This window comes from Mycobacterium sp. E3339 (assembly GCF_001666915.1).
Classification (GTDB): Bacteria; Actinomycetota; Actinomycetes; order Mycobacteriales; family Mycobacteriaceae; genus Mycobacterium.
Genome location: NZ_LZIZ01000126.1, coordinates 1 through 57,391 on the forward strand (window position 1 = coordinate 1; position 57,391 = coordinate 57,391).

Annotated in this window: 52 protein-coding genes, 1 tRNA gene, 1 other RNA gene and 2 pseudogenes; 29 read left to right on the plus strand and 27 right to left on the minus strand. The window is 69.4% G+C overall.

All coding sequences use genetic code 11. From position 1 onward, the window contains the following. Positions 1–163, minus strand: a pseudogene (locus A5702_RS26300) (branched chain amino acid aminotransferase); the annotation flags it as partial. Between the two features lie 53 nt (positions 164–216). Beyond that, positions 217–1,314, minus strand: coding sequence for a glycine cleavage system aminomethyltransferase GcvT (gene gcvT / locus A5702_RS11385; protein WP_068220743.1), 1,098 nt, complete (start codon positions 1,312–1,314; stop codon positions 217–219). A gap of 41 nt (positions 1,315–1,355) precedes the next feature. On the opposite strand from gcvT, the gene A5702_RS11390 reads away from it, so the two are divergent. Both A5702_RS11390 and A5702_RS11395 read left to right on the plus strand, forming a co-directional pair. After that, on the plus strand, positions 1,356–2,486 hold the full coding sequence (locus tag A5702_RS11390) for an adenylate/guanylate cyclase domain-containing protein (protein ID WP_055401050.1): 1,131 nt from the start codon (positions 1,356–1,358) through the stop codon (positions 2,484–2,486). A gap of 6 nt (positions 2,487–2,492) precedes the next feature. Next, a complete protein-coding gene (locus tag A5702_RS11395; protein WP_156669577.1) occupies positions 2,493–4,040 on the plus strand; it encodes a leucyl aminopeptidase in 1,548 nt (515 codons plus the stop codon). 5 nt (positions 4,041–4,045) lie between these two features. Here the strand turns inward: A5702_RS11395 and A5702_RS11400 are convergent, their stop codons facing one another. Both A5702_RS11400 and A5702_RS11405 read right to left on the minus strand, forming a co-directional pair. Further along, positions 4,046–5,647 carry an NAD(P)/FAD-dependent oxidoreductase gene (locus A5702_RS11400; RefSeq protein WP_068220751.1) on the minus strand — a complete coding sequence of 534 codons (1,602 nt, stop codon included), beginning with the start codon at positions 5,645–5,647 and terminating at the stop codon, positions 4,046–4,048. Then, the gene (locus A5702_RS11405; protein WP_156669578.1) at positions 5,644–6,096 is read right to left on the minus strand and encodes an SRPBCC domain-containing protein; all 453 of its coding nucleotides are present in this window, start codon (positions 6,094–6,096) and stop codon (positions 5,644–5,646) included. The genes A5702_RS11400 and A5702_RS11405 overlap by 4 nt, the downstream gene beginning before the upstream one ends. A 133-nt stretch (positions 6,097–6,229) precedes the next feature. Between A5702_RS11405 and A5702_RS11410 the strand changes: the two genes are divergently transcribed. Then, complete coding sequence (locus tag A5702_RS11410) at positions 6,230–6,574, plus strand: hypothetical protein (RefSeq protein ID WP_055404017.1); 345 nt, start codon at positions 6,230–6,232, stop codon at positions 6,572–6,574. Positions 6,575–6,577: 3 nt separating this feature from the next. On the opposite strand, the gene A5702_RS11415 is transcribed toward A5702_RS11410, so the two are convergent. Next, a complete protein-coding gene (locus A5702_RS11415; protein WP_068220754.1) occupies positions 6,578–8,338 on the minus strand; it encodes an SDR family oxidoreductase in 1,761 nt (586 codons plus the stop codon). Between the two features lie 192 nt (positions 8,339–8,530). On the opposite strand from A5702_RS11415, the gene sucB reads away from it, so the two are divergent. The 5 genes from sucB (at position 8,531) to A5702_RS11440 (ending at position 13,730) form a co-directional block, all read left to right on the plus strand. Continuing rightward, a complete protein-coding gene (sucB, locus tag A5702_RS11420; RefSeq protein ID WP_068220757.1) occupies positions 8,531–10,324 on the plus strand; it encodes a 2-oxoglutarate dehydrogenase, E2 component, dihydrolipoamide succinyltransferase in 1,794 nt (597 codons plus the stop codon). Between the two features lie 15 nt (positions 10,325–10,339). Then, positions 10,340–11,251, plus strand: a complete 912-nt coding sequence (locus A5702_RS11425) for a TIGR01777 family oxidoreductase (protein WP_067820008.1) — start codon at positions 10,340–10,342, stop codon at positions 11,249–11,251. A 68-nt stretch (positions 11,252–11,319) separates the two neighbouring features. After that, positions 11,320–12,018 carry a lipoyl(octanoyl) transferase LipB gene (gene lipB / locus A5702_RS11430; RefSeq protein WP_068220817.1) on the plus strand — a complete coding sequence of 233 codons (699 nt, stop codon included), beginning with the start codon at positions 11,320–11,322 and terminating at the stop codon, positions 12,016–12,018. Continuing rightward, positions 12,015–12,938, plus strand: a complete 924-nt coding sequence (gene lipA / locus A5702_RS11435) for a lipoyl synthase (RefSeq protein WP_067820003.1) — start codon at positions 12,015–12,017, stop codon at positions 12,936–12,938. Before lipB ends, lipA begins: the two co-directional genes overlap by 4 nt. A gap of 39 nt (positions 12,939–12,977) precedes the next feature. Continuing rightward, complete coding sequence (locus A5702_RS11440) at positions 12,978–13,730, plus strand: DUF4191 domain-containing protein (protein WP_055404011.1); 753 nt, start codon at positions 12,978–12,980, stop codon at positions 13,728–13,730. A 56-nt stretch (positions 13,731–13,786) separates the two neighbouring features. Here A5702_RS11440 and A5702_RS11445 read toward each other — a convergent pair whose 3' ends face one another. Then, positions 13,787–14,209: an RDD family protein gene (locus A5702_RS11445; RefSeq protein ID WP_055404010.1), complete on the minus strand. Its 423-nt coding sequence runs from the start codon at positions 14,207–14,209 to the stop codon at positions 13,787–13,789. Between the two features lie 209 nt (positions 14,210–14,418). On the opposite strand from A5702_RS11445, the gene glnA reads away from it, so the two are divergent. Both glnA and A5702_RS11455 read left to right on the plus strand, forming a co-directional pair. Beyond that, entirely contained in the window at positions 14,419–15,855 is a 1,437-nt protein-coding gene (gene glnA, locus A5702_RS11450) for a type I glutamate--ammonia ligase (protein WP_068220761.1), read from the plus strand. 468 nt (positions 15,856–16,323) lie between these two features. Further along, a complete protein-coding gene (locus tag A5702_RS11455; protein WP_068220763.1) occupies positions 16,324–17,304 on the plus strand; it encodes a hypothetical protein in 981 nt (326 codons plus the stop codon). A 261-nt stretch (positions 17,305–17,565) separates the two neighbouring features. Here A5702_RS11455 and A5702_RS11460 read toward each other — a convergent pair whose 3' ends face one another. The 7 genes from A5702_RS11460 to A5702_RS11490 all read right to left on the minus strand — a co-directional run bounded on the left by A5702_RS11460 (position 17,566) and on the right by A5702_RS11490 (position 27,364). Further along, positions 17,566–18,093 carry a GNAT family N-acetyltransferase gene (locus tag A5702_RS11460; RefSeq protein ID WP_068220766.1) on the minus strand — a complete coding sequence of 176 codons (528 nt, stop codon included), beginning with the start codon at positions 18,091–18,093 and terminating at the stop codon, positions 17,566–17,568. 89 nt (positions 18,094–18,182) lie between these two features. Further along, on the minus strand, positions 18,183–19,043 hold the full coding sequence (locus A5702_RS11465) for a TIGR03619 family F420-dependent LLM class oxidoreductase (RefSeq protein WP_068220768.1): 861 nt from the start codon (positions 19,041–19,043) through the stop codon (positions 18,183–18,185). Next, positions 19,040–19,684: a PaaI family thioesterase gene (locus A5702_RS11470; protein ID WP_068220771.1), complete on the minus strand. Its 645-nt coding sequence runs from the start codon at positions 19,682–19,684 to the stop codon at positions 19,040–19,042. Before A5702_RS11470 ends, A5702_RS11465 begins: the two co-directional genes overlap by 4 nt. Further along, entirely contained in the window at positions 19,681–22,665 is a 2,985-nt protein-coding gene (locus A5702_RS11475; protein ID WP_068220773.1) for a bifunctional [glutamine synthetase] adenylyltransferase/[glutamine synthetase]-adenylyl-L-tyrosine phosphorylase, read from the minus strand. The genes A5702_RS11470 and A5702_RS11475 overlap by 4 nt, the downstream gene beginning before the upstream one ends. Before the next feature lie 50 nt (positions 22,666–22,715). After that, entirely contained in the window at positions 22,716–24,053 is a 1,338-nt protein-coding gene (locus A5702_RS11480; protein ID WP_055404002.1) for a glutamine synthetase family protein, read from the minus strand. A gap of 91 nt (positions 24,054–24,144) precedes the next feature. Then, the gene (locus A5702_RS11485; RefSeq protein WP_156669579.1) at positions 24,145–25,695 is read right to left on the minus strand and encodes an alpha/beta hydrolase; all 1,551 of its coding nucleotides are present in this window, start codon (positions 25,693–25,695) and stop codon (positions 24,145–24,147) included. 106 nt (positions 25,696–25,801) lie between these two features. Next, on the minus strand, positions 25,802–27,364 hold the full coding sequence (locus tag A5702_RS11490) for an alpha/beta hydrolase (RefSeq protein WP_156669582.1): 1,563 nt from the start codon (positions 27,362–27,364) through the stop codon (positions 25,802–25,804). Between the two features lie 202 nt (positions 27,365–27,566). Here A5702_RS11490 and panB point away from each other — a divergent pair, with 202 nt between their 5' ends. From panB to A5702_RS11505, 3 genes are all read left to right on the plus strand, one after another. Beyond that, positions 27,567–28,406 (plus strand): 3-methyl-2-oxobutanoate hydroxymethyltransferase, encoded by an 840-nt coding sequence (panB, locus tag A5702_RS11495; RefSeq protein WP_055404019.1) that lies wholly within the window; start codon positions 27,567–27,569, stop codon positions 28,404–28,406. Positions 28,407–28,518: 112 nt separating this feature from the next. Then, positions 28,519–29,700 (plus strand): 1,4-beta-xylanase, encoded by a 1,182-nt coding sequence (locus tag A5702_RS11500; protein ID WP_068220778.1) that lies wholly within the window; start codon positions 28,519–28,521, stop codon positions 29,698–29,700. Between the two features lie 152 nt (positions 29,701–29,852). After that, positions 29,853–31,412, plus strand: a complete 1,560-nt coding sequence (locus A5702_RS11505) for a CYTH and CHAD domain-containing protein (protein ID WP_068220781.1) — start codon at positions 29,853–29,855, stop codon at positions 31,410–31,412. A gap of 6 nt (positions 31,413–31,418) precedes the next feature. Here A5702_RS11505 and rnpB read toward each other — a convergent pair. Continuing rightward, positions 31,419–31,822, minus strand: an RNA gene (rnpB, locus tag A5702_RS11510) — RNase P RNA component class A. A gap of 87 nt (positions 31,823–31,909) precedes the next feature. Between rnpB and A5702_RS11515 the strand changes: the two genes are divergently transcribed. Then, positions 31,910–32,620 carry a 2OG-Fe(II) oxygenase gene (locus A5702_RS11515; RefSeq protein WP_055404400.1) on the plus strand — a complete coding sequence of 237 codons (711 nt, stop codon included), beginning with the start codon at positions 31,910–31,912 and terminating at the stop codon, positions 32,618–32,620. Between the two features lie 45 nt (positions 32,621–32,665). Beyond that, entirely contained in the window at positions 32,666–33,835 is a 1,170-nt protein-coding gene (locus tag A5702_RS11520; protein ID WP_068220784.1) for a cytochrome P450, read from the plus strand. A gap of 10 nt (positions 33,836–33,845) precedes the next feature. On the opposite strand, the gene A5702_RS11525 is transcribed toward A5702_RS11520, so the two are convergent. Then, positions 33,846–34,760 carry a hypothetical protein gene (locus A5702_RS11525; RefSeq protein ID WP_156669580.1) on the minus strand — a complete coding sequence of 305 codons (915 nt, stop codon included), beginning with the start codon at positions 34,758–34,760 and terminating at the stop codon, positions 33,846–33,848. A gap of 108 nt (positions 34,761–34,868) precedes the next feature. Between A5702_RS11525 and tpx the strand changes: the two genes are divergently transcribed. The 3 genes from tpx (at position 34,869) to A5702_RS11540 (ending at position 37,162) form a co-directional block, all read left to right on the plus strand. Then, entirely contained in the window at positions 34,869–35,366 is a 498-nt protein-coding gene (gene tpx, locus A5702_RS11530; RefSeq protein WP_067820047.1) for a thiol peroxidase, read from the plus strand. A gap of 20 nt (positions 35,367–35,386) precedes the next feature. Further along, on the plus strand, positions 35,387–35,581 hold the full coding sequence (locus A5702_RS11535; protein ID WP_067819966.1) for a ferredoxin: 195 nt from the start codon (positions 35,387–35,389) through the stop codon (positions 35,579–35,581). Positions 35,582–35,653: 72 nt separating this feature from the next. Further along, on the plus strand, positions 35,654–37,162 hold the full coding sequence (locus A5702_RS11540; protein WP_156669583.1) for a molybdopterin-dependent oxidoreductase: 1,509 nt from the start codon (positions 35,654–35,656) through the stop codon (positions 37,160–37,162). A gap of 4 nt (positions 37,163–37,166) precedes the next feature. Here the strand turns inward: A5702_RS11540 and A5702_RS11545 are convergent, their stop codons facing one another. Genes A5702_RS11545 through cobC form a run of 6 tightly spaced genes read right to left on the minus strand, consistent with a single transcriptional unit; the run spans position 37,167 to position 41,992 of the window. Continuing rightward, positions 37,167–37,367, minus strand: coding sequence for a hypothetical protein (locus A5702_RS11545; protein WP_055404384.1), 201 nt, complete (start codon positions 37,365–37,367; stop codon positions 37,167–37,169). Positions 37,368–37,388: 21 nt separating this feature from the next. Further along, on the minus strand, positions 37,389–37,970 hold the full coding sequence (locus tag A5702_RS11550) for a TetR-like C-terminal domain-containing protein (RefSeq protein ID WP_055404382.1): 582 nt from the start codon (positions 37,968–37,970) through the stop codon (positions 37,389–37,391). Between the two features lie 17 nt (positions 37,971–37,987). Then, positions 37,988–39,100, minus strand: coding sequence for a bifunctional RNase H/acid phosphatase (locus tag A5702_RS11555; RefSeq protein WP_068220789.1), 1,113 nt, complete (start codon positions 39,098–39,100; stop codon positions 37,988–37,990). Then, positions 39,097–39,834 carry a zinc ribbon domain-containing protein gene (locus tag A5702_RS11560; protein ID WP_068220792.1) on the minus strand — a complete coding sequence of 246 codons (738 nt, stop codon included), beginning with the start codon at positions 39,832–39,834 and terminating at the stop codon, positions 39,097–39,099. The genes A5702_RS11555 and A5702_RS11560 overlap by 4 nt, the downstream gene beginning before the upstream one ends. Beyond that, a complete protein-coding gene (locus tag A5702_RS11565) occupies positions 39,831–40,967 on the minus strand; it encodes a Nif3-like dinuclear metal center hexameric protein (RefSeq protein WP_055404376.1) in 1,137 nt (378 codons plus the stop codon). Before A5702_RS11565 ends, A5702_RS11560 begins: the two co-directional genes overlap by 4 nt. Next, a complete protein-coding gene (gene cobC, locus A5702_RS11570; RefSeq protein WP_055404374.1) occupies positions 40,964–41,992 on the minus strand; it encodes an Rv2231c family pyridoxal phosphate-dependent protein CobC in 1,029 nt (342 codons plus the stop codon). The genes A5702_RS11565 and cobC overlap by 4 nt, the downstream gene beginning before the upstream one ends. A gap of 81 nt (positions 41,993–42,073) precedes the next feature. Between cobC and A5702_RS11575 the strand changes: the two genes are divergently transcribed. The 3 genes from A5702_RS11575 to A5702_RS11585 are packed head-to-tail and all read left to right on the plus strand — an operon-like array spanning position 42,074 to position 44,100. After that, entirely contained in the window at positions 42,074–42,784 is a 711-nt protein-coding gene (locus tag A5702_RS11575) for an HAD-IA family hydrolase (RefSeq protein WP_197506547.1), read from the plus strand. Next, on the plus strand, positions 42,777–43,274 hold the full coding sequence (locus A5702_RS11580; protein WP_055404370.1) for a low molecular weight protein-tyrosine-phosphatase: 498 nt from the start codon (positions 42,777–42,779) through the stop codon (positions 43,272–43,274). Before A5702_RS11575 ends, A5702_RS11580 begins: the two co-directional genes overlap by 8 nt. 1 nt (position 43,275) lies before the next feature. Next, complete coding sequence (locus tag A5702_RS11585; RefSeq protein ID WP_068220799.1) at positions 43,276–44,100, plus strand: SURF1 family protein; 825 nt, start codon at positions 43,276–43,278, stop codon at positions 44,098–44,100. Positions 44,101–44,157: 57 nt separating this feature from the next. On the opposite strand, the gene A5702_RS11590 is transcribed toward A5702_RS11585, so the two are convergent. Beyond that, positions 44,158–45,147, minus strand: coding sequence for a cobalamin biosynthesis protein (locus A5702_RS11590; protein ID WP_068220802.1), 990 nt, complete (start codon positions 45,145–45,147; stop codon positions 44,158–44,160). A gap of 53 nt (positions 45,148–45,200) precedes the next feature. Further along, complete coding sequence (locus A5702_RS26305) at positions 45,201–45,353, minus strand: hypothetical protein (RefSeq protein ID WP_156669581.1); 153 nt, start codon at positions 45,351–45,353, stop codon at positions 45,201–45,203. Between the two features lie 61 nt (positions 45,354–45,414). Between A5702_RS26305 and A5702_RS11595 the strand changes: the two are divergent. After that, positions 45,415–46,002 (plus strand): annotated as a pseudogene (locus tag A5702_RS11595) (oxygenase MpaB family protein); the annotation flags it as partial. A 499-nt stretch (positions 46,003–46,501) separates the two neighbouring features. On the opposite strand, the gene A5702_RS11600 reads toward A5702_RS11595, so the two are convergent. The 4 genes from A5702_RS11600 to A5702_RS11615 form a co-directional block, all read right to left on the minus strand. Then, positions 46,502–46,576 (minus strand) — tRNA-Val (locus A5702_RS11600). Between the two features lie 46 nt (positions 46,577–46,622). After that, positions 46,623–47,084, minus strand: a complete 462-nt coding sequence (locus tag A5702_RS11605; RefSeq protein ID WP_068220805.1) for a peroxiredoxin — start codon at positions 47,082–47,084, stop codon at positions 46,623–46,625. After that, the gene (locus tag A5702_RS11610) at positions 47,084–47,506 is read right to left on the minus strand and encodes a DUF3052 domain-containing protein (protein ID WP_055404358.1); all 423 of its coding nucleotides are present in this window, start codon (positions 47,504–47,506) and stop codon (positions 47,084–47,086) included. The genes A5702_RS11605 and A5702_RS11610 overlap by 1 nt, the downstream gene beginning before the upstream one ends. 81 nt (positions 47,507–47,587) lie before the next feature. Continuing rightward, a complete protein-coding gene (locus A5702_RS11615; RefSeq protein ID WP_082459927.1) occupies positions 47,588–48,169 on the minus strand; it encodes a hypothetical protein in 582 nt (193 codons plus the stop codon). A 184-nt stretch (positions 48,170–48,353) separates the two neighbouring features. Here A5702_RS11615 and aceE point away from each other — a divergent pair, with 184 nt between their 5' ends. The 7 genes from aceE to A5702_RS11650 all read left to right on the plus strand — a co-directional run. Then, a complete protein-coding gene (aceE, locus tag A5702_RS11620; protein WP_068220808.1) occupies positions 48,354–51,143 on the plus strand; it encodes a pyruvate dehydrogenase (acetyl-transferring), homodimeric type in 2,790 nt (929 codons plus the stop codon). 152 nt (positions 51,144–51,295) lie between these two features. After that, positions 51,296–52,621 (plus strand): CdaR family transcriptional regulator, encoded by a 1,326-nt coding sequence (locus A5702_RS11625; protein ID WP_067819949.1) that lies wholly within the window; start codon positions 51,296–51,298, stop codon positions 52,619–52,621. 140 nt (positions 52,622–52,761) lie between these two features. Beyond that, positions 52,762–53,670 carry an ACP S-malonyltransferase gene (locus A5702_RS11630; RefSeq protein ID WP_068220811.1) on the plus strand — a complete coding sequence of 303 codons (909 nt, stop codon included), beginning with the start codon at positions 52,762–52,764 and terminating at the stop codon, positions 53,668–53,670. 82 nt (positions 53,671–53,752) lie between these two features. Next, entirely contained in the window at positions 53,753–54,097 is a 345-nt protein-coding gene (acpM, locus tag A5702_RS11635; protein ID WP_055405267.1) for a meromycolate extension acyl carrier protein AcpM, read from the plus strand. Then, positions 54,094–55,344 carry a 3-oxoacyl-ACP synthase KasA gene (gene kasA / locus A5702_RS11640; protein ID WP_055405268.1) on the plus strand — a complete coding sequence of 417 codons (1,251 nt, stop codon included), beginning with the start codon at positions 54,094–54,096 and terminating at the stop codon, positions 55,342–55,344. Before acpM ends, kasA begins: the two co-directional genes overlap by 4 nt. A gap of 82 nt (positions 55,345–55,426) precedes the next feature. Beyond that, positions 55,427–56,686 (plus strand): 3-oxoacyl-ACP synthase KasB, encoded by a 1,260-nt coding sequence (gene kasB / locus A5702_RS11645; protein ID WP_068220814.1) that lies wholly within the window; start codon positions 55,427–55,429, stop codon positions 56,684–56,686. A gap of 47 nt (positions 56,687–56,733) precedes the next feature. Then, the coding region (locus tag A5702_RS11650; protein ID WP_304440336.1) for a carboxyl transferase domain-containing protein at positions 56,734–57,391 on the plus strand (658 nt) is incomplete at its 3' end.

The following is a 57,391-nucleotide window of genomic DNA, read 5'->3' on the forward strand; positions in this document are numbered from 1 at the left end:
CGCGCGCGTTGTGCCAGCCCTGGTCGTCGTCGTAGTCGATGGACACCATGTGGTCAGTGAAGTACTTACCGAAACCGGGCTCGGCCAGGATGGATTCACGCTCGGCGTCGGAGACGGGGTTGGCCGACCGTGAAACCGTGAACTCAGGGGAGTCGCTGGCCATGGCGCTGATTGTATATCCGCCTGCGATCGGGCTTTTCACCCGAACCTGCGGCGCTAACGGGTTTTCGCCTCGACGAAGGGCGGCCGCACGACCTCGCATTCGGCGGCGCGGCCGCGGATGTCGACCGTGACGCGCTGGCCGTCCTCGACGCCGGCGTCGGCGTCGATCAGCGCCAGCGCGATGCCGACTTGCAGCGTCGGGGAGAAGGTCCCGGAGGTGGTGACCCCCACCGGCGCCTCTCCGGCGAGCACGGTCAAACCGGGACGCAGGACGCCGCGGCCCACCATCCGCAGGCCCCGCAGCAGGCGCCGCGGTCCCGCCGCCTTCTCCGCCAGCAGCGCGTCCCGGCCGAAGAACGCGTCCTTCTTCCAGCCGATCGCCCACCCGCAGCGGGCCTGCAGCGGCGAGATGTCCAGCGCCAGTTCGTGCCCGTGCAGCGGGTAGCCCATTTCGGTGCGCAGCGTGTCGCGGGCGCCCAGGCCGGCGGGCTCGCCCCCGGCGGCCGTCACCGCCGCACTAAGCCCGTCGAACACCACCCCCGCGGAGTCCCACGGCGGCAGCAACTCGTAGCCGTGCTCGCCGGTGTATCCGGTGCGGCAGACGCGCACCGGCACCCCGGAATACGAGGCGTCGGCGTAGCCCATGTAGTCCATGTCGGTCGGCAGGCCCAGCTCGCCGAGCACGTCGGCCGATCGCGGGCCCTGCACCGCCAGCACCGCATAGGAGCGATGCTCGTTGGTGATCGTCAGGCCGGCCCCGGCGGCCGCCTGCAGCGCCTCGACCACCGCCGCGGTGTTGGCGGCGTTGGGCACCAGAAAGATCTCGTCGTGGGCGACGTAGTAGGCGATCAGGTCGTCGATGACGCCGCCGGATTCGTTGCAGCACAACGTGTATTGCGCCTTGCCGGGCCCGATGCGGCTCAGGTCGTTGGTGAGCGTCGAGTTGACGAATTCGGCCGCGCCCGGCCCCCGGATCAACGCCTTGCCGAGGTGGCTGACGTCGAACAGGCCGACCGCGTTGCGGGTGGCGTTGTGTTCGCTGACGGTGCCGGCATACGACACCGGCATCAGCCAGCCGCTGAACTCGGCGAAGCTGGCCCCCAGTTCGCGGTGGCGGTCTTCCAGCGGGCCGTGCTGTAGGTCATCGGTCACGACGGTTCACCCTAATCCCGGGAGCTGGCACACTTGGCTGGGTGGTCGATTCCTGGGACTTCGAAGCCCTCGAGGCTGCCGGAATCGCCAATCCGCGCGAGCGGGCCGACCTGATCAAGTACCTCGACGAGCTCGGGTTCACCGTCGACGAGATGGTGGAGGCCGAGCAGCGCGGCCGGCTGTTCGGCCTCGCCGGGGACGTCCTGCAATGGTCGGGACGCCCGACCCACACCATCGCGACCGCCGCCGAACAACTCGGCCTGTCGCCCGAGGAGGTCGCCCACGCCTGGGGCTTGCTGGGGCTTACCGTCGCCGGCCCCGACGTTCCGGTGCTCAGCCAGGCCGACGTGGACGCCCTGGCCACCTGGGTCGCGTTGAGAACGGTCGTGGGTGAGGAGGGCGCGTTCGGGCTGCTGCGGGTGCTCGGCGCCGCGATGGCCCGGCTCGCGGAGGCGGAGTCGACCGCGATTCGCGCCGGGACACCGGACATCCAGATGACCTACACCAACGACGAGCTCGCCACGGCGCAGGCGTACCGCGCGGTCGCGGAGTTCGTCCCGCGGATCGGCGCGTTGATCGACGTCGTTCACCGCCATCACCTGACCGGGGCCCGCACGCACTTCGAGGGCGTGCTCCGCGACACGTCGGCAAGCGTGGTGTGCGGCATCGGTTTTGCCGATCTGTCCGGCTTCACCGTGCTCACCCGCGCGCTGGCCCCCGCGCAGCTTTCGGCCTTGCTCAACGAGTTCGCCGGAACCGTCGCCGACGTGGTGCATCGCGACGGCGGCCGGGTGGTGAAGTTCATCGGCGACGAGGTGATGTGGGTGAGCGGCTCCCCCGAACGCCTGGCCAGGGCGGCGGTCGATCTCGTCGACCATCCGCGGGCCCGCGAGGAGGGGCTGCAGGTCCGCGCGGGCCTGGCGTACGGCGCCGTCCTGGCGATCAACGGGGACTACTTCGGCAGCCCGGTCAACCTGGCGGCGCGTCTGGTCGGGGCCGCGGCCCCGTGCCAGATCTTGGCCGATTCCGCCCTGCACGAGCGGTTGCCGGATTGGCCGGCGACGGCCCGTGGCCCCTTGCAGCTCAAGGGGTTCGACGTCCCCGTCACCGCCTACGAGCTGCAGCGTGGGGGCGCCGCCGATCCCGGGGCGGGCTCGGAGCGATTAGGGTAAATGCCCGTGACCACCGAATTGAGCTATCAAAGCCCCTCCGTAAACGTCGCCACGTCGCTGCCCAAACGCGGGGCGGGCTCTTCGGTATTGATCGTCCCGGTCGTCTCCTCCGGCGACGAGGACTCACCCGGCGCGGCGGTTGCCCCGGGCGAGTCGCTCCTGCCCGCGGACGCGGTCGCCGAGATCGAATCGGGCCTGCGGGCCCTGGACGCCACGGGCGGCAGCGAGCAGGTGCACCGCCTGGTGGTCCCGTCGCTGCCGGTGTCCAGCGTGCTGACGATCGGGCTGGGCAAGCCGCGGCCCGAATGGGCCGCCGACACGATCCGCCGCGCCGCCGGGGTGGCCGCGCGGTCGCTGGGCACCGCCGAGGCGGTGATCGTGACGCTGCCCGGTGACTTCAGCGCCGACGTGTGCTCGGCGACCGTCGAAGGGCTGATCCTGGGCAGCTACCGGTTCACCGAGTTCCGCAGCGACAAGACGGCGCCGAAAGACAAAGGTCTGCGCAAGATCACCGTGTTGTCCGCCTCGAAGGACGCCAAAGCGGCCAGCGCGCACGGCGCGGCCGTGGCGACCGCGGTGGCCACCGCCCGCGACTTCGTCAACACGCCGCCCAGTCACCTCTTCCCCGCCGAATTCGCCAGGCGGGCAAGGTCTTTGGGTGAATCGGTGGGCCTCGAGGTGGAGGTGCTCGACGAGAAGGCGCTGCAGAAGGCCGGTTACGGCGGGGTGATCGGTGTCGGCCAGGGCTCGTCGCGCCCGCCCCGGTTGGTGCGGCTGACGCACCGCGGTTCGAAGCTGGCCAAGAAACCCAAACAGGCGAAGAAGGTGGCCCTGATCGGCAAGGGCATCACATTCGACACCGGCGGCATCTCGATCAAGCCGGCGGCATCCATGCACCACATGACGTCGGACATGGGCGGCGCGGCCGCGGTCATCGCCACGGTGGCGCTGGCCGCGCAGTTGCGGTTGCCCATCGACGTGATCGCGACGGTGCCGATGGCCGAGAACATGCCGTCGGGCACGGCGCAGCGCCCCGGCGACGTGCTGACCCAGTACGGCGGCATCACCGTCGAGGTGCAGAACACCGACGCCGAGGGCCGGCTCATCCTGGCCGACGCCATCGTGCGCGCGTGCGAGGACAACCCGGACTACCTGATCGAGACGTCGACGCTGACCGGCGCGCAGACCGTGGCGCTGGGCGCCCGGATCCCCGGGGTGATGGGCAGCGACGAGTTCCGCGACCGGGTCGCCGCGATCTCGCAGCGGGTGGGCGAGAACGGCTGGCCGATGCCGCTGCCCGACGAACTCAAGGACGACCTGAAATCCACCGTCGCCGACCTGTCGAACATCAGCGGCCAGCGCTTCGCCGGCATGCTGGTGGCCGGCGTGTTCCTGCGCGAGTTCGTCGCCGACGGCGTGGGCTGGGCGCACATCGACGTGGCCGGCCCGGCGTACAACACCGGCGGCCCGTGGGGGTACACCCCGAAGGGCGGCACCGGTGTGCCGACTCGCACCATGTTCGCGGTGCTCGAGGACATCGCCGAAAACGGCTAAAACGGCTAGCGCTTACCGGTCGTCAGCGAGAACACGGCGCGGCGCAGATTGCGGCGCGGCCAGCCGGTCATCCCCTGGGCGGCCAACGCGGCGTTGGCCGCGTTGCGACCGCAGGCGCCGTGCACCGAGCCGCCCGGGGTCGCCGACGCGCTGCCCAGATACAGTCCCTGGACCGGGGTTTCGGCACGGCCCATGCCGGGCGCCGGGCGAAAGATCAGCATCTGCTGCAATTGTGCGGTGCCGCCGTTGAGCGCACCCATGTGCAGGTTGGCGTCGCTGGCCTCCAGGTCCGACGGCCGCTGCACCGTGCGGTCGATCACCGCCGACCCGAAGCCCGGGGCGTGCTCCTCGATGACCCGGTCCACCCCGTCGGCCAGCCGGTCGGCCGACGCGTCGTCGGCCACGTTGCGCGGCAAATGCGTGTAGGCCCAAACACTTTCGGTACCCGCCGGCGACCTGCTCGGGTCAGCCGTGGTGGTCTGCCCCAGCAGCATGAAGGGGTGTTCGGGCACCACCCGGGTGTTCAGGTCGGCCATCCAACGGACCAGCCCGTCACCGTCGGCCCCCAGGTGCACGGTGCCCACCTCGCCCAGCCCCTTCGCCCGCCACGGGATGGGACTCCCCAACGCGTAGTTGACCTTCACCACGGGCGGGTCCCACATGAAGTGCTCGAGGTCGCGTAACAGCTTGGGCGGCAAGGCATCGCTGGGCAGCATGTCGCAGAACAGCCGCGGGGCGGTGACGTCGGCGACGATCGCGCGCCGCGCCTCGACCGTCCGCCCCCCGGCCGTGGTCACCCCGACCGCGCGGCCGCCCTTGACCCGGATGCGGGACACGTTCTGGTCGCATTCGATTCGCGCGCCCGCCGAGCGGGCGCGGCTGACCAGGGCGGCGGTCAGCTGCCCCGAACCCCCGACGGGCACCGGCCAGCCGCAGTCCTGGGCCAACATCGTCATCAGGAAGCCCATGGCGCCGCTGATGGGTGCGTCCGGCGGGACGTCGGCGTGCATTGCGTTGCCCAGCAACAGGACTCGCGGCGCCTCGCCGGCGAACAGCTCGCTGGCCATGGTGTTGGCCGGCTGGACCAGCAGGCGCGCAACCCGAAGCGCCTCTGACGTACCGAGTTTGGCCAGCAGCCGCATCAGCGGGCGCACGGGCGGGAAGGGCGCCAGCATCGCGTCCAGCAGCGGCGCCTTGATCCGCTGCCACAACTCCACCAGGCGCCACCAGTTGTCGCCGTCAGCCGGCTCCCGCCGCGCGAATTCCGTTGCCGTGCGCGCCGGGTCGGGATAGACGATCGGCGGGTCGTCGTCGGCCGCGTTGCGCGGATGCCCGACCACCGCCGGCGCATGCGACCACCGCAGGCCGTGGTCCTCTAGCCCCAGCGCCGAAATCGCCGGCGAGGCCACGGTCATCGGATAGTAGGAGCTGAACAGGTCGGTGATGTAGCCCGGCGTCAGCTCGGCGCTGCGAACCGCGCCGCCCGGTTCGGGCTGGGCCTCGAGCACGAGCACGTCCCAGCCCGCGTCGGCGAGCATCGAGGCGGCGACCAGTCCGTGGTGTCCCGCCCCGATGACGACGGCGTCGGCGGTGTCGCGTGCGCTCATTTCACCTGGCTGGGCACCTTGCGCTCCGCCAGAGCCGCCAGCCGCCAGAGGCACTCCTTATTGCGCGGGTAGGCCGCGGCCAACGCGAGCGAATTGGGAACCGCCCCCATCGGGCCTTCGACGGGCACCTCGATCATCTCCACCCGGCAGCCCTGTGGCGTCTCGTGCAGCAGCATCGTGATCCGCGCGGCGCCCAGCGGCCCCAGGCGGGCGCACAGCACCAGCTTGTGCGGCGGCTCGCTCTCCTCCACCACCGTCGCGTCGTCGATCACCAGCGGCCAGATGCCGATCGAGTGCCTGATCGAGGATCCGGGCTCCGGCCAGTTCGGATCGACGGCCCGCATGCGGCTGTTGCCCACCACCCACTGGGTGTAGGTCCACCCTTGGGCCAGCACTTCCCACACCCGCTCGCAGGGCGCGGCCACGTCCCGCGTCGCAATCAATACCACCCGTTAGTCCCCCTTCTCGGCTACCGCGGCGGAATACCCACGAACCGGGCGACGAACCCCATCGGGGTTTACCGGTCCGGTGCAGCGGCTAATCTCCCACCGATCGAAAACTCGTACGAAGAAAGGCGAGATCGTGACGCTGCGACGGTTGATCCTCGCTGTGGGCGCCGTGCTGTTGCTGGCCGGTGTGATCGGGCTCTTGGCGCCGGTGTCGATTTCGGACGGCAATGGCCATTCGATCGGGTGCGGCAACGCCGTAGCCACGGACCTGTCCGCGGCCAGAAGCGCCAACAACAACAGTGTGGCGAACATCCCGATCCTCAACCAGGTCGTTCCCCACACCGACTATGTGGCGCAATGCCAATCGTCGGTGGGCAGCCGGCGCACGTGGTCGATCCCGCTGGCGATCATCGGGCTGCTCGCGATCGGCGGCGCGCTACTGACGGGACGCCAGGGCGCGACGCGCGCGGGGCCCTAGGAGTCAGATCACCCGCAGCCGCGCGGCGTTACGCAGGCCGGGCGGTGCCACGCGCGAAAGACCGTACAGCGCATAGGCTTCCGGCGCGACGGGGCGAATCGGCTTCTTTTTCTGGACCGACGACAGGATCGCGTTGGCGACCTTGTCCGGGCCGTAGTGCCGCAGCGCGAACATCTTCTCCAGCTGACCCCGGCGCCCGTCGACCCGGTCGCCCTTTCCCGCCGGCGCGTCGAAGCGGGTGGTGTTGATGATGTTGGTGTCGATGACGCCCGGACAGATCGTGGTCAGGCCCACCCCGGCGGCGTCCAGTTCGGCGCGCAGGCAATCGGAGAACATGTAGGTCGCCGCCTTCGACGTGCAGTACGCGCTCAGCGACTGCAGCGGCGCGTAGGCGGCCATCGACGACACGTTGACGATGTAGCCACCGGTGCCGCGGTCCACCATTCGGCGCGCGAACGACCGGCACCCGTTCACCACGCCGCCCAGGTTGACGTCGAGCACCCGGTCGAACTGCTCGGCCGGGGTGTCCAGGAATCCGCCGGCGTGCCCGATGCCGGCGTTGTTGACCACGATGTCGGGCACGCCGTGTTCGGCGCTGACCCGCTCGGCGAACGCCTCCACCGCCTGGGCGTCGGACACATCGAGGACGTAGGCGTGCGCGACGCCGCCGCGGGTGGCGATCTCGGCGGCCGTGGCCTTGACGGCCGCCTCGTCGATGTCGCTGATGACCAGCTCGGCGCCCTCCCGCGCGAACGCGAACGCCGTTTCGCGGCCGATCCCGCTGCCCGCGCCGGTGACCGACACCAGGGTGTCGCCGAACGACCCGCGGGGCCGTCCGACCTGCGCGCGCAGCAGCGCCCGGCTGGCCGGCTGGCCGTCGGCCAGGTCGGCGAACTCGCGCACCGCGGCGGCCATCACCTGCGGGTGGGACATCGGGGAGAAGTGACCGGCCTTGATGTCGCGCCGCCACAGCCGCGGCACGAAGCGCGGCGTGTGGTCGTAGCCGTATGGCCGCACGTACTTGTCTTCGGTGTTGACGATCAGCTGCACCGGCACGTCGACGACGGGAACCGGTCGTTTCCGGGCGAAGGACCGAAAGTAGTTGGCGGGGTAGGTCTTTACCGATTGGGCGGCATCGCGGGGCAGGTGCGGCGAGTGGTGGATCTTCTCGTCGGGGATGTTGTCCACCGCGTTGCGCCGAAGCGCCGGGATCGACAGCGTCAGCCGAAGAAGCAGCGGCGCGAGGACCGGGATCGAGAAGAACACCATGTAGGTGAGCCGCAGCGCCTGGCTGATCGACCGCGCGAACCTGCGGGGTCGCCACGGTTGGCGCAGTCCGCTGAAGATGTAGTCGACCAGTTGGTCCTGGCTGGGGCCCGACACCGACGTGAACGACGCCACCCGGTCACCGGCGCCCGGGCGGGTCAGGTACTCCCAAATGCCGACCGAGCCCCAGTCGTGGGCCAGCACGTGCACGGGCCGGCCGGGGCTCAGCTCCCCGGTCACCGCGGCGAAGTCGTCGGCGAACCGCTCCATGGTGTAGGCCGACACCGGCTTGGGCGCCGAGGACTCACCGACGCCGCGGTTGTCGTACCGAATGATGCGGAACCGGTCGGCCAGCAGCGGCACCACGCCGTCCCACAGCACGTGCGAGTCGGGGAAGCCGTGCACCAGCACGACGGTGGGGCCGTCGGGGTTGCCCTCTTCGAAGACCGCGATTCGCGCGCCGTCGGCGCTGTCGACGAAATGTTGTGTTGCCGGCATCGGACCTCCCCGCTTCAACTGCAGTGGCCACACCGTAGCAAGGCCATTCGGGCCGTCCCGGCAATCGCGCGCGGTCGCCCTGGATGTGTGGCGGCGCGGACGCAGTGACAGGATAGTTTTGAGTAGCTACTTCAGCGGCTAGCGAGATGTTCGACCCGCCCCGACCCACGAGCGATCGAGGAGTCAGAAACGATGGCCTTCTCCGTCCAGATGCCGGCACTCGGTGAGAGCGTGACCGAGGGGACGGTCACCCGCTGGCTCAAGCAGGAAGGCGACACGGTCGAACTCGACGAACCCCTCGTCGAGGTCTCCACCGACAAGGTCGACACCGAAATCCCGTCGCCGGCGGCCGGGGTGCTGACCAAGATCATCGCCCAGGAGGACGACACCGTCGAGGTGGGCGGCGAACTGGCCGTCATCGGCGACTCCGCCGAGGGCGGCGGTTCGCCGGCGCCCCCGCAGGAGCCCAGCCAGCCCGAACCGCAGGCCGAATCCGCGCCACCGGCCCAGCCCGAGCCCGAACCCGAGCCCCAGGCCGCGGCGCCGGCCCAGCCGGAGCCGCAGCCCGCCCAGCAGGGTTCCTCCGGCGACGCGACCCCGGTCCTGATGCCCGAGCTCGGCGAGTCGGTCGCGGAGGGCACGGTGACCCGCTGGCTGAAGAAGGTCGGCGACTCGGTCCAGGTCGACGATGCGCTGGTCGAGGTGTCGACCGACAAGGTCGACACCGAGATCCCGTCGCCGGTGGCCGGCGTCCTGATCAGCATCACCGCCGAGGAGGATGCCACCGTGCCCGTCGGCGGCGAACTGGCGCGGATCGGCAGCGGTTCCCAGGCGGCGGCGGCCCCGACTCCCCAGCCCGCTCCGCAACCGGAACCCAAGCCCCAACCGGCACCCGAACCGCCCAAGGCGGAGGCGAAGCCCGAACCGCAGCCGGTCTCGCAGCCCGAGCCGGCGCCGCCGCCGAAACCCCAACCCGCGCAAGCGGAACCGGCCGCCGAGCCCAGCGGCTCCGGCCCGGACGGCGCCCCCTACGTGACCCCGCTGGTGCGCAAGCTGGCCACCGAGCACGGCATCGATCTGGCCCAGATCGCCGGCACCGGGGTCGGCGGCCGCATCCGCAAGCAGGACGTGCTCGCCGCCGCGGAGAAGAAACAACAGACCCAGCAGGCGCCCGCCCCGGCGCAGGCACCGGCCGCCGCACCGGCCGTGGACGGCAAGGCGGCTCCGGCCCCGGCGCCGAGCCCGGCGCCGGCGCTGGCGCACCTGCGCGGGACCACGCAGAAGGCCAGCCGGATCCGCCAGATCACCGCGAACAAGACGCGGGAATCGCTGCAGGCCACCGCCCAGCTCACTCAGACGCACGAGGTCGACATGACCCGGATCGTCGGGTTGCGGGCCCGGGCGAAGAACGCGTTCGCCGAACGCGAGGGGGTCAACCTGACCTTCCTGCCGTTCATCGCCCGGGCGGTGATCGACGCGTTGAAGATCCACCCGAACATCAACGCCAGCTACAACGAAGAGACCAAGGAAATCACCTACTACGACGCCGAACATCTCGGCTTCGCCGTCGACACCGAGCAGGGCCTGCTCTCCCCGGTCATCCACAATGCCGGCGACCTGTCGCTGGCCGGCCTGGCCCGGGCCATTGCTGACATCGCCGCGCGCGCCCGGTCGGGCGACCTCAAACCCGACGAGCTGTCGGGCGGCACCTTCACCATCACCAACATCGGCAGCCAGGGCGCGTTGTTCGACACCCCGATTCTGGTGCCGCCGCAGGCGGCCATGTTGGGCACCGGGGCCATCGTGAAGCGGCCCCGGGTGATCGTCGACGAATTCGGCAACGAGTCCATCGGTGTCCGCTCGATCTGCTACCTCCCGCTGACCTATGACCACCGGCTCATCGACGGCGCCGACGCCGGACGCTTCCTCACCACGATCAAGCACCGGCTCGAAGAGGGAGCGTTCGAGGCGGACCTGGGTCTTTAGGAGGACTGCCGAACCGTGGCCAAGCCCGTCATCGCCATCGCGGGTTCATCCGGCCTGATCGGATCCGCCTTGACCGCGGCGCTGCGCGCGGCCGACCACCGGGTGTTGCGCATCGTGCGCCGGGCACCGTCGAACTCCGACGAACTGCACTGGAACCCCGAGAGCGGCGAATTCGACGTCGACGCGGTGAGCGACGTCGACGCCGTCGTCAACCTGTGCGGTGTCAACGTCGGCCAGCGTCGATGGTCGGGCGCCTTCAAGCAGGGCCTGCGCGACAGCCGCATCGCCCCCACCGAGGTGCTGGCGCATGCCGTCGCCGACGCCGGGGTGGCGACCCTGGTCAACGCCAGCGCGGTGGGCTACTACGGGGACACCAAGGACCGCGTGGTGGACGAAAACGACCGGGCGGGAAAGGGTTTCCTGGCGCAGCTGTGCGAAGACTGGGAAGCCGCCACGCTACCGGCGCAATACGGCGGCGCCCGGGTGGTGCTGGCCCGCACCGGCCTGGTGTTCGCCCCCGGGGGCGGCGCGTTGGGGCGGCTGCGGCCGCTGTTCAAGACGGGCCTGGGGGCCCGGCTGGGCAGTGGCCGTCAGTACATGTCCTGGATCACGCTGGAGGACGAGGTGCGGGCGCTGCTGTTCGCGATCTCCCATCCCACGCTGTCCGGCCCGGTGAACATGACCGGGCCAGCGCCGGTCACCAACGCCGAATTCACCACCGCGTTCGGCCGGGCGGTCAACCGCCCGACGCCGTTTATGCTCCCCGGGTTCGCGGTGCGGGCCGCGCTCGGCGAGTTCGCCGACGAGGGCTTGCTCATCGGCCAGCGCGCCATCCCGTCCGCCCTGGAGCGGGCCGGATTCCAGTTCCACCACAACACAATTGGCGAGGCCCTGGCCTACGCCACCGCCGGCCGCGACCACGACTAGCGCCGCAGCCGGGCTCTTCGCCGGTGCGTGACGCGCATCGCACCCGCCGCAGGGGTAGCGTCGCGAAGGTGATCGATTCCATCCGGTCCAGCCGGGCCGCGATCGACGTCCGACAGCTCGGAAGCGTCGAGTACCGCACCGCCTGGCAGCTGCAGCGCGAGCTGGCCGACGCCAGGGTCGCCGGCGGCAGCGACACGCTGCTGCTGCTGGAGCACCCGGCGGTCTACACCGCGGGCCGGCGCACCGAGCCGCACGAACGACCGATGGACGGCACCCCGGTCGTCGACACCGACCGGGGCGGCAAGATCACCTGGCACGGCCCCGGCCAACTCGTCGGCTACCCGATCATCGGCCTGCGCGAACCGCTGGACGTGCTGAATTACGTTCGCCGCCTCGAGGAGGCCCTGATCAAGGTGTGTAGCGAACTCGGGCTGGACACCTGCCGTGTGGAGGGCCGGTCCGGGGTGTGGGTGCCGGGCGGCGACCGGCCCGACCGCAAGGTGGGCGCCATCGGCGTGCGGATCTCGCGCGCGACCACCCTGCACGGGTTCGCGCTCAACTGCGACTGCGACCTCGGCGCGTTCGGCACCATCGTCCCGTGCGGCATCAGCGACGCCGGGGTGACGTCGTTGTCGGCCGAGCTGCGGCGCCCGGTGACGGTCGACGACGTCCGCGTCGCCGTCGCCGACGCCGTCTGCGACGCCCTCGACGGCGCCCTGCCAGTGCGGGAACACCTGCCCACCCCCCGCGTAGCATCGAGGGCGTGACTGTCGCACCCGAAGGCCGCAAGCTGCTGCGCCTCGAGGTCCGCAACGCGCAAACCCCGATCGAGCGCAAGCCGCCGTGGATCAAGGTCCGCGCCCGGATGGGACCCGAATACACCCAGTTGAAGGGCCTGGTCCGCCGCGAGGGGCTGCACACGGTCTGCGAAGAAGCCGGCTGCCCCAACATCTTCGAGTGCTGGGAGGACCGGGAGGCCACCTTCCTGATCGGCGGTGACCAGTGCACGCGGCGCTGCGACTTCTGCCAGATCGACACCGGCAAGCCCGCCGCCCTCGACCGCGACGAGCCGAGACGCGTCGCCGACAGCGTGCGGACGATGGGACTGCGCTACGCCACCATCACCGGGGTGGCCCGCGATGACCTGCCCGATGGCGGGGCCTGGCTGTACGCCGAGACGGTGCGGGCGATCAAGGAGCTCAACCCGTCGACCGGCGTCGAGCTGTTGATACCGGACTTCAACGGCGAACCCGCCCGGCTTGCCGAGGTTTTCCAGTCCCGCCCGGAAGTGTTGGCGCACAACGTCGAAACCGTGCCCCGCATCTTCAAGCGGATCCGGCCGGCCTTCAGTTACCAGCGCAGCCTGGACGTCATCACCGCGGCGCGCGACTTCGGGCTGGTCACGAAGAGCAACCTCATCCTCGGGCTCGGCGAAACCCCCGACGAGGTGCGCACCGCGCTGGCCGACCTGCGGGCCGCCGGCTGCGACATCGTCACCATCACCCAGTACCTGCGTCCCTCGACGCGTCACCACCCGGTCGAGCGCTGGGTGCGGCCCGAGGAGTTCGTCGAATTCTCCCGGCACGCCGAGGGGCTGGGCTTCTCCGGGGTACTGGCGGGGCCGCTGGTGCGGTCGTCCTACCGGGCGGGCCGGCTCTACGAGCAAGCCGCGCGCACCCGCGCCTGACGGCCGTCGGCCCGATTCGCCGGTACGTATCCTTTGACTATGGCTAAACCCCGCACCGCCGCTGAGAACAAGGCCGCCCGGGCGCAGGCGCAGGCCGCGCGTAAGGCCGCCGCGAAGGAGCGTCGCGCCCAGTTGTGGCAGGCGTTCAACCTTCAGCGCCGCGAGGACAAGCGGCTGCTGCCCTACATGATCGGCGTCTTCGTGCTGATCGTGGCCGCCTCGGTGGCCGTCGGCGTGTGGGCCGGCGGGCTGACCACGTTCACCTTGATCCCGCTGGGCGTGGTGCTGGGCGCGCTGGCGGCCTTCATCGTGTTCGGTCGCCGCGCGCAGAAGAGCGTCTACAGCAAGGCCGAGGGACAAACCGGCGCGGCGGCTTGGGCGTTGGACAACCTGCGCGGCAAGTGGCGGGTGACGCCGGGCGTGGCCGCGACCGGCCACCTCGACGCGGTGCACCGCGTCATCGGCCGGCCGGGCGTCATCTTGGTCGCGGAAGGGTCGTCGGCCCGGGTCCGGCCGCTGCTGGCCCAGGAGAAGAAGCGCACCGCGCGGTTGATCGGCGAGGTGCCGATCTACGACCTCGTTGTCGGCAACGGCGACGACGAGGTGCCGCTGTCCAAGCTGGAGCGCCACCTCAACCGCTTGCCGGCCAACATCACCGTCAAGCAGATGGACACGCTGGAGTCCCGGCTCGCCGCGCTGGGTACGCGGGCGGGCGCCGCCGTCCTGCCGAAGGGGCCGCTTCCCAACGCCGGCAAGATGCGCGGCGTGCAGCGCACGGTGCGCCGCAAGTAGCCAGCGGCGATCGCAAGCGCGGCGTCAGCCGGGCGCTGCGGGTCGCCGCCATCTAATCAGCGCCGGACGACCGCCGTCGCGGTCAGCCGATCCTGCATGCCGCGGCCGTCCCAGTCGGTGAACAACGCCGGGACCACGGTCCCAACCAGCACACCGCGCACCACCGCCCGGCCGATGCCGACCGCGCCCCGGTCGTCGACCGTCACGACCTGCAGGCCCAGCACCAACTGCCCGGGCGTGAAGCCGAACAGCCGCACCGAGATCACACCGAGCACGAACCAGATGCCCAGCACCGCCGTCGACAACGCGTGTTCAGAGAAGACGCCGAAGCGCAGCGCCAGCGCGGCCAGGCCGTAGGAGATCAGCCAGTCGATCATCAGGGCACCCAGCCGACGTCCCATCGGGGCCAGCGACCCCGGCCCGCTTTGCGGCAGTCCCAGCCGCTCGCCGGGATAGGTGGACGGCGAGTTCGGCGTCATCGTCGCAACCCCGGCTGAACGCTGCGCCCGGGCACCGGAAGAGATACGATCCAGCGGTCCATGGCCCCACAATAGAACCCGCCGGTGACGGCGACTCTTTTGTGAACAACATGGGTCGCGTAACGTGCGCGCAACACGGGGTTGACTGGCGGGCAACATCTGCTCCATAGCGTCAGGCCGCGGATCTCACCAAGTAAAGGAGCATTTCTGTGACGGAAACGACGCCCGACGACGTCTTCAAACTCGTCAAGGACGAGAACGTCGAGTTTGTCGACGTCCGGTTCTGTGACTTGCCAGGCATCATGCAGCACTTCACGATTCCGGTTTCGTTCTTCGACGAGAGCGTCTTCGAGGACGGCCTGGCCTTCGACGGTTCCTCGATTCGAGGCTTCCAGTCCATTCACGAATCCGACATGCTGCTCCTGCCGGACCCCGCGACGGCGCAGATCGACCTGTTCACCGAGCACAAGACGCTGAACCTGAACTTCTTCGTGCACGACCCGTTCACCCTCGAGCCCTACTCGCGCGACCCGCGCAACATCGCCCGCAAGGCGGAGAACTACCTGATCAGCACCGGGGTCGCCGACACCGCCTACTTCGGCGCCGAGGCGGAGTTCTACATCTTCGACTCGGTGAGCTTCGACTCGCGCACCAACGGCTCCTTCTACGAGGTCGACGCGATCTCGGGCTGGTGGAACACCGGCGAGCCGACCGAGAACGACGGCACGCCCAACCGCGGCTACAAGGTCCGCCCCAAGGGCGGGTACTTCCCCGTCGCTCCCGTCGACCACTACGTCGACCTGCGCGCCGACATGCTGGCGAACCTGATCAAAGCTGGCTTCAGCCTGGAGAAGGGCCACCACGAGGTGGGCAGCGGCGGACAGGCCGAGATCAACTACAAGTTCAACACGCTGCTGCATGCCGCCGACGACATGCAGCTGTACAAGTACATCGTCAAGAACACCGCCTGGCAGGCCGGCAAGACCGTCACCTTCATGCCCAAGCCACTGTTCGGTGACAACGGCTCCGGCATGCACACCCACCAGTCGCTGTGGAAAGACGGCAGCCCGTTGATGTACGACGAGACCGGCTACGCCGGCCTGTCGGACACGGCGCGCCACTACATCGGCGGCCTGCTGCACCACGCCCCGTCGCTGCTGGCCTTCACCAACCCGACCGTCAACTCCTACAAGCGACTGGTCCCGGGCTACGAGGCCCCGATCAACCTGGTCTACAGCCAGCGCAACCGATCGGCCTGTGTCCGCATCCCGATCACCGGCAGCAACCCGAAGGCCAAGCGGCTCGAGTTCCGTTGCCCCGACTCGTCGGGCAACCCGTACCTGGCGTTCTCGGCGATGCTGATGGCCGGGCTGGACGGCATCAAGAACAAGATCGAGCCGCAGGCCCCGGTCGACAAGGACCTCTACGAGTTGCCGCCGGAGGAGGCCGCCAACATCCCGCAGGCGCCCACCCAGCTGTCCGCGGTGATCGACCGGCTGGAAGAGGATCACGAATACCTCACCGAGGGTGGGGTTTTCACGCCCGACCTGATCGAGACGTGGATCAGCTTCAAGCGCGAGAACGAAATCCTGCCCGTGCAGATCCGACCGCACCCGTACGAGTTCGCGCTGTACTACGACGTCTAGATCCGTCAACCGAAACCACCCGCGTGGCAACCGTCGCGCGGGTGGTTTCGTTTTGCCGGGCCGGAGATTCGGCGATAGTCGCCACATCTGGTCCGCGGGATGGGAGTATCCCATCTCGGGGATGCCGCGTGTGGAGGTTGCGATGACGCAGACCGGTCCAGTCCCGTCAACCGCGCGCAAGGCGATAGTCGCAACGCTCGCCGCTGCCGCGGCGCTCTCGTTGGCCTCCTGCGGATCGGACAACAAGACGCCCCCGACGACCTCGTCGTCGGTGACGTCCACCACGCGCACCAAGGTGCCGTCCAGCTCTAGCATTTCCGTCTACACGCCGCCCACGGTGACGACGGGAACGCCGCCGACGACGGACCGTACGACACCGCTGCCATCCACCCCAACGACCACGCTGCCACCCTCCGTGACAACCGGCATTCCGCCGAGCCCGACCACCGCATCTCCGGTTCCGTCGCCGTGAGCGAGGAAGAGGGTTCGCCCGCCATGCCCAAGTGGATCGGCGTCGTGGGGTTGTTCATCGCGCCGACCACCATCATCACCTCGCTGTGCTACTTCTACGGCTATGTCGCCACCCGAACCTACTTCTCGTATTTCGGAATCGACACGGACGCAATCGGATTCACCACCACCGACTATGTCGTCAAGAGCCTGCCGGCGCTGTACGTGCCGCTGGTGGTGGGCCTGTTCGCGTGGGTGGCCATGCTCTGGGCCGCCGATTACCTGCGTCGCCTGGTGCAATCCGGTCGCCGGCCCCAGTTGCTGCGCGGGGTCGCGTGGGTGTCCATCGCCCTCGGAGTGGTCGGCGTGGCCATCGCGATCGTCGGGCTGACCAAGCCCGATTGGGCCCCGATTCAGGCCGACGTCGCGACGCCCGTGGCACTCGGCCTGGGCGCCGCCCTCCTGATGGTCGGGCTGTGGCTGCTCGGCGGAACCCGCACCAGCGATGCGCCGCGACCGTTCGCGGCCGCCGAACGGGGCAGCCTCGTGGTGGCGGCCGGGGCGATCGTGGTGGCGTTGTTTTGGGTCGCCGACATCTTCGCCACCTTCCGCGGTCACGACCTCGCTATCAACACCAATGCGGGTTTGTGGTCGCGGGAGAACGTCGTCGTCCTGGATGTGGACGCCAAGCAGGATGTGCCGCTGCTGCTGGGCAATCAGATCAAGGTGAGCTGGGCCCCGCAGGGCGCTGACCCGTCGGCGAAGTCGGCCTTTCTGCGCTACGAGTGTTTCCGCTCGCTGGCCGTCCACAATGACCGGTGGGTGTTGGTGCCGGCCCGATGGGCTCCGGCCGCGGGATTTGCCGTCATCGTCAATGCCGATGCCTCTCATGTCATTTCGCTGAAGCGCATTGAGCACATCGCCGACAGCGCCGCAGCGAAGAACACCGACGCGGACTGGGAGTGCCCGGAGGTCGGCATCGACACGCAGGGCAAGTAGTTGCTCTGGCAATCGTCGCCGAAAATTCAGATTAAAACTCTTGCGGCGGCATCGGATCCGGCGTTAGCTTCACGGCCATGACTATCAGCACCGCACAGACAATGACCCTGGACCGCGTTGGCGGCGGAGCCGGTGGAGGCCGCTTCTTCGGTGGCGGAGCGGGCGGAGGCTTCGTCGGTGGCGGAGCCGGCGGAGGCTTTGTCGGCGGCGGGGCCGGCGGGGGCTTCGTCGGCGGCGGCGCCGGCGGCGGCCGCTAACCCTTCACGCAATCGGGCGGGGCGGCTCGTCGGGATCGGCCGTCCCCGCCAGGTCGACTTGCATCCACGCGACGTCGTGCCAGCGGCCGTGTTTCCATGCGACGCGCCGATATAGGCCGGCGTCGCGGAATCCGAACGACCGGTGGAACGCGTTGCTGGCCTCGTTCGGCTGGGTGATGCCGGCGAGCGCTTGCCGGTACCCGCGCTCGGCGAGCCGGCGCAGTAGTTCCGTGTAGAGCTGGCGGCCGCAGCCCGTGCGGTGACGGGCGGGGTCGACGTAGATGCCCGTCTCGACCGACCATTGAAAGCTGGGCAGGCGCCAGAGCACATGGCCGTACGCGAAGCCGACTACGCGACCCGCCCGTTCGAGCACCAACCATTCGTGGGCGTCGGCGATCCGGCCGGCCATCTCCGCAACGCTGGGGACTTCGAGCTCCCAGCTGATGGTCGTGTCGGTGACATAGGGCCGATAGATCGCAAGGCACGCCTCGGCATCCGATGTGGACGCCGGGCGAACCCGACCGATTGGCATCCCGTCATCCTCTCGCGAGACTGAAACTACGGCGAACTTCAACGGCGTGTCGCCGCCAAGGATTCAGTGTCGCGGCAAACCAGCCCGAGCTAACCGTCGAGCGCCAAGTCCTTGCGGAAGCGCTGCATGCCGTCGATCTTGTCCTCCAGCGACGCATCAGGTCCGGTGTAGAACATCCAGGGCATGGTGATGATGCCGGTGATGCCCGCGTCGGCGGCGCGCTGGTAGTCGGCGGTGGTGAAGGCGTCGGTCAGCGGCGTCAACACGGTGAAATCGTGGAAAGACAAACCGTTTTCGGCGCGCAACTCCCGCAGCTTGCCCACGGCCTCGATGGCGCGCTCGGTCTTGATCAGGTCGCCGATCCAGCCGTCGTTGCGGGCGGCGCGGCGCAGCGCGATGTCGCTGAGCCCGCCGACATACACCGGTATCGGCGGCGGCGTCGGCTCCATCTCCAGCCGCGGTGCGCGGTAGAACTCGCCCTCGAACTCCGCCCAGCCCGGCCGCCACAGCGCCCGCATCAGGTCGATGATTTCGTCGGTCCGTTTCCCGCGGGCCTCGAACCGCTCCCCCATCAACGCGAATTCTTCCCGGCACCAGCCGACGCCGATGCCGAGCTCCACCCGACCCGACGCCAGAACCGCCGCGGTGCCAATGGCTTTCGCGGCCGAATAGGGGTTGCGCATCGCGGGAATGTAGACGGTCGTGACGAACCGCAGGCGCGTGGTGACCTGAGCCAGCGCGCCGACCAGCACCCACGGATCGGGCCAGTCGGTGAACGGCTGCCAACGGCGCTCCCCGTCCTTGGTGTACGGGTACGGCGTGTCCAGGGTCTCCAGGTTGACGACGTGGTCGGGGATCCCGATGCCGTCGTAGCCGAGTTCGTCGGCGGCCTTGGCCAGCTCGATGATCTCCCGGATGTTCAAAAACGCGCTGCTGATGTAGAACTTCATTCGGCTTCCCGCGCCCACGCCGGCTCGATGAAGACGCCTTCGGCCTCGACGGTGACCCCGTTCGCGTCTGAAATCGTGCCGCGCGCAAACACTTTGACGCCTTCCCTGCCGTCCACCCACGCCTCGGACCGCAGCGGGCCCAACGGGGTGCCGCGCCGGTACTTGACGGTGATGGTGCCGGTGAAGCGCGCCTTGGACAGCCCCTCGCTGGCCGCCTCGCCGAGCATGTGGTCGAGCACCAGCGCGCTGACGCCGCCGTGCACCAGTTTCGGCGGGCCCTCGTACGCCGAGCCGAGGACGAACTCGCTCCAGCAGCGGCCGCCGCCGTCGTGGTGGACGACGATCGGCGGCGCGATCGGGTTGCACACGCCGATCGCGGCGTTGCCCAGCGGCAGCGGTCGGCCGTTGACGCGGTAGCTCACGCCCATCGGCCGGGTCCGTTGCCGCAGCGACCGGGTGACGGCCTCGATCGCGGCGCGCGCCTGGGTGACGGCGTCGTCGTCGACCTCGGTCCGGATGGTCGCGTCGACAAGCTCGCGCACGGCGTCGGCCAACGGGGCATACAGGGCGGTCACGCGCTGAGCCTCCGCCGCGTCGAGCACCTCGAATATGGCGTCCAACGCGCCGGTCTCCTGAGTCAACTTCCAAACACCTTTCGTACCACGGCTTTTGCCCGCCGCGTGACCCGCAGATAGTTGTCCAAGAACTCCCCGCCGTCATCGGTCGGCCAGCCCGCGGCCACCGCGACCGCGTTGAGCTGGCGGCCCGGCCCGGGCAGCTGGTCGGTCGGCTTGCCGCGGACCAGCACCAGCGCGTTGCGCGCCCGGGTCGCGGTCAGCCACGCCTGCCGGAGCAGGTCGACCTCATCGGCGGGCACCAGGTCGGCCGCGGCGATCGCGTCCAGGCACTGCAGCGTGGAGGTGTTGTGCAGGGCGGGAATTCGGTGCGCGTGCCGCAGCTGCATCAGCTGCACGGTCCATTCGACGTCGGCCAGCCCGCCGCGGCCCAGCTTGGTGTGCGTGTTCGGGTCAGCGCCGCGCGGCAGCCGCTCGGCGTCGACGCGGGCCTTGATGCGGCGGATCTCCCGCACCGCCTCGGCGGACACCCCGTCGGCCGGGTAGCGCGTCCGGTCGGCCATCAACAGGAAACGCTGCCCCAGGTCCGCGTCGCCGGCGACCGCGTGCGCGCGCAGCAGCGCCTGAATCTCCCACGGCTGCGCCCACTGCTCGTAATAGGCGGCGTAGGCACCCAGCGTGCGCACCAGCGGGCCCTGCCGGCCTTCGGGCCGCAGGTTGGCGTCGACCTCCAGCGGCGGGTCGACGCTGGGAGTGCCCAGCAGCGTGCGCACCTGTTCGGCGACCGTCGTCGACCACCGGATCGCCACCGAGTCCTCGGCCCCGTGGGCGGGCTCGCACACGAACATCACGTCCGCGTCGGATCCGTAGCCCAGTTCGGCGCCGCCCAGCCTGCCCATGCCGATCACCGCGATGGCGGCCGGCGCCGTGCCGTCCTTGGGCAGGTTGGCGCGGATCATCGCGTCCAGCGCGGCCTGCAGCACGGCCACCCACACCGAGGTGAGCGCCCGGCACACGTCGGTGACCTCGAGGAAGCCCAGCAGGTCGGCCGAGCCGATGCGGGCCAGTTCGCGGCGGCGCAGCGTGCGGGCGGCCGCGATTGCGCGCGGCGCGTCCGGGTGGCGCCCGGCCGAGGCGATCAGCGCGCGGGCCACCGCGGCCGGGTCCGTCTCGAGCAGCTTGGGGCCGGCCGCACCGTCGCTGTAGTCCTGAATCACTCGCGGCGCGCGCATCAACAGGTCCGGCACGAACGCGGAGGTGCCCAGCACGTGCATCAGTCGCCTGGCCACCGCCGGCTTGTCGCGCAGCGTCGACAGATACCAGTTCTCGGCGGCCAGCGCCTCGGACAGCCGGCGGTAGGCCAGCAGCCCGCCGTCGGGATCCGGCGCGTACGACATCCAGTTCAGCAGCCTGGGCAACAGCACCGACTGCACGCGACCGCGCCGGCCGCTCTGATTGACCAGCGCCGACATGTGTTTCAACGCGCTCTGCGGGCCCTCGTAGCCGAGCGCGGCCAGCTGACGTTCGGCGGCCTCCGGGGTCATGCCGTGCCCGATCTCCAGGCCGGCCGGGCCGATCGATTCCAGCAGCGGCTGGTAGAAGAGCTTGGCGTGCAGCTGCGACACCCGCAGGTTCTGGTGCCGCAGCTCCTCGCGCAGCACCCCCGCGGCGTCGTGCCGCCCGTCGGGCCGGATGTGCGCGGCGCGTGCCAGCCAGCGCACCGCCTCCTCGTCCTCGGCTTCGGGCAACAGGTGGGTGCGCTTGAGCCGCTGCAGTTGCAGGCGGTGCTCGAGCAGCCGGAGGAACTCGTAGGAAGCGGTCAGGTTCGCCGCGTCCTCGCGGCCGATGTAGCCGCCCTGCCCCAACGCATCCAGCGCGTCCACCGTGGACGCCACGTGCAGCGACTCGTCGCTGCGGCCGTGCACCAGCTGCAGCAGCTGCACCGCGAACTCCACGTCGCGCAGCCCGCCGCTGCCGAGTTTGATCTCGCGGCCGCGCACGTCGGCGGGCACCAGCTGCTCGACCCGGCGGCGCATCGCCTGCACCTCGACGACGAAGTCCTCCCGCTCGCAGGCCACCCACACCATCGGCATCAACGCGGACAGGTAGCGCTCGGCGAGCTCCCGATCGCCCACGGCGGCGCGGGCTTTCAGCAACGCCTGAAACTCCCACGTTTTCGCCCAGCGCTGGTAGTAGGCGATGTGCGACTCGACGGTGCGGACCAGTTCACCGCTGCGGCCCTCCGGCCGCAGCCCGGCGTCGACCTGAAAGAAGGCCTCCGACGCGACCCGCATCATCTCGCTGGCCACCCGGGTGGTGAGCGGGTCGGCGCGCTCGCCGACGAAGATGACGTCCACGTCGCTGACGTAGTTCAGTTCGCGGGCACCGCATTTGCCCATCGCGATTACCGCCAGCCGCGGTGGCGTCCGGTCGCCGCACGCGCTCAGCTCGGCCACCCGCAGCGCGGCGGCCAGCGCGGCGTCGGCCAGGTCCGACAGCTGGGCGCCCACCACCGTGAACGGCAGCACCGGTTCATCTTCGACCGTCGCGGCCAGATCGAGCGCGGCCAGCAACAGCAGCTGATCGCGGTACAGGGTCTGCAGGCGCGGCACCACGGAACCCGGCGCGTCCGACGCCTCGTCGACGCACTCGGTGAACGCCGCGCACAGCTCGTCGTGGCTGGGCAGTTTGGCCTTGCCGCGCAACAGTTTCCACGACTGCGGGTGCACAGCCAGGTGGTCGCCCAGCGCCAGCGACGACCCGAGCACGGCGAACAGCCGCCCGCGCAGGGGGCGTTCGGTGAGCAGCGCCGCGTTGAGCTCGTCCCAGTCGGCCTCGGGGTTCTCCGCCAGCCGCATCAGGGCGCGCAGCGCGGCGTCGGGGTCGGGGGCGCGCGACAGCGACCACAGCAGGTCCACGTGGGCCTGGTCGTCGTGGTCGTACCAACCCAGCTGCGTCAGGCGGTCGCTCGCCGGGGGATCGACCAAGCCGAGCCGGCCCACGCTGGGCAGCCGGGGGCGCTGCGTCGCGGGTTTGGTCACGCTCACGACGGTATCGCAACCCGCCTGGCGCGCAGGGGAAAGGCGGGCGCCGGGCCCTACAGCGACAGGTAGGTGCTCAGCTCGTAGGGGGTGACGTGGCTGCGATAGTTGGCCCACTCGGTGCGCTTGTTGCGCAGGAAGAAGTCAAAGACGTGCTCCCCCAAGGTTTCCGCGACGAGCTCGGAGGACTCCATGGCGCGCAGCGCGGCATCCAGGCTCGTCGGCAGCTCGCGGTAGCCCATCGCGATCCGCTCCTCGACGGTCAGGTCCCACACGTTGTCCTCGGCCTGGGGTCCCAGCACGTAGCCCTTCTCCACCCCGCGCAGCCCGGCCGCGAGCAGCACGGCGTACGCCAGATACGGGTTGCAGGCCGAGTCGGGGCTGCGCACCTCGATCCGCCGCGACGACGTTTTGTGCGGGGTGTACATCGGCACCCGCACCAGCGCCGAGCGGTTCGCCGCGCCCCACGACGCCGCGGTGGGCGCCTCGCCGCCATGCACCAGCCGCTTGTAGGAGTTGACCCATTGGTTGGTGACCGCGCTGATCTCGGAGGCGTGCTCGAGTATCCCGGCGATGAACGACTTGCCCACGTCGGAGAGCTGCAGCGGGTCGTCCGGGCTGTGGAACGCGTTGACGTCGCCCTCGAACAGGCTCATGTGGGTGTGCATGGCCGAGCCCGGATGCTCGGCGAAGGGTTTGGGCATGAACGACGCCCGCGCCCCGTTCTCGATCGCGACTTCCTTGATGACGTAGCGGAAGGTCATCACGTTGTCGGCCATCGACAGCGCGTCGGCGAACCGCAAATCGATCTCCTGCTGGCCCGGCGCGCCCTCGTGGTGGCTGAATTCCACCGAGATGCCCATGAACTCCAGCGCCTCGATCGCGTGCCGACGGAAGTTGGAGGCCGAGTCGTGCACCGCCTGATCGAAATAGCCGGCGGTATCGACGGGAATCGGCCTGGACCCGTCGTCGGGGCCGGGCTTGAGCAGGAAGAACTCGATCTCGGGGTGCACGTAGCAGGAGAAGCCGAGGTCGTTGGCCTTCTGCAGCTGGCGCCGCAACACGTGGCGCGGGTCCGCCCATGACGGCGAGCCGTCCGGCATGGTGATGTCGCAGAACATCCGCGCCGAGTGGTGGTGGCCGGCGGACGCCCACGGCAACACCTGGAAGGTCGACGGGTCGGGGTTGGCCACGGTGTCGGATTCCGAGACGCGGGCGAAGCCCTCGATCGATGATCCGTCGAAGCCGATGCCTTCCTCGAAGGCGCCCTCGAGTTCGGCCGGGGCGATGGCCACCGATTTGAGCGTGCCGAGCACATCGGTGAACCACAGCCGAACGAAACGGATATCCCGTTCCTCCAGGGTGCGGAGGACGAATTCCTTCTGGCGATCCATAACCGAAACAGTAGGCAACAGCTGTTAATTCTGTGTTACCGATGCGCGCTCGGAACAATTGCGAACATTGCAAACAGGCTGCTCAGTGCCGTCAGGACTGGCACCGGTAGGACGGCGGCGGCAACGTCCCCGCGACGAGATAACGCGTGACGGCGCCGTCCACACACTGGTCGCCGTTGAACACCGCGGTGTGTTGGGTCCCGTCGTAGGTGATCAGCGGGCCGCCCAGTTGGCGGGCCAGGTTGACGCCGGCCTGATATGGGGTGGCCGGATCGTGCGTGGTGGAGACGACGACGACCTTGCCCGGCGCCGCCGGCGAGGCCGCGTGCGGCGTCGACGTCGCCGGCACCGGCCACAGCGCGCACAGGTCGCGGGGGGCGTCCCCGGTGAACTGCCCGTAGCTGAGGAACGGGGCCGCCTGGCGGATGCGCCGATCCGCCGACACCCAGCTCGCCGAATCCTTCGGCGTGGGCGCGTCGACGCACCGGATCGCGTTGAACGCATCCTGATCGTTGGTGTAGTGCCCGCCGCGGTCGCGGCCCTCATAGTCGTCGGCGAGCAACAACAGGTCGCCCGCGTCGGTGCCGCGCTGCAGCCCGAGCAGGCCGCTGGTCAGGTACTTCCAGTGCGCCGGCGTGTACAGCGCGTTGATGGTGCCGGTGGTCGCGTCGGCATAACTCAGGCCGCGGGAGTCCGACGTGTGGCCCGGCTTGGCGACCAACGGGTCGACGAGGGCGTGATAGCGGTTGACGAACTGGGCCGGGTCGGTGCCCAGCGGGCAGCCCGGTGAGCGGGCGCAGTCGGTGGCGTAGTCGTTGAAAGCGGTTTGGAATCCCGCCATCTGCTGCACGTTCTCGTCGACCGGGCCGACGGTCGGGTCGATCGCGCCGTCGAGCACCATCGTCCGGACGTGGGCGCCGAACTTCTCCAGGTACGCGGTCCCCAGCTCGGTGCCGTAGCTGTAGCCGAGGTAGTTGATCTGATCGTCGCCCAGCGCCTGGCGGACCACGTCCATGTCGCGGGCCACCGACGCGGTGCCGACGTTGGCCAGGAACCCGGTGCCCATCCGGGTCACGCACTGCTGCGCCAGCTGCTCATAAAGCTGTTCGATGTGCGCCACGCCGGCCGGACTGTAGTCGACCATCGGCTCGCGACGGTAGGCGTCGAACTCGGCGTCGGTGCGGCAGCGCAGCGCCGGGGTGGAATGCCCCACCCCTCGCGGGTCGAAGCCGACCAGGTCGAAGTTGCGCCGGATGGGCGTGTTCTCCAAATCCGACGCCATCCCGGCCACCATGTCGACCGCGGACCCGCCCGGGCCGCCCGGATTGACCAACAGCGAGCCGATTCGCTGGCCGGTCGCCGGCACGCGGATCACCGCCAGCTTGGCCTGCCCGGCGCCGGGATTGTCGTAGTCGACCGGGACGGACACCGTGGTGCACTGCGCGGTGGGGACATCGCTTGTGTCCGTGACGAATTGACCGCAGCTCCCCCACGGCTGCGGCGTGGCCACCGACGCCTTCGGCGCCGGGGTCTGCCCGGCGTCGGGTTCGGGGGTGGCGCCGGCCACCGCCGATTGCCCCACCACCAACGCGAATGACAGCAGCGCCGAGCTCAAGGACCCCAGGCGCGACATGGCTGTCATCGTGTCAGCCGCGGGTACCCGAAGCGGCGCGAAACGATTACGCCTTGGTCTCGTCTGCGGAGCACCGGCGCGTTGCGTTGCGCTCGGCGTCAGAGGTGTACCCGCACTAGCACTTTGCGCCGCTTGGCGGTGTGGCGCCGCCGACCAGGTATGCCGTGACGTAGTTGTCGATGCAGCCGTCGCCCTGGAACACGACCGTGTGCTGGGTCCCGTCGTAGGTGAGCAACGAGCTGCGCAGCTGGTTGGCCAGATCCACCCCGGCCTTGTACGGGGTCGCCGGGTCGTGGGTGGTCGAGACCACCACGGTCGGCGCCAGGCCGGGCGCGGAGATGGGGTGCGGCTTGCTCGTCGGCGGCACCGGCCAGAAGGCGCAGGTGCCCAGCGGCGCGTCCCCGGTGAACTGGCCGTAGCTCATGAACGGCGCGATCTCCCGCGAGCGCCGGTCTTCGTCAATCACCTTGGCGCGGTCGGTGATCGGCGGCTGGTCGACGCAGTTGATGGCGACCCGCGCGTCGGTCGCGTTGGTGTAGTGGCCGTGCGCGTCGCGGCGCATGTACATGTCGGCCAGCGCCAGCAGGGTGTCGCCCCGGTGGTCGGCCAGCTCGCCCAGCCCGTCGCTCAGGTGATGCCACAACGTCGGCGAATACAGCGCCATGATCGTGCCGACGATGGCGTCGCTATAGCTCAGTCCCCGTGGGTCGTTCGTGGGGGCCGGCCTGCCGACCATCGGGTTGTTGGGATCGACCAGCGGGTCGACCAGGCTGTGGTAGACGTCGACGGCCTTGGCCGGGTCGGTGCCCAGCGGGCAGGTCGGTTTCTTCGCGCAGTCGGTGGCGAAGTCGTTGAACGCGTCCTGGAAACCCTTGGCCTGGCGCAGGTCTGCCTCGATCGGATCGGCGTTGGGGTCGACGGCGCCATCGAGGATCATCGCCCGCACCTTGTCCGGGTAGGCCTCCGCGTAGGCGGAGCCGATCCGGGTGCCGTAGGAGTAGCCGAGGTAGGTCAGCTTGTCGTCGCCCAGCGCCGCACGGATCGAGTCCAGGTCCTTGGCGACGTTGACCGTGCCGACGTTGGCCAAGAAGTTCTTGCCCATCTTGTCGACGCAGCGGCCGACGAACTGCTTGGTCTCGTCCTCGATGTGCGCCACGCCCGCCGGGGTGTAGTCGACGTTGGGCTCGGTGCGCAGCCGGTCGTTGTCGGCGTCGGAGTTGCACCAGACCGCAGGCCGCGACGACCCCACGCCGCGTGGATCGAAGCCCACCAGATCGAACCGCTCGCGGACCCGCTTGGGCAGCGACTGCACCACCCCCAGCGCGGCCTCGATGCCCGACTCCCCGGGACCGCCCGGGTTGATCACCAGCGAGCCGATCTTGTCGCCGGTGGCCGGGAACCGGATCATCGCCAGCGTCGCGACGTCGCCGTCGCGGTGGTCGTAGTCCACCGGCACCGCCAGCTTGCCGCACAGCGCCCCGGGGGGAATCTTGGCCTTCGGGTTCGAGGACTTGCACGGTGTCCATTCGACGGCCTGCCCCAGCTTGGGTTCGGCCAGTAGGGCGCGCCCGCCGACGACGCGAACGCAGCCCGCGAGCAGCAGCGCCACGGCAGCAAACGCCGTCCCAACCAGCAGCGTGCGCGCAACCTTGTCGCGGGAAGACAGACCCATGCCCACATATGCTGCCAGAGCCAAGCTGAGATTCTCATGAGCGGCACCACCGGCCCGCCGGCGGGCGACGGCGATCGGGCCCGCATGTATGGCACACGTCACAGCGACGGTGCAACCGCACAGCAGAGATGGCAGAATGGCACCGTCAGACGAACCCGGGGACCCTGCGAGGCCACGAGGATCGACCCGACCACCACTAGGGACAATGATGTCTGAGCAGAACGTTTATGGTGCAGGCACGTCGGAGCAGCCGCTCCCCAAAATCCGCACCCATCACCTGCAGAAGATGAAGGCCGAAGGCCACAAGTGGGCCATGCTCACGGCCTACGACTTCTCCACCGCCCGCATCTTCGACGAGGCGGGCATTCCGGTCCTGCTGGTCGGCGACTCGGCCGCCAACGTCGTCTACGGCTACGACACCACGGTGCCCGTCTCGATCGACGAGATGATCCCGTTGGTGCGCGGCGTGGTGCGGGGCGCCCGGCACGCCCTGGTCGTCGCGGACCTGCCGTTCGGCAGCTACGAGGCCGGACCCGCCGCGGCCCTGGCGTCGGCCACCCGGTTCATGAAGGAGGGCGGGGCACACGCCGTCAAGCTCGAGGGCGGCGAGCGGGTCGCGGAGCAGATCGCCTGCCTGACCGCGGCCGGCATCCCGGTGATGGCGCACATCGGCTTCACGCCGCAGAGCGTCAACAGCCTCGGCGGGTTCCGGGTGCAGGGGCGCGGTGACGCCGCGGAACAGACCGTGCACGACGCGATCGCGGTCGCCGAGGCCGGGGCGTTCTCCGTCGTCATGGAGATGGTGCCGGCCGAACTGGCCACGCAGATCACCGGCAAGCTGACCATCCCGACCATCGGCATCGGCGCCGGCCCCAACTGCGACGGCCAGGTCCTGGTCTGGCAGGACATGGCCGGCGTCAGCAGCGGCAAGGCCGCGCGCTTCGTCAAGCGGTTCGCCGACGTCGGCGACCAACTGCGCCGGGCCGCCACCCAATACGCGCAAGAGGTGGCCGAGGGCACCTTCCCCGCCGACGAGCACTGCTTCTGACGTAATCCCCCAAACCGCCAAACCCGTTGTGTGGCAGGCGCGTACGATTGCTCTTGGATAGCTTCTCAAGAGCGAAGGTGAACACATCGACCGGGGGATTTGTGGTGACTTCGTGCACCGCCGAAGCGTGCTGAAGTTACCGCTATTGCTGGCAGGAGGCACGGCACTGGCCCGAGCACCTCGCGCGGCCGCGCAGCCCGCGCCTGGCACCTCGCCGCAGGCAAGCCGCTGGTCACCCGAGCGCGCCAACCGGTGGTATCAGGCTCAGGGCTGGCCGGTCGGGGCGAACTACATCACGTCGAACGCGATCAACCAGCTGGAGATGTTTCAGCCCGACACTTTCGACCCGCGACGCATCGACACCGAACTGGGCTGGGCGCGCGCCAACGGGCTCAACGCGGTGCGGGTCTTCCTGCACGACCTGTTGTGGGCGCAGGACCAACGGGGGTTTCAGGTCCGCCTCGCCCAGTTCGTCGACATCGCGGCGCGCCACGACATCAAGCCGCTGTTCGTGTTGTTCGACTCCTGCTGGGATCCCCGTCCCGAGGCCGGCCCGCAGCGCGCCCCCACCCCGGGCGTGCACAACTCCGGTTGGGTCCAGAGCCCGGGCGCGCAGCGCCTCGACGACCGCGGCTACCTGAACACGCTGCGGGCCTACGTCACCGGGGTGCTGACCCAATTCCGCACCGACGACCGCGTTTTGGGCTGGGACCTGTGGAACGAGCCGGACAATCCGTCGAAGTACTACCGCTCCGTCGAGCGGGGCGACAAGCTCGACCTGGTCGCCGACCTGCTTCCCCAGGTGTTCGGCTGGGCCCGCACGGTCGATCCGTCCCAGCCGCTGACGAGCGCGGTCTGGGACGGCGAGTGGGGCGACCCCGGTCGTCGCAGCGCGATCAGCGGCATCCAGCTGGACAACTCCGACGTGATCACGTTCCACTCCTACGCCGCGCCGCCGGAGTTCGAGGGGCGCATCGCCGAGCTCGCACCCCTCGGGCGCCCCATCCTGTGCACCGAATACATGGCCCGTCCGTTGGGCAGCACCGTCCAGGGCGTGCTGCCCATCGCGAAGCGCTACAACGTCGGTGCGTTCAACTGGGGGCTGGTCGCCGGGAAAACCCAGACCTTCTTCCCGTGGGACTCATGGGAGCACCCATATCCCGCCTTGCCCGACGAGTGGTTCCACGACCTGCTCGCCCCCGACGGGCGGCCGTTCCGCGAGCCCGAGACTCAGACGATTCGCGAGCTGAGCGGGCTGGCAATGCATCTGCACGACGCGCCGCCCCCCGGCTGAGCTACTGGCACCGATTCTCCGAAATCGATCAACGGCTGGCGAATGCCCTCCAGGTCGGAGTGCGGTAACCGGGATATGGCAGGCTATGGGAGCCCATCACCACCGTTCCCGACGTTCAAGGCCGCGGCGACGCGCCCGCAACGGAGCCGAAAATGCCTGCTAAAGCGCCGCAAACCTCGCGCCATTTAGAGGTGGAGCGCAAGTTCGACGTCGGCGAGTCCACCGTGTCGCCTTCGTTCGAAGGCATCGCAGCGGTGGCGCACGTCGACAAGTCGCCGACGCAGACGTTGGACGCGACGTACTTCGACACCCCGGCACAGGACCTGGCCCGCAACAAGATCACTTTGCGCCGCCGCACCGGTGGTGCCGACGCGGGGTGGCACCTGAAGCTGCCCGCCGGACCCGAGGTCCGCACCGAAGTGCGGGCACCGCTGGACGCCTCCGGCCCGGACAACCCCGACACCGTGCCGGAAGAACTGGTGGACGTCGTGCTGGCGATCGTCCGCGACCGCCCGCTGGAGCCGGTCGCGCGCATCACCACGCAACGCGAAAGCCAGGTGTTGTACGCCGCGGACGGCACCCCGCTGGCGGAGTTCTGCAACGACCACGTCACCGCGTGGTCGGCCCAGACCTCCGATGACGCCGACCTGGAGCCCACCCAGCAGGAGTGGCGCGAATGGGAATTGGAGCTCATCGAGTCAAGCGGGGCGTCCAACGGCGCCCCCGACACCGAACTGTTGAACCGCCTGGGTAACCGGCTGCTGGACGCCGGCGCCGCACCCGCCGGTCACGCCTCCAAGCTCGCGCGGGTGCTCGGCACGACGCCGCGGCCCATCGGCGATCAGCCCGCCGAGCACCCGCTGCAGCGCGCGGTGGCCGAGCAGATCCGCGAACTGTTGGTGTGGGATCGCGCCGTGCGGGCCGACGCGTTCGATTCCATTCACCAGATGCGGGTCACCACTCGCAAGCTGCGCAGCCTGCTACGCGACTACGAGGAAACGTTCGGACTGCCCGACACCTGGGTCCTCGACGAACTCCGCGAACTGGCCGGCATCCTCGGCATCGCCCGCGACGCCGAGGTGCTTGCGGAGCGTTACGAGCGTGAATTGGACGGGCTGGCACCGGATTTGGTGCGCGGACCGGTGCGCGAGCGGCTGGTCGGGGGCGCGCAGCGCCGGTATCAGACCGGGCTGCGCCGGTCGCTGATGGCGATGCGAACGCAGCGCTACTTCCGGCTGCTCGACGCCCTCGAGGCGATCGCCGCGCAACCCCCCGGCGCCGCCTCGGGCGAGGAACACGCGCCGGTCACCATCGACGCCGCCTACAAGAAGGTCCGCAAGGCGGCCAAGGCCGCCAGGGCGGTCGCCGAGGTGGACCCGGAGCAGCCGGACGACCAACACCACCGCGACGAGGCGCTCCACCGAATCCGCAAGCGGGCCAAGCGGCTTCGCTACACCGCGGCGGCCACCGGCGCCGACAGGGTCGCCGAGCAGTCGAAGGCCGTCCAGTCGCTGCTCGGTGACCACCAGGACAGCGTGGTCAGCCGCGAGCACCTGCGCCACGAGTCCGAGGCCGCGCACGCCGACGGCGAGGACACCTTCACCTACGGCCTGCTGTACCAACAGGAGGCCGACCTGGCCGAGCGGTGCGCTCAGCAGCTCGACGACGCGTTGCGCAAACTCGCCAAGGCGGTGCGCAAGGCCCGGCGCTGAGCGGGGCGGACGAGTCGGCCTGTAAGCCGGATTCTGTTCCCCGCTGCCGCGGCATGAGCAACGGCGGCGGGGTGGCGACCATCCATCTGGACACACCGTCGCCGGGTGCCTCAAGCGGCCTACCCGCAGGCTCGGGCGAGCAACCCTCGAGCGCCTGCGCGGCCACACCTTTCGGTGCGGCCTTCTTGGCCTTGCTTCGGGTGGGGTTTGCCTAGCCACCCCGGTCACCCGGGGTGCTGGTGCGCTCTTACCGCACCGTTTCACCCTTACCACCGCGAGGGTGGCGGTCTGTTTTCTGTGGCACTGTCCCGCGAGTCACCTCGGATTGCCGTTAGCAATCACCCTGCTCTGTGAAGTCCGGACTTTCCTCGAACCGCCTTGCGGCGGTCCGCGGCCGCCCGGCCAACTCGTCCGCGAGGATTCACGCTACTACTTGCGCGAGGCCGGGGCCAGCAACTATCGGCCGGCGGGCTCGGCGCGGCCCTATCGTGAACCTGATGGACCGATGGCAAAAGCGCGTCGACTCCGCCGACTGGGACACCGTCACCGGCGCGCTCGACGAATACGGCGGGGCGCTGCTGCCGCGGCTGATCACCAAGAGTGAGGCGGCCCGGCTGCGCGGCCTATATAGCGACGACAGCCTGTTCCGCTCGACCGTCGACATGGCGCCCAAGCGGTACGGCGCGGGGCAGTATCGCTACTTCCACGCCCCCTACCCCGACCCGATCGAGGAACTCAAGCAGGCGCTGTATCCCCGGCTGTTGCCGATTGCCCGCGACTGGTGGGGCAAGCTGCGCCGCGACCCGCCCTGGCCGGATAGCCTCGACGATTGGCTGGCGACCTGCCACGCGGCCGGCCAGCGCAGGTCCACCGCGCTGATGCTCAGGTACGGCCCGGGCGACTGGAACGCCCTGCATCGAGACCTGTACGGCGACTTGGTCTTTCCGCTACAGGTGGTGATCAACCTGAGCGAACCCGAAACCGACTACACCGGCGGCGAATTCCTGCTCGTCGAACAGCGGCTGCGCGCGCAATCCCGCGGCATGGCAACGCAATTGCCCCAGGGGCACGGCTTCGTGTTCACCACGCGGGAGCGTCCGGTGCCCTCGCGCCGCGGCTGGTCCGCGGCGCCGGTGCGCCACGGGGTGTCGGTCGTGCGCTCGGGCGAGCGCTACGCGATGGGCCTGATCTTCCACGACGCGGCCTGAGGCTAGGCCATTGCCCAACGCGCACGTTGGTGCCAGTCTGACCAGATGACAGAAACCGAAGGGTTCGTCGACCAAACGGTCACGGGTCTCGCGGAGCCACAGCCGATGTACAAGGCGTTGCGCGAATCGAGCCCGGTGTTCCGGTCGCCGCAGGCGGTCGTGCTGAGCCGCCTGGCCGACATCGAGATGGCGCTCAAGCACACCGAGCTGTTCTCGTCGAACATGGACGCCGTCGATCTCGGCAACGTGCGGCCGCTGATCCCGCTACAGATCGACCCGCCGGAGCACGCCAAGTACCGCCGCGTCCTCGACCCGTTGTTCACGCCGCGGGAGATGGCGCGGCGCGAGCCGCGCGTCACCGAGTTGGTGAACGAGATGATCGACCGCTTCGCCGACCGGGGCGAATGCGACTTCCATGCCGAGTTCGCGGTGCCGCTGCCGTGCACCGTCTTCCTGCAGCTGCTCGGGTTGCCGCTGGAAGACCTCGACAAGTTTTTGGAATGGAAGGACGGCGTCATCCGCCCGGAGGGCGATTCGGGCTTCGACCGCCGCCACGAGACCTCCGCCGGGGTGGCGCAACAGATCTACGACTACTTCGACCGCGCGATAGACGACCACATCGCCAGCCCCCGCGACGACGTGCTGTCGGCCATGATCGCCGCCGACATCGCCGGGCAACCGCTGTCGCGGGAGGAGCTGCTCGACATCTGCTTCCTGTTCCTGATCGCCGGCCTGGACACGGTGACCGACTCGCTCGACTGTTTCTTCGTGTACCTGGCGCGCCATCCCGAGCACCGTCACCAGCTCGTCGAGCAACCCGACGTGCTGCCCAGCGCCATCGAGGAGTTGTTGCGTTGGGAGACACCGGTTCCCGGCGTGGCGCGGGTAGCCATCCAGGACGTCGAGGTGGGCGGGTGCCCCATCAGCAAGGGCGAACGGGTCAGCCCGTTGCTGGGCGCGGCCAACACCGACCCGGCCGAGTTCCCCGATCCGGAGCTGGTGGACTTCACCCGCAACCCGAACCGGCACCGCGCGTTCGGCGGCGGTCCCCACCGATGCCTCGGCTCGCATCTGGCCCGCATGGAGCTGCGGGTGGCGTTGCGCGAATTTCACCGGCGCATACCGGATTACGAGATCAAACCGGGCACCCAGCTGAGCTACACCGCCGCGCTGCGTTCGGTGGAGTCGCTGCCGCTGATCTTCCCGGTGCCTTAGGTGGTGCGGCTCAGACCTTGACGGCCCGCGAGGCTCGGCGCTCCTGACCCGGCATCGTGGGCATTCCGTTTCCCCGCCCGGAAGTCGAGAAGTGTCGCAGCGGAACTTCGTCGCTATCGCGCATCGAGCCCGAAATGAGGTACTCGGGTCGCGGTTCCGGCTCCGGCAGGAAGTCGCGGCGGTACGCGTCGAGCCGGTCGACAATCAACAAATAGTCGAAAATGTGTCGGCTGAGAATCGACAGGTCGGACTTGCCGAGCTGGTCGGCCTTGAACAATGGGTAGACGAACTCGAACGCCCGGAAATAGCCCTGGCTTTCGATGTCGTTCACCAGGCAGATCACTTCCGAGGCGACGAACGACGACAGATCGAGAATCTCCCGATTCACTTGGCGGGCGCGGTCCATGTGAAAGTGAATCGCATCCAACACCGGGGTGTGCGCCGCGGGGCTGGCCGACGCAATCAGCATGTTGGTGGGCGTTTGCGGTCCGATCTTGCTGCACGTCTCCTGAACGTTCGCCAACGAATTCTCTCGATGACTGTCGAAGCCGGCCGCTTGGTGCAAGGTGCCCATGAGATTGGTCGCCTCGCCAACGACGCGAGCGATCAGCGGCTCCAGGTTCTTGTAGATGTTTTGGCGATCGCGCCGCAGCGGCAGCCGGACTACCAGCAGGTAGAAGATGAATGCCTCCACGTAGCCGTTGGCGAGGTGGAAACCGACGGCGCCGAGTCGCTCACCACCCGGGAAGATTTCCGGAGTGTTGGCCAGGAGAACGTGCTGGGCAAGGCAATAGGCCAGGGCGATGCATGCCAGCGCCCAGAGCGATCGGTTGAGTGTGCGTTCGAACGGGCTGAGATACGTGAGCTGAGTCGCTCGTCGCCAGCGGCGTTTGATTCCATCGCGCATGCGGCGATTATCGCCCAATTAGGCCGCCCTGGACTCGAATTTTGCCTGCTTCCTTTTTCGGCCCCCGGTGCCGGTTAATTCGGCGACATCGGGACCTGACTCGGGCGGGCCTGGCACACTATGCGCATGGCACAGATAACCTTGAATGGAAACCCGATAAACACCGTCGGCGAGCTGCCTGCCATCGGATCCAAAGCCCCGGCCTTCAACTTGATCGGCTCCGACTTGTGGGTGATCAGTGCCGAGCAGTTTCTCGGCAAGCCCTTGGTGCTGAACATTTTTCCGTCCGTCGATATCGCGGTTTGCGCGACGACCGTGCGGACCTTCAACGAGCGCGCCGCGGGAACCGGCGTGTCCGTGGTGTGCGTGTCAAAGGACCTGCCGTTCGCGTTTCAACGATTCTGCAGCGCCGAGGGCATCGACAACGTCAGGACGGCCTCGGCCTTCCGGGACAGCTTCGGCGAGGACTACGGCGTCACGATCACCGACGGCCCGATGGCGGGGCTTCTTGCCCGCGCCGTCGTGGTGATCGACGCCGACGGCAACGTCGCGTACACCGAATTGGTGCCAGAACTCGACGACGAGCCCAACTACGACAGCGCCCTGGCCATGCTGGTGGGCTGAGTGCAGGAGGAGCACCGCTGATGACCCGCATTCTCATCGACGCCGACCGGTGCACCGGCCACGGGCGCTGCTACACGCTGGCCCCGGATGTGTTCGACGCCGACGAGGTGGGCCACTCGGTCGTGCTCGTCCCCGACGTCTCCGGTGACCTCGAGGCGCAGGCCGTCACCGCCGAGCAGAATTGCCCCGAGGGCGCCATCACCCTGGTTCGCTGACGCGGGCCGGGATCCGGGCCGCTACGCGAGGATATGGGCATGACAACCACGCCGCCGACATCGAACGGGCGGATGATCGCCGGGGTCGCGGCGGCGTCCGTCGCGCTGGGGGTGGCCCAGCTGGTGGGCATCCCGTTCGGGGCGCGGGCCGACGCCCGGGCCGCGATCGGCTCGGCCGTCGTCGACCTGACACCGGGGCCGGTCAAAGAGTGGGCGATTCAAACCCTGGGCACCCTGGACAAGCTCTTCCTGGCCGTCGCCGTGCTCGTGGTGATCGCGGCGATCGCCGCGATCGCCGGAACGCTGGAGACCCCGCGCCGGCCGTTCGGCAGCGCCGTGATCGCGGCGGCGGGCGCGCTCGGATGCGCCGCGGTGCTGTCGCGGCCGGGCGCGAGCGCGCTCGACACGATCCCCACCGTCGCCGGCGCGGTCTGCGGCGTGGCGGCCCTTCGCTTGCTCACCCGCCGGTTCGGTTCCGGCCCCGAAGATTCCGATGCCGGCGAGCCGGACGCCGGCAGGCGCAGGCTGCTCGTGCTTTCGGTGCTGGGGTTCGGGGTGGTGAGCGGCGTGGCCGGTGCGGTGATCACGCGGTTGGTGCATTCGGTGGCCGCGGACCGCAACAGCTTCGCGCTTCCCCGTCCGCACGCGGCGGCGCCACCCATACCCGCCGACGTGCAGCCGAAAGGTGTTGAGCTGCCCAGCTTCATCACTCCCAGCGCCGACTTCTACCGGGTGGACACCGCGCTCGCGGTTCCCCAACTCAGCCACGGCGACTGGCGGCTGCGCATCCACGGCATGGTGAACCGCGAAGTTACGTACGGCTTCGCCGACCTCGCCGGCTTCGACGTGGTCGAAAAGGTGGCGACGCTGACCTGCGTATCGAATCCCGTTGGGGGCAAACTCATCTCGACGGGCGTCTGGACGGGTTACCGGGTTGCCGACCTGCTGGCGGCGGCCGGGGTGCATCCGGACGCCGACATGGTGCTCTCGACATCGATCGACGGATTCACCGCAGGCACACCGGTGGATGCGCTCACCGACGGCCGCGACGCGTTGCTGGCGGTCACCCTCAATGGCCAGCCCCTGCCGATCGAGCACGGCTATCCGGCGCGGCTGGTCGTGCCGGGACTCTACGGGTACGTGTCCGCCACCAAGTGGGTCGTCGACCTGGAGCTGACCCGCTTCGACAGGGCGGAGGCGTACTGGACGCGGCAGGGCTGGGCGCCACGTGCACCCGTCAAGACCCAGTCGAGGATCGACGTGCCGAGAGGTGGTCAGCGGGTGCCGATGGGCCCGGTCGTGTTTGGCGGTGTCGCATGGGCGCAGAATCGCGGCGTGCGGTCCGTGGAGGTCCGCATCGACGGCGGCGGGTGGCAGCCCGCCGAGCAGGGCGCGAGCTATTCCAACGAGACATGGCGGCTGTGGACGTTTCCCTGGGAGGCGAAAAGCCCTGGGAGGCACACCATCACGGTGCGAGCCACCGACAACACCGGGGCCACCCAGACCGCGGATCGCGTCCCTCCGGTCCCGGACGGTGCCACCGGCTGGCACACGGTGGACTTCACCGTCGCGGGGGCATGAAGCGTTATCTCGACGAGAGCTTCCGCCAGCTGACCACCGCGATCACAACGCCGATCACCGCCGTGATGGGGCCGATGACCGACCAGGTGGTGGTGTTGCTCATCGGGCTACCACCGAGCACCCCGAATCCCTGGAGCGCCCAGATCGAACCGAACAACGCGAGGATCAACCCGAAGGCGAGGGTGGCGACGAATGTCCTTCTCATACCGGGATGCTACGCGCGCCCTCACTTGCGGGCGAGGGCGTGATACGCCATGTCGGCGATGGCCTCGCAGTATTCGTCATCGACGGGGACGTCGGAGTACAGGACGCGAATGTTGAGCGGCGACAGCACGATCTGAACCGCGGCCAGGGTGTTGACGCCCTCGCGCAATTCGCCCCGCTCCCTGGCCCGGTCCACGACCGCGCGCACGGCGGTGAAATGCGCCCACCAGAACCGCAACCGGGTGGCTTCGTCGTGTCCGCTGCGGCGGTCCATCACCAGCGAGCGCAGCAGCGTCCGACCCACCTCGGTGTTGATCCGATTGGTCACGTTGCGGGCCAACGCCTGTAGGTCGCCACGCAACGACCCGGTGTCGGTTCCGGTGTTCACCCTGTCGATATCGGACAGCACCGCGTCGACGATGAGCCGGCGCCGGTCCCCCCAGTACCGGTACACCATCGCCGCGTCGAGGCGATGCCGTTCGGCGAGGGCTTCGATGCTGAACCGCTCGACACCCCAGCGGGACAATTCGTCGAGTACCGCCGGCATCACCCTCTCCCGGACGTCCGCGGGAATGGCTTCACGGGTCGGATCAGACGGCTCCATCGACGTCTCCTTCCGGCCTAGAGGTATCCGGTCTGGTTCACCAGGCGCACGGAAGACGCACCGTCGGAATAGAACTCGGCGATGCTCAGGGACGCCAGGTCCAGGTGCAACCGGTACAGGATGCCGGGACCGGCCTCCAGCGCGAGCCGCAGCAGCATTTTGATCGGCGTCACGTGCGACACCACCAGCACCGTGCTGCCCTGATGCGCGGCGATGATCCGTTCCCGGGCCCGGACGACCCGATCGAGCACGGCATCAAAGCTCTCGCCGCCCGGTGGGGTGGTGCCGGTGTCACGCAGCCAGCGGCCGTGCAGCTCCGGGTCGCGCTCGGCGGCCTCCACGAAGGTCAGGCCCTCCCAGGCGCCGAAATCGGTTTCGATCAAGTCGTCGTCGACGGTCACGTCCAGGCCGAGCGCCTTGGCGGCCCGGGCCGCCGTGTCGTAGGCCCGCTGCAGCGGCGAGGAGAACACCGCCGAAATCCCGCCGCGCTGCGCGAGATAACGCGCCGCGGCGTCGGCCTGACTCCGGCCCACTTCGGTCAGGGCCGGGTTGCCGCGGCCCGAGTAGCGGCGCTGGGCCGACAGCTCGGTCTGTCCGTGCCGCAGCAACAGCAGCCTGGTCGGCGTACCGCGGGCGCCGGTCCAGCCGGGCGCCTGTGGGGATTGCGCCGCAGCGGGTTTCGCGGATTCGGCCGCGCGCTCGTCGGGTTCGTTGGCCAGGTCGCTTTCGGCGGCCGCGTCCATCGCCTCGTTCGCCAACCGGTCGGCGTAGGAGTTGCGCTCGCGCGGAATCCACGTGTAGCTGATCCGGTCGAACCGCGACGCCAGCGCTTTCGCCTTGCCGTGCAGTTCGATCAGGTCGGGGTGCTTGACCTTCCACCGTCCCGACATCTGCTCCACCAACAGCTTGGAATCCAGGTAGACCGCGGCTTCGGTGGCGCCGAGTTGCAGGGCGTCGTCCAAACCGGCCAGCAGTCCCCGATATTCGGCCACGTTGTTGGTGGCCCGGCCGATCGCCTGCTTGTTCTCCGCCAGCGCCGTCGAGCGGTCCTCGGTCCACACCACGGCGCCGTACCCGGCGGGGCCGGGGTTTCCGCGCGACCCGCCGTCGGCCTCGATCACGACCTTCACTGGTCGCTCCCGTTGACCCGCAACAGGATCGCGCCGCACTCCGGGCAGCGCACCACATCGTCCTCGGCGGCCGCGGAGATGCGGGACATCTCGCCGCGGTCGATCTCCAGGCGGCAGGCACCGCAGCGGCGCCCCAGCAGCGGCCCGGCGCCCGGACCTCCCCCGGCTCGCTGGCGTTCGTAGAGCGCCGACAGGGCGGGATCCAGCGCGGCGCTCAGGGTCTCGCGGCGTGACGAATGCGCCTGGCGTGCCTCGCTGATTTCGGCGAGCGCGGCGTCGAGAGCCTGCCGGGCGCCGGCCAATTCGGCCTCCAGCGCCTCGACCCTGCCCTGTGCGTCGTCCAGTTGGGTCTGCAGCTCCTCGCGCCGCTCCAGCACGTCCAGCAGCGAATCTTCCAGGCTGGCCTGGCGGCGCGTCAGGGTCTCCAGCTCGTGCTGGAGGTCCGACAACTGCTTGGCGTCGGCCGCCCCGGACTGCAGCAAGGATCGGTCGCGGTCTTCGCGCTGGCGCACCGCCTCGATCTCGGACTCGAACCGCGACACCTGAGTGTCGATGTCCTCCAACGCGATTCGGATGGCACCCACGCGGTCGCCGGCGGCGGTGAGTTCCTCCTGCAGCCACTCGCAGGCCTGCTGCTCCGCCAGATGGCCGGCCCGGTGCGTGATGCGGGACAGCTCCGCATCCAGCTTCGACAGCTCGAGGAGCGAACGCTGCTGAGCGACTTCAGCCTTCATCGCTGGTCACCTTCCATCTGCCCCATGTTCCACGGGTCGGTGCGGATGCCGCACACCCGCACCGTCAGCGCCGCACCGAAACGGGACCGCAGCAGTTCGGCGGCCTGCTCGCACCAGGGAAATTCGCTCGCCCAGTGCGCCACGTCCACCAGCGCGACACTAGAGGACCGGCGATGCTCGTCGGCCGGATGGTGCCGCAGGTCGGCCGTAACGTAGGCCTGCACGCCCGCGCCGGCCGCGGTCGCCAGCAGCGAGTCCCCGGCCCCGCCGCAGACCGCGACCCGCGACACCGGCGCGTCGGGGTCGCCGGCCGCGCGGACGCCCCACACCGTTGGCGGCAGCGCGGCGTCCACGCGGGACACGAAGTCGCGCAGCGGTTCCGGGCGCGCCAGGGTGCCGATGCGGCCCAGCCCGGCGTCGCCGGGCAGGGGCAGCAACGCGAACACGTCGAACGCGGGCTCCTCGTAGGGGTGGGCGGCGCGCATCGCGGTCAGCACGGCCGCCCGGATCCGCGCCGGCGCGACGACCTCGAACCGGTCCTCGGTCACTCGCTCGACGGTCCCGACGCTGCCGATCGCGGGGGACGCGCCCTCGTGCGGCAGGAACTGACCGATGCCGGTGATGCTCCAGCTGCACTGCGAGTAGTCGCCGATGTGCCCGGCGCCGGCCTCGAACATGGCCGCCTGCACGGCTTCGGAGTTTTCGCGAGGCACGTAGACGACCCACTTGTCCAGGTCTGGCGCGGCGGTTCGCGGCTCGAGGGCCGCTTCGACGGTGAGGCCGAGGGCGTGGGCCAGCGCGTCGGACACGCCGGGCGAAGCCGAGTCGGCGTTGGTGTGCGCGGTGAACAGCGAACGGCCCGTTCGGATCAGGCGGTGCACCAGCGCGCCCTTGGGCGTGCTCGCCGCCACCGTGTCCACTCCGCGCAGCAGCAACGGGTGATGGGCCAGCAGCAGGCCGCCCTCGGGAACTTCGTCGACGACCGCGGGCGTCGCGTCGACCGCAACGGTCACCGACTCGGTGGCATCGTCGGGGTCGCCGCACACCAGTCCCACCGAGTCCCACGGCTCGGCGAGCCGCGGTGGGTAGGCCTCGTCCAGCGCGTCGATGATGTCGGCCAGCCGCACGCTCATCGCCGCACCTCCGAGATCGCCCGAACCAGCAGCGGCCACTCCCTGCGCACCGCGGCCCGCAGGTAGCGCTCGTCGAGGCCGACGAACGTATCGCAGCGGCGAATGGCGATCCCCTTGTCCTGCAGGCTCTTTCGGACCTTATCGGCCCCCGGCAAGCGGAACAGCACGAACGGGGCCCGGCCGGCGACCACCTCGGCGCCCACCGACGTCAGGCCGGCGACCATCTCGGCGCGCACCTCCGCCAGCCGCGCGGCACCGGCCGCCGCCTCGGCGACGGACTGCCGGCCGCAACACGCCGCGATGGCCGAAAGCTGCAGCGTGCCCACCGGCCAGTGCGCGCGCCGAGCGGTCAACCGGGCCAACACCTCCGGTGACCCAAGGGCGTAGCCCACCCGCAGCCCCGCCAGCGCCCACGTCTTGGTCAGGCTGCGCAGCACCAGCACGTCGGGCAGCGACTCAGCGGCCAGCGACTCGGGCTCGCCGGGGATCGAATCGGCGAACGCCTCGTCGACCACCAGGATGCGGCCGGGCCGGCGCAGCGCGAACAGCTGCTCGCGGGTGTGCACCACCGAGGTGGGGTTGGTGGGATTGCCCACGACGACCAGGTCGGCGTCGTCGGGAATGCTCACCCCGTCCAGGGCGAAGGGCGGCTCGAGCACGACGTGGTGCACGGGCACCCCGGCGGCGGTGAGCGCGTCGGCCGGCTCGGTGAACGACGGCGCGACGATCGCCGCCCGCGTCGGGCGCAGGTTGCTCAGCAAGGCGAACCCCTCGGCCGCCCCCGCCAGCGGCAGCACCTCGTCGCGGGCCCGGCCGTGCCGCTCGGCGATCGCGTGCTGCGCCGAACGCACGTCCCGCGCGCTCGGGTAGGAAGCCAGATCGGGCAGTCGCGCGGCCAGCCGGCGCACCAGCCACTCGGGCGGGTGGGTGTGTCGGACGTTGACGGCGAAATCCAGCATCCCCGGTGCGACCGCCTGGTCACCGTGATAGCGCGCCGCAGGCGGGCTCATGTTCAGACTCGCCACCCGAGAAACACTAGTGGGCCGCCCGACCCCGTGGCACCGACACCGTCACACCCGCCGAGGACCATCGAGGACAATGGTGAGGTGACAGGCACAGCGTCGGCGGATCGCCCGGCTTCCCGCTACCAAGCAACGTCGCCGGCTGCGGCGCAACTGGTGATCTTCGACCTCGACGGCACGCTCACCGATTCCGCCGAGGGCATCGTGGCCAGCTTCCTGCACGCGCTCGAGCACGTCGGCGTCGCGGTGCCCGACGGCGACCTGGTGGCCCAGGTTGTGGGCCCGCCGATGGACGACACCTTCCGCGCCATGCTGGGCGAGGGGGCCGAGCCGGCGATCGCGGCGTTCCGCGCCGAATACGGCAGCCGCGGCTGGGCGATGAACACCCTGTTCGACGGCATCGAGCCGCTGCTGGCCGACCTGAGCGCCGCCGGCGTCCGGCTCGCCGTGGCCACCTCGAAGCTGGAACCGACGGCGCGGCGCATCCTCGCCCACTTCGGGCTCGATCGGCATTTCGAGGTGATCGCCGGGGCCAGCCCCGACGGCTCGCGCAAGACCAAGGTCGACGTGCTCACGCACGCACTCGAACAGCTGCAGCCTCTGCCGGAAAGGGTGCTGATGGTCGGCGACCGCAGCCACGACGTGCACGGCGCGGCCGCGCACGGCATCGACACGGTGGTGGTCGGCTGGGGTTACGGCCAAGCCGACTTCCCCGACGGCGCGGCGGTCGCCGGCGCCACGGCGGTGACGCACGCCGCCACCATCGACGAGCTGCGGGCGGTGCTGGGTGTCTGAGCGCGAGCCGCTGCACGTCACGTTCGTCTGCACCGGAAACATCTGCCGGTCGGTGATGGCCGAGAAGATGTTCGCCGACCAGCTGCGGCGCCGCGGCCTGGCCGACGCGGTCCGGGTGACCAGCGCGGGCACCGGCAACTGGCACGTCGGCGAATGCGCCGACCGCCGGGCGACCGACGTGCTGCGCGCCCACGGCTACTCCACCGACCATCGCGCCGCGCAGGTCGACGCCGACCATCTGCGCGCCGACCTGGTGGTGGCCTTGGGCCGCAACCACCTTCGGATGCTGCGCGAGTTGGGCGTCGACGAGGAGCGGGTGCGGATGCTGCGCTCGTTCGACCCGCGGTCGGGCGCGCACGCCCTCGACGTCGACGACCCGTACTACGGCGACGCCCAAGATTTCGAGGACGTCTTCACCGTCATCGAGGCGTCGCTGCCCGGCCTGCACGCGTGGGTCGACGATCGACTCGGCCGGAACGGATCCGGCTGACATGCGTCGGCTGGCGTTTCTGCTGCGGCCCGGCTGGATAGCCCTGGCGCTGGTGGTCATCGCCTTCACCTACCTGTGCTTCACGGTGCTGGCGCCGTGGCAGCTGGGTAAGCACAACCGGACGTCGCGGGAGAACCGTCAGATCGAGCATTCCCTCAACACCGCGCCCGTCCCCATCAAAACGCTTCTGCCACAACAGGATTCGTCTGCCCCGAACGCGCAGTGGCGCCGGGTGACGGCCACCGGGCGCTACCTGCCCGGCGTCCAGGTGCTGGCCCGGCTGCGGGTGATCGAGGGCAAGCCGGCATTCGAGGTGCTGGCCCCGTTCGTCGTCGACGACGGACCCACCGTCCTCGTCGACCGCGGTTACGTGCGGCCCGAGCAGGGGGCCGAGGTCCCACCCATCCCACCGCCGCCGCAGGACCCGGTCACCATCACCGCCAGGCTGCGCGATTCCGAGCCCGTCGCCGCCGGGAAGGATCCCTTCTCGCAAGACGGTGTGCCGCAGGTGTATTCGATCAACACCGGGCAGGTCGCGGCGCTGACCAAGGTGCCGCTGGCCGGGTCCTACCTTCAGCTGACCGAAAACCAGCCCGGCGGGCTCGGCGTGATCGACGTGCCGCATCTGGACGCGGGCCCGTTCCTGTCCTACGGCATCCAGTGGATTTCGTTCGGCATCGTGGCCCCGCTCGGATTGGGCTACTTCGTGTATTCCGAGATCCGCGTCCGCCGCCGAGAAAAGCAGCAGCGACCCGAGGCGGTTACGTCAGCGGCGCCGAAGACGGTGGAGGCGAAACTCGCCGATCGCTACGGCCGCCGGCGCTAGCGAGCTCCATCGTGCGCTGAGGGCCTTCAGTGTGCGCTGAGGGCTAGGAACTCGCGATTATTCCGCCCTGGATGCACTTCCGATGCCGCCGTCGCACACTCGGCGCCTCGCAAGCGCTCTCGATGCCCCGCACAGCCCGACGAACAGCGCGGCGCCCGCCTGCACCGTGCGCGACAGCGCCACCGCCCGGCGCAGGTCGGCCACCGTCGGCTCGTGGCCGTCGCCCAGCGTGGGGCGGATCTGCAGCTCGTGGTGGTACTGCGTGGGCCCGCCCAGCCGCACGCCGAGCGCCCCGGCGAAGGCCGCCTCGACGACGCCGGCGTTGGGGCTGGGGTGGCGGGCGGCATCGCGGCGCCAGGCCCGCACCGCGCCCGAGGGCGACCCGCTCACGAACGGCGCGCACATCACCACCAGGGCCGCGGTCGCCCGCGCGCCCACGTAGTTGGCGGCATCGTCCAATTTCGCTGCGGCCCAGCCGAATCGGGCGTAGCGCGCCGAGCGGTAGCCGATCATCGAGTCGAGCGTGTTGACGCCGCGGTACGCCAGCACCGCGGGCACCCCGCCCGCGGTGGCGCACAGCAGCGGCGCCACCTGGGCGTCGGACGTGTTCTCCGCGATCGATTCCAGCGACGCCCGCGTCAGCCCGGCGCCGTCCAGCCAGGCCGGGTCGCGCCCACACAGCGACGGCAGCAGCCGGCGCGCGGCCTCGATGTCGCCGCGTTCCAGCAGCTCCGACATCGCCAGGCCGGTGCGCGCCAACGAGGTTCCGCCCACCGACACCCAGGTGGCCGCCGCGACGGCCGCGATCGACCAGGGCCGGCCGCGGCGGTCGGCGGCTCGTTGCAGCGCGGCCCCGAGCAGGGCCACGCCCCCGAGCAGCACACCGACGTGCAGCGCCCCGGCGGCCCGGGTATCGCGGTAGGTCATGTGCTCGACGGCGGCCGCGGCCCGGCCGAACGCCGCGACCGGATGCCCGCGTGCCGGGTCGCCCAGCGCCACGTCGGCGAGGTAACCCACCAGCACGCCGGCAAGCCGCGTCGCAACCATCTCGGCAGCGTCTCACACGCGGCCGGGCCGCCCACGCGGGCGCAACCAACGCTCTAGGCCATGGCGAGGATGCCCGCGAAGATCACCACGGCGATCAGCAGGCCGATTACCCACCAGATCAGCAGGGATGGTTCGAGCGTGCCGGTCGCAACGGCCGCCCGGTGCCGCGCCGGCCCGGTGGCCGAGACGCCGAATTGGGTGCTCATTCCGCTAGGCGTGCCCGTTTTCGGGCGGTTGTAACCCGCGGCACATGGTTCACTCGAAGACATGGCGTCGTCCGCGACGAAGCGGCCCGCGGCCCGGGTCGCCGACCTGCTGAACCCCGCGGCCGTGTTGTTGCCCGCCGCCAACGTGATCATGCAGTTGTCGTTGCCCGGCGTCGGGTACGGCGTGCTTCAGAGCCCGGTGGACAGCGGCAACGTCTACAAGCATCCGTTCAAACGGGCCCGCACCACCGGCACCTACCTGGCGGTCGCCACCATCGGGACGGAGTCCGACCGCGCGCTGATCCGCGGCGCCGTGGACACCGTGCACCGGCAGGTCCGCTCGACGTCGGCAAGCCCGGTGCCCTACAACGCGTTCGACCCGAAGTTGCAGCTGTGGGTGGCCGCGTGCCTCTACCGCTATTTCGTCGACCAGCATGAATTCCTGCACGGCCCGCTCGATGACGCCGCGGCCGACGCCGTCTATCTCGACGCCGCCCGGCTCGGCACCACGCTGCAGGTGCCTGAGGGCATGTGGCCGGCGGACCGGGCGGCGTTCGACGGGTACTGGAAGCGCTCGCTCGACGAGCTGCGCATCGACCCTCCCGTGCGCGAGCATCTGCACGGCGTCGCCGCGTCAGTCGCTTTACCGACGGAGTGTGCTCGTCCGACTGGTCGGTGACCTCGGCGACGATGGTCCGCGCCAAATGCCCCACCCGACGATCGATGAACACACCACCTACCCCTGGAATGGAAATCACTCCGAGTCGGTCGGGCACGCTGATCTCGGCTATCACCGGCGTTGTCCCCCGGCGTCGGGGTAGGTCCGTCAGGTAGATGACAATGTCTTCGCTCTCCCCACCCGGGTCGATGGCGCCGACCACGTCTGAGACTTCGGCATGCTCGTCGATCGGATAGGCCTGACGGCGCACCGACACGTCCCACCTGTCCTGCGCGGGGGCCCAGTCCGTGAGCGCGCTTGCAAGCGGATCAGACAGACGCTCGGCAATCGCCGCGGGCGCTCCGGGATCGGCGATAAGCAAGATGGACGATGGTTCCCCTGGCATCGTCCTCGCCTACCCGCGCTCCGAGCGGCCAAACTTTGTCGCCGCCGCGGCACGCGTCCGCGCGGCTAATGCCCTGAGTGCATTTGGTGGGCGCGGACGGTATCGAACCGCCGACCGCTGGTGTGTAAAACCAGAGCTCTACCACTGAGCTACGCGCCCGTGCCCGAGGCAGGCTACACGCACAACGCCCGAGTACCCAAAACTTTCAGCCCCGCAAAGCGGCCAGCGCGTCGGTCCACAGCCCCTGGTTGCGGGATTCGCCGGGCTGTTTCATCTCGGCGAACCGGATGACGCCGGACTTGTCGATGACGAAGGTGCCGCGATTGGGGTAGCCGGCCTCATCGTTGAACACGCCGTAGGCCTGGCTGACCTCGCCGTGCGGCCAGAAATCCGACAGCACCGGGAAGGTAAACCCGCTCTCCAGCGACCAGATCCGGTGCGTGGGCGGCGGACCCACCGAGATGGCCAGCGTCGCGCTGTCGTCGTTCTCGTAGTCGGGCAGGTGATCGCGCAACTGGTCCAGCTCGCCCTGGCAGATGCCGGTGAACGCCAGTGGGAAGAACACCAGCAGCACGTTCTTGGCGCCGCGATAGGAGCTCAGAGTGACCCGCTGTTGGTTCTGGTCGCGCAGTGTGAAGTCCGGGGCGGTGGCGCCAACGGGCAGCATCAACGCTTCCCGGTTCGCGACTTCGGCTGCACCAGCCGGCTGGCGCTCCAGTCACCCAGGTTGACCGACGACGTCGGCATCAGGCCGGCGGTGGGGGCCGCCTCGGCGATCTCGGCCGGCAGAACGTGGCCGGGCTTGCCGGTCTTGGGCGTCAGCACCCAGATCACGCCGTCCTCGGCCAGCGGGCCGATCGCGTCCATCAGGGTGTCCACCAGGTCGCCGTCCCCGTCCCGCCACCACAACAGCACCACGTCGACGACCTCGTCGGTGTCCTCGTCGAGCAGGTCACCGCCGCATGCTTCCTCGACGTCAGCACGGATTTCGTCGTCGGTGTCCTCGTCCCAGCCCCATTCCTGGACAACTTGGTCCCGTTGGATGCCCAGTTTGCGAGCGTAGCTCGGGGCGTGATCCGCCGCGACCACCGTGGAGCCTCCTTAAACCGTGCCGCCTCGTGCGATGGGGATTATCGTCGCACAGCCGCAACCGGCTCGACACCCGCGCCTTTAGAAGGATGCCAGGCACAGTTTCAGCGCCTTCGTCTTGGCGTCGTTGAGCCGGTCCACCCGCCGATTGAATTCGCCCGTCGCCGCGTGGGTGCCGATGGCGTTGGCCACCCCATGCGCCGCGTCGATGTACATGTTGAACGCGTCCTTCAACTGCTGGGACAGCGCGTCGTTGAAGCTGTTGCTGACCGTGTCGGCGCTGTTGTTCAGCGCGTCGATCGCCGGGCCCTCCGTCGGGCCGGTGTTGCGCCCCGCGTTGAACGCCCCGACGAAGATGTTGACCTTGTCGATCGCGTCCTTGCTCGTGGTGGCCAGGTTGTCGCACGACGTCCGCACCGCCCGGGTGGTCAGCGATTGTTGGCGCTGGGACTCGCGCACCCGCGACGTCGCCGACGACGCGGACGCCGATGCGGACACCGACTGCCGATACGCCGGGGCCACCTGGGTGTCGGGGGTGGCCGTGCCGTTGGTGACGGTGGTACACCCGACGATCCCCATCAGCGTCGCCGCAATACATCCGAGCGCCAGAGCGCCTCGCCTGGGGAAGCTCCCCGCAAGGGCGGCACGCGATCCGCTGAGCACGGCTCAGACGTTACCGGGTGGGTTTCCCGATCGTCCCGCTACGCACGAGTTCGTGTCCGCCGCGTGAACCCGCGCCCGCTACCAGGCGTCGGCTAGCCCTGCGAAACGCTGGTGCGGCACGATAGAGGGATACGGTGCGCAGCACCCCGAGGGCGCAAGCCCCGACAACTACAGGAGCAGTGCGTTGACAACCGAGTTCGCGCGCCACGATCTGGCCAAAACCCCTAGCAGCGCAAGCGAACCCGACCGCGTTCGGGTGATCCGCGAAGGCGTCGCGTCGTACCTGCCCGACATCGACCCCGAAGAGACGTCGGAGTGGCTGGAGTCCTTCGACGAACTCCTCGAGCGCTCCGGCCCGGCGCGGGCGCGCTACCTGATGCTGCGGCTGCTGGAACGGGCCGGGGAACAGCGCGTCGCCATCCCCTCGCTCACGTCAACCGATTACGTCAACACGATCCCGACCGAACTGGAACCGTGGTTCCCCGGCGACGAGGACGTCGAGCGGCGCTTCCGGGCGTGGATCCGGTGGAACGCCGCCATCATGGTGCACCGCGCCCAGCGGCCGGGAGTCGGCGTGGGGGGCCACATTTCGACGTACGCGTCGTCGGCGGCGCTGTACGAGGTCGGCTTCAACCACTTCTTCCGCGGCAAATCGCATCCCGGCGGCGGCGACCAGGTCTTCATCCAGGGCCACGCGTCCCCGGGCATCTATGCGCGCGCGTTCCTCGAAGGCCGGCTCAGCGAGGACCGGCTCGACGGCTTCCGCCAGGAACACAGCCACGCCGGCGGCGGGTTGCCGTCCTACCCGCACCCACGGCTGATGCCCGACTTCTGGGAATTCCCCACCGTGTCGATGGGACTGGGGCCGCTCAACGCCATCTACCAGGCGCGGTTCAACCACTACCTGCACGACCGCGGCATCAAGGACACCTCCGATCAGCACGTGTGGTGCTTCCTGGGCGACGGCGAGATGGACGAGCCGGAGAGCCGCGGGCTGGCGCACGTCGGCGCGCTCGAGGGCCTGGACAACCTGACCTTCGTGATCAACTGCAACCTGCAGCGCCTCGACGGCCCGGTGCGTGGCAACGGCAAGATCATCCAGGAGCTGGAGTCGTTCTTCCGGGGCGCCGGCTGGAACGTCATCAAGGTGGTCTGGGGCCGCGAGTGGGACGCCCTGCTGCACGCCGATCGCGACGGCGCGCTGGTGAACCTGATGAACACCACGCCCGACGGCGACTACCAGACGTACAAGGCCAACGACGGCGCCTACGTCCGCGACCACTTCTTCGGCCGCGACCCGCGCACCAAGGCGCTCGTCGAGAACATGACCGACGCCGAGATCTGGAACCTCAAGCGCGGCGGCCACGACTACCGCAAGGTGTACGCCGCCTACCGGGCCGCGATCGACCACAAGGGCCAGCCGACCGTGATCCTGGCCAAGACCATCAAGGGCTACTCGCTGGGCGCGCACTTCCAGGGCCGCAACGCCACCCATCAGATGAAAAAGCTTGCGCTGGAAGACCTTAAGCGCTTTCGGGACTCCATGCGAATCCCGGTCAGCGACGCCCAGCTGGACGAGAACCCCTATCTGCCGCCGTACTACCACCCCGGGCCGGACGCCCCGGAGATCCGCTACATGCTCGACCGTCGGCGCACGCTCGGCGGCTTCCTGCCCGAGCGCCGCACCAAGGCCAAGGCGCTCAAGCCGCCGTCCCGCGACATCTACGCCGCGCTGAAGAAGGGGTCGGGCACCCAGGAGGTCGCCACCACCATGGCGACCGTGCGCACCTTCAAGGAAGTGTTGCGGGACAAGGAGATTGGGCCGCGCATCGTCCCGATCATTCCCGACGAGGCGCGCACGTTCGGCATGGACTCGTGGTTCCCGTCGCTGAAGATCTACAACCGCCTCGGCCAGCTGTACACCGCCGTCGACGCCGAGCTGATGCTGGCCTACAAGGAAAGCGAAGTCGGGCAGATCCTGCACGAGGGCATTAACGAGGCCGGGTCGGTGGGGTCGTTCATCGCGGCCGGCACGTCGTACGCGACGCACAACGAGCCGATGATCCCGATCTACATCTTCTATTCGATGTTCGGCTTCCAGCGCACCGGCGACGGCCTGTGGGCCGCCGCGGACCAGATGGCGCGCGGTTTCCTGCTCGGGGCGACCGCGGGGCGCACCACGCTTACCGGCGAGGGCCTGCAGCACGCCGACGGCCACTCGCTGCTGCTGGCCAGCACCAACCCGGCGGTGGTGGCCTACGACCCGGCGTTCGCCTACGAGATCGCCTACATCGTCGAGAGCGGGCTGGCCCGGATGTTCGGGGACAACCCGGAGGACGTGTACTTCTACATCACCGTCTACAACGAGCCGTACGTGCAGCCGCCGGAGCCGGAGAGCTTCGATCCCGAGGGCGTGCTGCGGGGCATCTACCGCTACCGCCCCGCCACCGAGCAGCGCGCCAACACCGCGCAGCTCCTGGCGTCCGGCGTGGCGATGCCCTCGGCGCTGCAGGCGGCCGAGATGCTGGCCGCCGAGTGGGACGTCGCGGCCGACGTCTGGTCGGTGACCAGCTGGGGCGAGCTCAACCGCGACGGCCTGGCCGTCGAGAAGGCGCGGCTGCGGCACCCCGACCGCCCGGCCGGCACCGCCTACGTGACCCAGGCGCTGGCGAACGCCAGCGGGCCGGTCGTCGCCGTGTCGGACTGGATGCGCGCGGTGCCCGAGCAGATCCGGCCGTGGGTGCCCGGCACATTCGTCACCCTGGGCACCGACGGGTTCGGCTTCTCCGACACCCGGCCCGCCGCCCGGCGCTATTTCAACACCGACGCCGAGTCGCAGGTGGTCGCGGTGCTGGAGGCACTGGCGCGCGACGGCGAGATCGACCCGTCGGTGCCGGTCGCGGCGGCCCGCCAGTACAAGATCGACGACGTGCAGGCCGCCCCGGAGCAGACGTCCGACCCCGGGGTGGCCTGAGGGCCTCCCACGCTTCCTGCTTCCCGCGAGTGTGCGGCCAGCCGCACAGTGGGCGCCGAAGGTGCGGCCAGCCGCACACTCGACGTCCCGCAAGGCGCGCCACCCCCGCGCCCTTTGGCACTTCCATCTAAAAAATGGCGTAGGTTTTAGCTGTGAATGACAATCCGTTCGCCGGCCCGTTCGCGAAGCAGCCGCGCTCGCCGCTCGAACTGCTGGACACGGTCCCGGACTCCGTCCTGCGCCGGCTGAAGCAGCACTCCGGCCGGCTGGCCACCGAGGCGGTGTCGGTCATGGGCGATCGGTTGCCGTTCTTCGCCGATCTCGAGGCATCGCAGCGGGCCAGTGTGGCCTTGGTGGTGCAGACGGCGATCAACAACTTCGTCGAGTGGATGCAGGACCCGCACAGCGACGTCAGCTACACCGCCCAGGCGTTCGAGCTGGTGCCCCAGGACCTGGCCCGCCGGATCGCGCTGCGACACAGCGTGGACATGGTCCGCGTCACCATGGAGTTCTTCGAAGAGGTGCTGCCGCTGGTGGCCCGCTCCGAGGAGCAGCTGACCGCGCTGACCGTGGGCGTCCTGAAGTACAGCCGCGACCTGGCGTTCACCTCCGCCTCGGCCTACGCGAACGCCGCCGAGGCGCGCGGCACCTGGGACAGCCGCATGGAGGCCAGCGTCGTCGACGCGGTCGTCCGCGGCGACACCGGTCCCGAGCTGTTGTCCCGGGCCGCGGCGCTGAACTGGGACACCACCGCCCCGGCCACGGTCGTGGTCGGGGTCCCCGCGCCCGGCCCCGACGGGTCGACCGGCCCGGGCGACGACCAGCGGGCCAGTCAGCACGTCCGCGACGTCGCCGCGCGCCACGGCCGCGCCGCCCTGACAGACGTGCACGGCACCTGGCTGGTCGCTATCGTGTCCGGCCAACTGTCACCTACTGACAAATTCCTCGGCGAGCTGCTGGACGCGTTCTCGGACGGCCCGGTGGTCATCGGGCCGACGGCGCCCATGCTGACCGCGGCCTACCACAGTGCGAGCGAGGCGATCTCCGGCATGAACGCCGTCGGCGGCTGGCGCGGGGCGCCGCGGCCGGTCCAGGCGCGAGAACTCCTGCCCGAACGCGCCCTGATGGGGGACGCCTCGGCGATCGTGGCGCTGCACACCGATGTGATGGGGCCGATGGCCGACGCCGGGCCCACGCTCATCGAAACCCTGGACGCGTATTTAGATTGCGGCGGCGCGATTGAGGCCTGTGCCAGAAAGTTGTTCGTTCATCCAAATACCGTGCGGTACCGGCTCAAGCGGATCACCGACTTCACCGGACGCGATCCCACGCAACCCCGCGACGCGTACGTGCTGCGAGTGGCCGCCACCGTCGGCCAGCTCAACTACCCCACCGCTCCCGCTAGCGTCGGCACCAACGCGCTGCCCCCCGTTCCGCTGCCGGTCAGGGCCGCTGTTGGGGGTCAATCCGAGCGATAGTGATCCAGGCAACAGATCGCGGCACGGTATCGAACATGTAGCTTACGGAGCTATTTTGTTGGGAGTGCACAAAAACCTAAGACGAGGTTCATAATCTGTTACACCCGCCAAAACCGTTTCCACAGTGTTCTCTTAAACACGTGATTGCATTGCTTGCGCCCGGACAGGGTTCGCAGACCGAGGGGATGCTGTCGCCGTGGCTCGACCTGCCCGGTGCCGCAGACCAGCTCGACCTGTGGTCGAAGGCCAGCGGCCTCGACCTCGTCCGGTTGGGCACCACCGCGTCGACCGAAGAGATCACCGACACCGCGGTCACGCAGCCCCTGGTCGTCGCGGCCACCCTGCTGGCCCACCAGGAGCTCACCAAGCGCGGCCTGCTGTCCGACGCGGACCTCATCGTGGCCGGCCACTCCGTGGGCGAGATCGCGGCCTACGCGATCGCCGGTGTGATGGCCGCCGATGACGCCGTCGCGCTGGCCGCCACCCGCGGCGCCGAGATGGCCAAGGCCTGCGCCATCGAGCCGACCGGCATGTCCGCGGTGCTCGGCGGCGACGAGGCTGAGGTGCTGGCCCGCCTCGAGCAGCTCGACCTGTTCCCCGCCAACCGCAACGCCGCCGGCCAGATCGTCGCCGCCGGCCCGCTGACGGCGCTGGAGAAGCTGGCCGAGGACCCGCCGGAAAAGGCCCGGGTGCGCGCCCTCGGCGTGGCCGGGGCGTTCCACACCAAGTACATGGCGCCGGCCCTCGACCGCTACGCGGCCGCGGCGGCCGCCGTCGCGACCGCCGAACCCACCGCCACGCTGCTGTCCAACCGCGACGGTCAGCCCGTCGCCTCGGCGGCGGCGGCGATGGAGGCGCTGGTCGCCCAGCTGACCCAGCCGGTCCGCTGGGACCTGTGCACGGCAACGATGCGTGACCGGGAGATCACGGCGGCCGTGGAGTTCCCGCCCGCGGGCACTCTCACCGGTATCGCCAAACGCGAACTTCGGGGGGTTACGACCCGCGCCGTCAAGGCACCCGCAGACCTGGACGCACTGGCCGAACTCTAAGCCGCATCCAGTACAACCACATACCGCTGGAATAAAGAACGCTCTGTTCTATTAACACAACACATTACGAAGGGAAGAGGCTGTGGCCGTAAGTCAGGAAGAAATCATCGCCGGTATCGCCGAGATCATCGAAGAGGTCACCGGTATCGAGCCGTCGGAGGTCACCCCGGAGAAGTCGTTCGTCGACGACCTGGACATCGACTCGCTGTCGATGGTTGAGATCGCCGTGCAGACCGAGGACAAGTACGGCGTGAAGATCCCGGACGAGGACCTCGCCGGTCTGCGCACCGTCGGTGACGTCGTGTCCTACATCCAGAAGCTCGAGGAAGAGAACCCCGAGGCTGCCGAGGCCCTGCGCGCCAAGCTGGAGACCGAGAACCCCGAGGCCGTCGCGAACGTCAAGGCGAGGATGGAAGCGGACCAGTGAGCAAGCCTTCCACTGCTAATGGCGGTTACCCCAGCGTTGTGGTAACCGCCGTCACGGCGACGACATCGATCGCGCCGGACATCGAGAGCACGTGGAAGAGTTTGTTGGCCGGCGAAAGCGGCATCCGCGTACTCGAGGACGAGTTCGTCAGCAAGTGGGACCTGCCCGTCAAGATCGGTGGCCACCTCAAGGAGCCCATCGACGAGCACATGAGCAGACTCGACTTGCGGCGCATGTCGTACGTCCAGCGGCTGGCGAAGTTGCTCAGCACGCAGCTGTGGGAGTCCGCCGGCAGCCCGGAGGTCGACCCCGACCGGTTCTCGGTTGTGGTCGGCACCGGTCTCGGTGGCGCCGAGAGGATCGTGGAGAGCTACGACCTGATGAACGAGGGTGGCCCCCGCAAGGTGTCGCCGCTCGCCGTTCAGATGATCATGCCCAACGGCGCCGCGGCGGTGGTGGGCCTGCAGCTGGGCGCCCGCGCCGGGGTCATCACTCCGGTGTCGGCGTGCTCGTCCGGGTCGGAGGCGATCGCGCACGCGTGGCGCCAGATCGCAATGGGTGACGCCGATTTCGCCGTTTGCGGTGGTGTCGAGGGTCCCATCGAGGCGCTGCCCATCGCGGCGTTCTCCATGATGCGGGCCATGTCCACTCGCAACGACGAGCCCGAGCGTGCGTCTCGGCCGTTCGACAAGGACCGCGACGGCTTCGTGTTCGGCGAGGCCGGGGCCCTGATGATCATCGAGACCGAAGAGCACGCCAAGGCCCGCGGCGCCAAGCCGCTGGCCCGGTTGATGGGTGCCGGCATCACGTCGGACGCGTTCCACATGGTGGCGCCCGCGGCGGACGGCGTGCGCGCCGGCCGGGCAATGCAACGGTCGCTCGAGTTGGCTGGCTTGTCCCCCAAGGACATTGACCACGTCAACGCCCACGGGACGGCAACGCCCATCGGCGACACCGCCGAGGCGAACGCCATCCGGGTCGCCGGCTGCGAGCAGGCGGCGGTCTACGCGCCGAAGTCGGCGCTGGGCCACTCCATCGGCGCGGTAGGCGCGCTGGAATCTGTTCTCACGGTATTGAGCCTTCGGGACGGCGTGATACCGCCAACTCTCAATTACGAAACCCCAGATCCAGAGATCGACCTTGATGTTGTCGCGGGCGAACCTCGCTACGGCGATTTCCGTTACGCCATCAACAACTCGTTCGGATTCGGTGGCCACAACGTGGCGCTCGCCTTCGGGCGGTACTGAGGCTGGATGGTGGTGATCGCTTCGCCCGCCCCACCGGGCTTGGCGATCACCACCGAGTACGGAAGGAACGTTTGCAAGACCCATGACAGAGCTGGTTACCGGGAAAACGCTCCCGAACGTGGTCGTCACTGGCGTTGCCATGACGACCGCACTGGCAACTGACGCCGAGAACACCTGGAAGTTGTTGCTGGACAGCCAAAGTGGTATCCGCAAGCTTGAGGACCCGTTCGTCGAGGAGTTCGACCTGCCGGTGAAGATCGGTGGGCACCTGTTGGAGGAATTCGACAGCCAGATGACCCGCGTCGAGCTGCGCCGGACGGGTTACCTGCAGCGCATGTCGACCATCTTGAGCCGGCGGGTCTGGGAGAACGCCGGCTCCCCCGAGGTCGACGCCGACCGCTTGCTGGTGTCCATCGGCACCGGCTTGGGTTCGTCGGAGGAGATGGTTTTCAGCTACGACGACATGCGCTCGCGCGGCATGCGGGCCGTCTCTCCGCTCGGTGTGCAGAAGTACATGCCCAACGGCGCCGCAGCGGCGGTGGGACTGGAACGGCACGCCAAGGCCGGCGTGATCACCCCCGTGTCGGCGTGCGCGTCGGGCTCCGAGGGTGTCGCCCAGGCCTGGCGCAACATCGTGTTCGGCGAGGCCGACATCGCCATCTGCGGTGGTGTCGAGACCAAGATCGAGGCGGTGCCGATCGCGGCGTTCGCCCAGATGCGCATCGTGATGTCGACGAAGAACGACGACCCGGTGGGCGCCTGCCGCCCGTTCGACCGGGACCGCACCGGCTTCGTGTTCGGCGAGGCGGGCGCGCTCATGGTGATCGAGACCGAGGAGCACGCGAAGGCTCGCGGGGCCAACATCCTGGCCCGGATCATGGGCGCCAGCATCACCTCGGACGGCTACCACATGGTGGCGCCGGATCCCAACGGCCTGCGGGCCGGGCACGCCATGAGCCGGGCGATTCAGCTCGCCGGCCTCACCCCTGGCGACATCCACCATGTGAACGCCCACGCCACCGGTACCTCGGTGGGTGACGTCGCCGAGGGCAAGGCGATCAACAACGCGTTGGGTCCCCACGGCGGCAACGCGGCCGTCTACGCGCCCAAGGCGGCGCTGGGCCACTCGGTGGGCGCGGTGGGTGCGGTCGAGTCGATCCTGACCGTGCTCGCCCTGCGGGATCAGGTCGTTCCGCCGACGCTGAACCTGGAAAACCTCGACCCGGAGATCGACCTGGACGTGGTGGCGGGTAAGCCGCGGCCGGGCAAGTACGAGTACGCGATCAACAACTCGTTCGGATTCGGCGGGCACAACGTCGCGATCGCCTTCGGGCGGTACTGACCATCGCCGCCCCAGCAGAGAGCACACCGGAGAACAGGAGACCTGCGATGACAATCATGGCCCCCGCGTCGGTCGGCGAGTCGCTCGACCCCAGGGACCCGTTGCTGCGTCTGAGCAACTTCTTCGACGAGGGCAGCGTCGAGCTGCTGCACGAGCGTGACCGCTCGGGCGTGCTTTCTGCGTCGGGCACCGTCAACGGCGTGCGCACCATCGCGTTCTGCACCGACGGAACCGTGATGGGCGGCGCCATGGGCGTCGAGGGCTGCGCGCACATCGTGAACGCCTACGACACCGCCATCGAGGAGCAGAGCCCGATCGTGGGCATCTGGCATTCCGGCGGCGCGCGCCTGGCCGAGGGTGTGAAGGCGTTGCACGCCGTCGGCACCGTCTTCGAGGCGATGATCCGCGCGTCCGGGTACGTCCCGCAGATCTCGGTGGTCGTCGGCTTCGCGGCCGGCGGCGCCGCCTACGGGCCGGCGCTGACCGACGTGATCGTGATGGCGCCGGAGAGCCGGGTGTTCGTCACCGGGCCCGACGTGGTGCGCAGCGTCACCGGCGAGGACGTCGACATGGCGTCGCTCGGCGGCCCGGAGACCCACCACAAGAAGTCCGGCGTGTGCCACATCGTCGCCGACGACGAGCTCGACGCCTACGAGCGGGGTCGCCGGCTGGTCGGATTGTTCTGCCAGCAGGGGCATTTCGACC

Bases quoted from the DNA above. Each gene is read 5' to 3' on its own strand.
- A5702_RS11480 (WP_055404002.1), bottom strand. From the start codon at position 24,053: ATGGATCGCCAGAAGGAATTCGTCCTCCGCACCCTGGAGGAACGGGAT.
- A5702_RS11590 (WP_068220802.1), bottom strand. From the start codon at position 45,147: ATGGTTGCGACGCGGCTTGCCGGCGTGCTGGTGGGTTACCTCGCCGAC.
- panB (WP_055404019.1), top strand. From the start codon at position 27,567: ATGTCTGAGCAGAACGTTTATGGTGCAGGCACGTCGGAGCAGCCGCTC.
- A5702_RS11550 (WP_055404382.1), bottom strand. From the start codon at position 37,970: ATGGAGCCGTCTGATCCGACCCGTGAAGCCATTCCCGCGGACGTCCGG.
- A5702_RS11560 (WP_068220792.1), bottom strand. From the start codon at position 39,834: ATGAAGGCTGAAGTCGCTCAGCAGCGTTCGCTCCTCGAGCTGTCGAAG.
- A5702_RS11460 (WP_068220766.1), bottom strand. From the start codon at position 18,093: ATGCCAATCGGTCGGGTTCGCCCGGCGTCCACATCGGATGCCGAGGCG.
- A5702_RS11445 (WP_055404010.1), bottom strand. From the start codon at position 14,209: ATGACGCCGAACTCGCCGTCCACCTATCCCGGCGAGCGGCTGGGACTG.
- A5702_RS11520 (WP_068220784.1), top strand. From the start codon at position 32,666: ATGACAGAAACCGAAGGGTTCGTCGACCAAACGGTCACGGGTCTCGCG.
- A5702_RS11465 (WP_068220768.1), bottom strand. From the start codon at position 19,043: ATGAAGTTCTACATCAGCAGCGCGTTTTTGAACATCCGGGAGATCATC.
- A5702_RS11400 (WP_068220751.1), bottom strand. From the start codon at position 5,647: ATGAGCGCACGCGACACCGCCGACGCCGTCGTCATCGGGGCGGGACAC.
- A5702_RS11515 (WP_055404400.1), top strand. From the start codon at position 31,910: ATGGACCGATGGCAAAAGCGCGTCGACTCCGCCGACTGGGACACCGTC.
- A5702_RS11605 (WP_068220805.1), bottom strand. From the start codon at position 47,084: ATGCTGCCCGTTGGCGCCACCGCCCCGGACTTCACACTGCGCGACCAG.
- A5702_RS11415 (WP_068220754.1), bottom strand. From the start codon at position 8,338: ATGCCGGCAACACAACATTTCGTCGACAGCGCCGACGGCGCGCGAATC.
- A5702_RS26305 (WP_156669581.1), bottom strand. From the start codon at position 45,353: ATGAGCACCCAATTCGGCGTCTCGGCCACCGGGCCGGCGCGGCACCGG.
- A5702_RS11585 (WP_068220799.1), top strand. From the start codon at position 43,276: ATGCGTCGGCTGGCGTTTCTGCTGCGGCCCGGCTGGATAGCCCTGGCG.
- tpx (WP_067820047.1), top strand. From the start codon at position 34,869: ATGGCACAGATAACCTTGAATGGAAACCCGATAAACACCGTCGGCGAG.
- A5702_RS11565 (WP_055404376.1), bottom strand. From the start codon at position 40,967: ATGAGCGTGCGGCTGGCCGACATCATCGACGCGCTGGACGAGGCCTAC.
- A5702_RS11485 (WP_156669579.1), bottom strand. From the start codon at position 25,695: ATGACAGCCATGTCGCGCCTGGGGTCCTTGAGCTCGGCGCTGCTGTCA.
- A5702_RS11540 (WP_156669583.1), top strand. From the start codon at position 35,654: ATGATCGCCGGGGTCGCGGCGGCGTCCGTCGCGCTGGGGGTGGCCCAG.
- A5702_RS11440 (WP_055404011.1), top strand. From the start codon at position 12,978: ATGGCTAAACCCCGCACCGCCGCTGAGAACAAGGCCGCCCGGGCGCAG.
- A5702_RS11535 (WP_067819966.1), top strand. From the start codon at position 35,387: ATGACCCGCATTCTCATCGACGCCGACCGGTGCACCGGCCACGGGCGC.
- A5702_RS11545 (WP_055404384.1), bottom strand. From the start codon at position 37,367: ATGAGAAGGACATTCGTCGCCACCCTCGCCTTCGGGTTGATCCTCGCG.
- kasB (WP_068220814.1), top strand. From the start codon at position 55,427: ATGACAGAGCTGGTTACCGGGAAAACGCTCCCGAACGTGGTCGTCACT.
- sucB (WP_068220757.1), top strand. From the start codon at position 8,531: ATGGCCTTCTCCGTCCAGATGCCGGCACTCGGTGAGAGCGTGACCGAG.
- A5702_RS11505 (WP_068220781.1), top strand. From the start codon at position 29,853: ATGCCTGCTAAAGCGCCGCAAACCTCGCGCCATTTAGAGGTGGAGCGC.